This window comes from Dictyobacter halimunensis (assembly GCF_036245075.1).
In genome coordinates, this window is record NZ_BSRI01000001.1 from 864,665 (window position 1) to 922,335 (window position 57,671).

A 57,671-nucleotide genomic window follows, 5' to 3' on the forward strand; every position below is an offset into this window, starting at 1 on the left:
TGATCACACTGCTCACGGGAGCGATCACATCCACAAACAGGACAGTTGGCTTGCCATGAGACTAGAGGGACGTGGCGTAGCCTGGAGAGCGGAGGAGCCGTGATGGCATTTAAACACCAGTAAATGCCGACCGTGCGGGCACCAACCGCGTGCGCGAGATGAAGGGGCCCGGTATCGTTTGAGACGACCACCCGGCTACGAGCAAGCAATGCCGCTAACCCACCAAGAGAAAGGCGTCCACAGAGGTTAGAACTTTCCACATGCATAGCCTCTTGCACCCGGTCAACCGTTTCTTGCTCATCATGCGTCCCGGTAAGAACGATGTGCACATTCTGCTTCGCCAGGACATCTCCCACGCGGGCAAAATTTTCAGATGGCCAGCGACGTCCTGGATCAATTGCGCCTGGATGCAAGATAGCCAGTGGCCGGCTATCCTCCGGCAAAACGCTCCTGGCTTCAACCCTATCTTGCTCAGTAACGACGACATGAGGCTCAATATTGCATGTTTGCGTGCCAGCCAGCGCGACTACTTCCAGGTAACGGATATATTCTGACTGGAGAACATGATAAGGAATCCAGCGATCAAGAGGGATGGCATCTTCGGCTTTTGAACCAATGGTGACCCTGGCTCCAAGCTTTTTCACGAACGGGTTAGAAAAACGACCCCCCCCACGAAACTGGCAGGCCAGATCAAAACCCTCCTGCTGCATGGTCTGAAGAAAACTGTTGATCTGCTCCTGATCTGTCTTTTCCCCAGGCTCGACACTTACCCCATCACAGAGTGGAACCACAATTGCCCGATCAACCGGAGAAGGACGCTGGCTCAGAAATGCCGCAGTCCAGGGAAGCGTGAGAAGCACCAGTTCCGCCTGAGGATAGGCCGCGCGTAGAGCTTCTAATGCTGGCAGGATAAAGATGAAATCACCAAGCCTGTTGGTACGCAATACAGCGATTTTCCGCACATCTGCGATACGCTCACCACTGAATGTTTCGGTTCTCCTGGTCGTCTGAGGTCTGCTATCGAACGTGTGCTCTATCCACGCATCAGATTTTCCATTGAAGGATTTCTCTGTATTCCAGTTTGCCTGAGGTGACATCAGCTCAGCGCCCCTTTGCCAGCCAGATTGGAGCTTTACGTATTTTCCTCATATGGTATTATTGCCTCTCTTCATCTTTCATTGAGCGGAAAGAATCTATCTGCAGAAAAAATTCTATCTTATGAAGATAATACGTTCTTTCCATGTGAAAAGAGGACAGGGGCCTGTCGCCTTTGTCCGTGACAAGCCCCTACCCCACGACGTTCTAGCTGGCAAGGTTTGCAGCACCGTAAAGCCTTGCTATGTTACTCTCCACAAACAAACGGTGCGTAACGTGTCGGCGCCTGCTCAAAGGGAAGACAAAGAAGTTTGACAAATATACTCATGTAGATTAACCTCTATATACGTTAAAGGTACATACTTTATTATTTTTTCATTATCATAAAGGGATCCATGCAGCTCTCTGTGGCGTTAAACCTCGACAGAGGAAGGAAGAAATGCTGGATGCTCAACGAACAGGAGAAGTTGCTATGTTTGGGAGGGATCTTGATGCGGTATCAGTACGCGCTCGGCTTGGGCTAGGTGATGACTTTATCCCCTGGCTTGAGGAACTGGAGTCGGTCGGGGCGCTAACGCCTCCAGCCCGGCTACCCGATACGCATGAGGCAGGCAACGTGCTCGCTCGTCTGGGTGTGTCGCCGGAGGACGCTGACGCGATCATTGACGCATGGCTCACACAGGATCAAACACCAGAGCTGTGGTGGCTCTTGCAACGCTGCCATCAGCAACTTATTTCACAGATGGGCGAACCGTATCCATCCCCTCGCTGCCAGTGGCCGCTCCTTCCATCGCATCTGGGAGCATCGGGCAGGCTCTTCTACGTGTATGTATTTCTGTCGGCACTTCCCTCCATACGGCAATGGCACCGCGAACACGGCATTGCTGACGATGTGTCCTGGGCCACCCTTGCTGACCTTGGTGAGCACATCGCCATCCATCGACGAATCTTCGGAACCGCGGGCCTCGACGTCCCCGAATGGATCATTCACCACTTTCGGGGAGTGCTCTATCGGCTCGGTCGACTCCATTTCCACCGAGGGCGGCTCTCTCCTGACTGGCCAATCTATCATAACGCAATCAGCAACGATGTAGCCGGATCAAGACTGATCCCTGGTGCTCCGGCCCTCTCCATTCACATCCCGGAGTCTGGCGGACCCATGACCCCCGCCATCTGCGACGAGTCGTTCAGACAGGCGCTCGATTTCTTCGCCCGCCACTTCCCTGAAGAGGAATACCGCTTTGGGCAATGTTCGTCCTGGCTCCTCGACCCACAGCTTGCCAACTATTTGCCGTCCACGTCCAACATCGTCCAGTTCCAGCAGCGATTTCACCTTGTGCCGGGCGGTTGGAATGGCAATCAGGACGTCATGCGATTTGTCTTTCGGCGGGTCACCCCATCACTGGATGAGCTGCCTCAACGCACAACGCTTGAGCGAGTCGTTGTCAAGCATCTACGGGCGGGACAGCATTGGCAGATCCGTTCTGGCTGGCTGGTCCTCTGAGAGATCCCGCGCTAAAGCAGCAGGGATGAGAATGGGGAAGAATGTTCGCGAGAGCAAGGGGACGGTATGGTTTCTGAAGCCCAAAAACAAGCACATGTATCTCCACTTTTATTGTAACACCTCTTGTCTACTCGCACACTGCCTTTTTGGACGATTTTTTTTGGCGTTCCTTCCCCTATACTCAAGTGGATGTAACCTGGTCCGCAGGATGTCATCACCACGATCAAAACAGGAATTGACAGGAGAGGGAAAACATATGAGTTCCTATGTGCTTGGTTTTCAGGACATTGACAAAACAAAACTCATGCTTGTCGGGGGGAAAGGCGCGAACCTGGGGGAACTCTCCAGGATTGCAGGCATACACGTACCAGATGGTTTTTGTCTTTCTACCGAAGCCTTTAAACGAATCATCGGGGAAGCGTCGTCGCTGAACGAATTGCTTGATCAGTTATCGCTGCTTAAGGTGGAAGATCGCGATAAAATCGGTGAACTGAGTGCTAAGATCCGCAAGGTCATTGAAGAGATCGCCATCCCCCAGGATATTGCTGACGAGATCGCCCGTTTCCTCTCTCTGTTTGGTGAAAAACATGCCTATGCAGTACGGTCCAGCGCAACTGCGGAGGATTTACCGACGGCCTCCTTTGCCGGCCAGCAAGATACATATTTGAACATTATCGGCCAGGAAGCCATCCTCAAGCATATCAGCAAGTGCTGGGCATCGCTCTTTACCGATAGAGCAGTCACGTACCGCATTCAAAACGGCTTCGACCACCGTAAAGTCCTGCTGTCTGTGGTTGTGCAGAAGATGGTCTTTCCGCAGGCGGCAGGCATTGTGTTTACAGCCGATCCCGTCACTTCTAGCAGGAAAGTAGTATCTATTGATGCCAGCTTCGGACTTGGTGAGGCTCTGGTCTCTGGCCTGGTCAATGCTGATAGCTATAAAGTGCGCAACGGCAAAATTATCGCGAAGAAGATATCCACCAAGAAGCTGGCTATCTATGCCTTACAGGATGGCGGTACGCAAGGGCAGGAGATTGAGCCTGAATGGCAAAGCAGGCAAGCACTGACGGATGAGCAGATTTTGCAGCTTGAGCGCATAGGCAGAAAGATCGAAGCACATTTCGGTTGCCCCCAGGACATCGAATGGTGCCTGGTTGATGATACATTTTCTATTGTTCAAAGCCGGCCCATCACGACGCTATACCCCATCCCCGAAGTGAATGATCACGAAAATCACGTGTATATATCTGTTGGTCATCAACAAATGATGACCGATCCCATGAAACCATTGGGGATATCTTTACACCAGTTAATAGCTGCTCGACCCATGTATAAAGCTGGTGGAAGGTTGTTTGTTGATGTCACACAACAACTGGCCTCCCCTGTGAGCAGAGCAATGATATTAGATGCCATGGGCCAACACGACCCACTCATAAAAGATGCCCTTATGACCATCATCGAGCGAGGAGATTTCATACCATCGCTCCCAGATGAGAACAAAGAACCGGGTCCGGCTCAAAGCAAAACAGGTACGCCGCCTGCAGCTTTTCAAGTACCATTCGAAAACAATCTGACTATCGTTTCCGATTTGATGAAGCGGAGTCAAGCATCGGTAGACGAGTTAAAACACACCATCCAGACAAAATCAGGATCAGATCTCTTTGATTTTATCCTTGAAGATATCCAGCAATTAAAAAAGATCGTATTTGACCCGCAAAGTTCGGCTGTGTTTATGGCCGCTATCAATGCCTCCGCATGGATCAATGAACACATGAACATGTGGTTAGGTGAAAAAAACGTAGCAGACACGCTTTCTCAATCGGTTCCCAACAATATTACGTCGGAAATGGGGCTAGCGCTATTGGATGTCGCGGATGTAATTCGCCCGTATCCGGAAGTAATTGCGTATTTACAACAGGCACAAGACGATACCTTTTTGGATGGACTGGTGAAGTTTCCTGGTGGACAGGAAACCCGGGACGCAATCTCTGCTTTTCTTACCAGATACGGTATGCGCTGTGCCGGAGAAATCGATATTACGAGGCCTCGTTGGAGCGAGAAACCAACGATCCTTGTCCCCATGCTTCTCACGAACATCAAGAACTTTGAGCCCGGTGCCAGCCAGCGAAAATTTGAGCAAGGAAGACAGGAAGCCTTGAAAAAAGAACAGGAGATATTAGAGCGATTGAAGCAATTGCCGGATGGTGAACAAAAAGCCAGCGAGACACAACGCATGATCAACCTGGTCCGGAACTTCATCGGCTACCGTGAATATCCAAAATACGGCATCGTAAGTCGCCATTTCGTGTATAAGCAGGCGTTACTGAAAGAAGCCGAACAACTCGTACAGGCCAACGTTATTCATGAACAAGAAGATATCTACTACCTCACCTTTGAGGAACTTCACGCAGTCGTACGCACACAGAGACTGGACCCCCAGCTCATCAGCAAGCGAAAAGACGAGCACACATTCTATGAAAAGCTCACCCCCCCACGTGTAATCACGTCTGATGGTGAAATCGGTACAGGTGCGTACAAACGGGAACATCTTCCAGCCGGCGCACTGATAGGTCTCCCTGTTTCTTCCGGAGTCATAGAGGGACGAGCACGTGTCATCTTAACCATAGAAGATGCTGATCTAGAAGAAGGAGATATATTAGTCACCTCCTTTACTGATCCGAGCTGGACACCATTGTTTGTATCCATCAAAGGCCTGGTCACCGAAGTTGGTGGACTGATGACCCATGGAGCAGTTATCGCGCGTGAATATGGCTTACCAGCAGTTATCGGAGTAGAAAGTGCGACCAGGCTGATAAAAGATGGGGAGCGAATTCGCGTCAATGGAACAGAAGGCTATGTAGAGATCGTCTAGCTATCTTTTTCCTGATATACTTTTCCTATACTGCCATACAGAATTGGCTGGTCAGCAGCAACAATGCGGCAGAAAAAGCTACAAACACCTTGAGTACATCAGTGGTTGCAGTTGTCAAAAGACAAGAAAGGTACACATTCATGGATAACTCAACATCCACACCAGAAGAGCGCTTCGCACTCATAGTCGGGGAATTGCTCAACGAACCAGGCGTTACTCCACCAACGCCTGGACGCGCCTTTGGTTCGTCAGGACTCAAAGTTCATCAAAAGATTTTTGCTATGCTTGCTCAAGAGAAACTGGTTGTTAAACTTCCAAAAACGCGCATAGATGAACTTGTAGCCTCTGGTGCGGGAGAGCGTTATGATCCTCGCCATAATGGCCGGGTTATGAAGGAATGGATTACCATAGACCCGGGTTCATCTGTTGACTGGCTACCTTTAGCACAGGAAGCACTTGAATTTGTAGGCCGGAAACCATAAGGAATGTCGATAAGATATTCCCAAAAAGAATTGGCCTGTATCTAAAGATGCTTTTTACTATTAAAACAAAAGGCAAATCTCATACTAAGTCATGTTCTATAGCATAGCGTGTTGCGGCACTACGGGAGGAAACATTTAACTTACTATAGATTGTGCGCACATGGGTATTGACCGTGGCCGTACTGATGGCAAGCCGTTTCGCAATGCGAGCGCTGCTCAAACCTTCTGCGAGCAGGCGCAACACATCATTCTCTCGCGCTGTCAGTTCCTCAGAGGACCGTGCGGGGATTAGCTGAGACTCAAGTCGGGATGATAGCTGTTCTCGGGTGAGAGCGCGCCCCTCATGTGTCGCGACGGCGAAGGCCTGGGCTCCAAGCTGTGTGCGCACAACATTCATCGCGTCAGAATAGAGTAGCTTTGTTCCCAGAACAGTGGTGAGCCATCTATATGGTCCCAATTCAGAAAGACTTTCTCTCTTCTTATACAGGTCTCTTGCTTTTCCCCAGAGACATGCCGACCATGCATATTGCTTTTGCAGTGCCGCAATAACCCCTACTCCTAGCAGACAAACGGCGAGGGACAAAACGCTATCCGTCTTGATGATGGTCCTGGTAATGGTTATGCTCTCCTCATACAATGCCTGGACATCAGCATCGTTTCCCTGCGCTTCAGCAAAGAGTGCCATAGCATACAACGCTCTTATCATCGCGTAGGGTTCTTCAGTCTGCCGACTGAGGGCAAGCCCTTTTTTTCCCAACGTATATGCCTGGAGGTAATCGCCTTGAAAATGGAAACTGTAGGCCAGTATCAGGAAAGCCTCTGAAAGCAGTCCGATATATGGTGTATCTTGCAGCACCTGAATGCTCTCGTTGGCCAGCGTGCTGGCCGAAGCATACTGCTCCTGCAACAATGCTTCAATGCCCTCAATGATACTGTTTCTGGCCGCGTCCCATCGGTGATCGGCGGTCTCGAAAAGGTTCTGCGGACTTTCGGCAAGCATCTCTGCTTGCGCCCAGTTATCTCTACAGTATCCAAGCATAACAGCGGTATGCAATGCCTGGACCGTTGTATCGGCTTTCAACCGGGTAGTACTTTGCTGATATTCCAGGACCTGCCTGAGCCAGCGGTGCCCTTCCGCGGCATGATTTTGTGAGCAGAAAATCGTCCATAGCCTCTCGCCCATTTCAAGAGCCCCTTCTGCTCTCTGGGATGAAAGGAACCAGCCAAAGGCCACGCGGAAATTATCAAGCTCCCTCTCTATCCAGTAGTGCACCTCCGTTCCCGGCGTGCTAAGTTCCATATCCAGGGTTCTTGTAAGCGCCAGGTAATATTCGGCATGTGCCTGACTGATCTCTTCTTCCTCACCGCTATGCCGCAAACATTCTGCGGCGTATTCTCGAACCGTCTCTAACATAGTAAAGTAGGACTCTTGCTCGCCCATTTGTGGTTCTCGCTGGAGCAAGCTATGATTGAGCAGGGACGTGAGCGTGTCCAGAATTGGTTCATCCTGCCAGCCTGTAGACTGGCTAATGGCTTCAATCGCCTGCAGGGAGCAGCCACCAGCAAAAACAGAGAGGCGACGAAAGAGACGCCGTTCCTCTTGTGTGAGGAGATGATAGCTCCACTCCATCGCCTTACGCAACGTCTGATGTCTTTCAGGGGCATCGCGATTTCCATTCGTCAACAAAGACAACGGACGCTTGAGCCGCTCCAGAAGACTTTGAGAAGAAAAAAGCTTCATGCGTGCCGCCGCCAGTTCAATCGCCAGTGGAAGACCATCCAGGCGCACGCATATTTCAGCGATCGCGTACGCATTCTCGCTGGTTAGCGCGAAATCCGGGCAGGCCGTGTGTGCCCGCTGTAGAAAGAGGGAGACAGATGCGATCTGCGCGAGGTCCTCACAGGGAGGAAGACAGGTCAGGTTGGGAAGAGCCAGGGGCGCCACATAAAACTCCCGTTCCCCCCATAAACACAAAACGGTACGGCTGGTAATTAATATCTTGAGTTGAGGGCAGATCGCGAGCAGTGACTTTAATAGAGGGGCCGCTTCGGCGATATGTTCAAAGTTATCAAGCAGCAGCAGAAAGTGTTTTTCTCTCATTGCCGCCTGCATCTGCATAAGTGAGTATCGGTCTTGCTCTTCATCGAAGCCCAGGGCATGGGCGATGGTGGGAAGCACAAGATCGATCGTACAAATAGAAGCCATAGGAACAAAAAGGACCCCATCGGCGAATGCAGAGGAACTCTCGGCAAGTACCTGCAAAGCCAGGCGCGTTTTTCCCACCCCGCCTGGTCCTGTTAAAGTCAATAAGCGCACATCTGGTTGCTGCAGGAGAGAACAGATCGCTTCCACCTCCCGCTCACGCCCAACTAATGGGGTAAGAGGGGTCAGAAGATGCTGTACCGAGAACAATTGAGATGGAGGACGTAAAATCTCTCTCTCCTCCGGTGAAGAGTGCTGAACAATCTTCAAGTATGGCGCTGTTGCAAAGGGCTGATGAGGATTATAATAGTGCTCTTTCTTCATACACCGCTTCTCCTTAAACAGGTGAGATTATCTTCGTTTTTGTTCAGTCAACAAATATAGAAGGCCAGGAGAAATATGCTCCTCTGGGTTCCAGGGCTTTGTTTGTTTCTTCCAGACACATATGATGGTCATGGTAAAACAGATCCAGACATCATGAAGATGTTCCAGCGCTATCGCCAGGCTGCGTGCAGATAGAACTGGCGACGATCAGCTATGCAAGCGAGTCATATGAAAAGGCTCCTCACCGAGCTCCATATGAGCTATATATAAGGTGTACCAGTATAAAGCAATGCTCAGGGCTTTATAGCACAGCCTCTAAATTAAAATGATAGAATCAGTCTAATAATATAGACGATAGTCAACGCGAAAATTTTAATATTAAATTACAATAGTAAATATTAGGTGGAAACACTGCAAGCACATTATCAACCTGGCAACATCATGGAACCCCCAGCAGATGCGTTACGTTACGTCCCCCTCTAGCTGCCTGCGCCAATAATAAACCTGGACAGGCTCGAGCATTAAGTAAAGCTATTCTACCTAAAATTGATGATGCGTGAGCAGTGAGTTATTCTGTTTACAAATCATCAGTTCTGATGTTGTGCATTAATCAGCTGATCACTATACTTATCAATAGATTAAAACATTGGAATGTATATCCTATTATGTCACATTGAAAATCATTCGCAGCAACAGAATTCCAATGTTCTTTTCTATAGTGATCTGCATATTGGCACTCGTAATACGGATCTTAGCACTTCTTGAATAAGTGAGCCTGTTAGCTCCCTTCTCCAGGTAGAGAGGAAAATATGGTAATACGTGTAGAAACTAGTATGCGGCAAATGCCACAGCAACATCTTCTTGATAATACAAATAACATACACGAACAAACTACCAGCCTCGAGCATCAACAAGTAGCAGGTGGGTCTCCCGACGTATCGATGAAACGACAACATAGCACTCCTCTCCCCGAATTAAGTATTACCTGCTTTGGACATTTTGAAATCAAACGAGCAGGGCAACCAGTTACGCTCTGCCCCAATCGCAACGCGCAAGCTATACTCCGCTACCTGACAGCCCAGGCAGACTACAAGGCATCCGCGGAAAAATTGGTAACAGTGGTCTGGCCCGAAGAAGAGCTAGAGGCGGTTCAAAATAAACTACATATCGCTATCAGTGCCTTGCGTCGTTCACTGCACGCCGGGCTGTCGCCTCGAACAGAGCCCGGGTATCTTGTCTGCAAACATCGCACGTACTCGCTGAACCCGGTGGCGACCATCCGCACGGATGTAGGGGAGTTTCTCCATTACTACCAGATGGGACAACGGGCAAGCTCAGAGCGGGTGACTTTCTATGAAAAGGCCTGCGGCTTATATAAGGGTCCCTTCTTACCTGAGGATCTCTATGCCGATTGGTCATTCCCTCTCCGTGAGCAACTCAAGCATACCTACCTCACGATGTGCCGGGCGCTGGCAACCCATTACCTCCAGAGCCGCGCTTATGAGGAGGCAGCCACATGGTCAACCAAAATCATCGCGCAGGACCCCTGCGATGAGGTTGCCCACCGCCAGCTTATGCAGATCTATACGGCCCAGGGGTATCGCAGTGAAGCCATCCGGCAGTACTATCTGTGCGAACGCGTGCTGCATCAGGAACTAGGGGTCCAGCCGATGAAGGCAACCACCCAGCTTTTTCACAATCTTCTCAAAGGCGAATTTTCCGCGTAGCTGACGCGACGTCCGTGCCCGGTTCGGGAAACCATAGCTTTATGCGTTTCCCGCCCGTTATGAAAAGACGAAGGAGACAAAAAGAGCATGAGCATTTTCCAGGGTTTTCCTCCAGAAGCATTTACGTTCTTCGCAGGGCTGGAAGAAGATAACTCTAAAACATACTGGGAGGCGCATAAGGCAATATGGGAGGAGAAAGTCTCTGCTCCCATGCAAGATTTCCTTACCGAGCTTGAAGCAGATTTCCCTCCATTCCGTCTATTTCGCCCCAATCGGGATGTCCGTTTTTCCAAAGATAAGTCGCCCTATAAACTATGGATCGGGGCGACCAGCGAGGCAGTAGACCAGGGAGGCACTGGCTACTACATACGCCTGGGGGCATCAAGCCTGTGGCTTGCCTGTGGCATACACACCATGGCCAAAGATCAGCTTGAGCATTTTCGTGCCGCGATCGATAGCGATCTCTATGGGTCCCAGTTTGAGGAGATCGTTCATACGCTCTCGCAGGCGTCTTTATCCGTCACACCGGGACGTGAGGAGCCACTGAAATCAGCACCCCAGGGGTATGCCAAAGATCATCCGCGCATCAATTTCCTACGTTGGAAGGGGGTAATCATGGTGAAGGAATTCAATCGCGCTGAAGATTGGTTGCAAACGCCACAGGCCGTCGAATATGTCAGGGACGCCTGGCACGCGGCGGAGCCCCTCAAAGATTGGCTAGATAAACATGTCGGACAGAGCCAGGAGCCACGCGAAAAAGCTAGCTCCCGATCTCGCAAACCTCTCTCTGCCAGGCGCTAATCAGGAAAGGATGGTTTACTTCCCATGGCATACAGTGAAACACTCGCTGATGAAATCAGGCATGCACTTGCTCATCTTCCAGCTGTACGAGAACAAAAAATGATAGGTGGGCTCTCTTTTATGGTAAATGGAAAGATGTGTGTCAGCGTCTTTGGAGACGATGATGTGCTGCTTCGATGCGATCCGGCCGTGGCCGATGATCTGGTTAAAAAAGGAGCAAGCTACGCTGAGATGAAGGGGAAACCCATGTCAAAGGGATGGCTTCATATACGCAGTAGCGATATGCAGAATCAGGAAGACCTCGACTACTGGATTGGCGCTGCTCTCGATTATAATAAGAAAATAGCGCAATAAAAACAGACAGATGATATGGGTGTGGCCGCGCCAGCGACCATACCCTTTTTTATAGAGTGCATGGGTTGCGTATTCACGCAAATGCACTCTATAAAAATCCTTGAACACTACAGGGGGCGAATACGCCCCTGTCTAGTCTAGCTCAGGTGTTGCCAGGGCTTCTGCGCGTGGCGTTGCTGGTACGCCAGCCGCCTGCTTGCTTTTAGCGGGGGCTGGTTGTTGCCGGATCAGCAGGCCGACCAGCACAGCGGTGACAAGCATGCAGATAGCCGCGATCAGGAATGCTCCATGCAAGGAGTCGACAAACGCCTGATTGATGGCCTGGTGGAGTTCCGCAGGAGACAGCGGGAGCTGCAGTTTCTTTAACGCGGCGGACCGGGCTGCCTGAGCACCGGCACTGGCAATCTTACTGGCAATGCTCGCGCTGGTTGACTTGGGAACGCCCCGCTGCACCAACTGGGAAACGATGTTATCTCCGAAGCGTTGCACGACAAATGCTCCCAGCACAGCCGTACCTAACGTGACCCCCACCTGGCGAGAAGTGTTGAGGATGGAGGAGCCCAGACCCGAGTGGGCAGCCGCGGTATTAGACAAAACAACAACCGTCAGGGGAGCGAAGATGAAGCCGATACCGGTACCCAGGATAGCCAATCGCCACCAGAGCATAGAGTAGTCGGTCGTTGGCTCCAGTCCCATTAAGAGCAGCAGTCCTACCGCGGCCAGCACTGTTCCCAGGATAATGGGCGGCCGTGGTCCGAGGCGATGGGTGAGGCGACCGGCCATCGGAGAGAAGATAAACATACCCACGGTAATCGGCAGCAGGCGAACACCAGTATCCAGGGCCCCCTCTCCCTGCACGGATTGAAGGTACTGCGTCAGGAAAAACATAGCTCCGATAATAACAAAACCAAGAAAGACCGCGGACAGATTCGCGATCGAGAAACGGATATTGGCGAATAACTGCAATGGCAGCATCGGCTCGCGTACACGGCTTTCAACCAGCAAGAATGCTATTAACAACATGGCCGCAACAATCAGCAGCCCCAGAATCAACGGGGACGTCCATCCCTGAGAGGAGCTCTGAATCAAGGCCATAATCAAGCAGGTCAATCCGCCAACGACCAGCACCTGGCCCGGATAATCGATACGCTGGGCGTTCGGGTTGCGAGACTCGATGAGAAGCGGCAATCCCAATGCCAGCGCCAGCACTCCAAGGGGCAGATTCACGAAAAAGATCGCCCGCCAATTGGAAACCTGGATAAGCAGTCCACCCACTAATGGACCAGCAGCCACAGCCAGGCCGGAAATACCGGTCCAGATGCCAATAGCCTGAGCCCGTGCGCGTGGCTCGGAAAACGTTGAGACCAGCAGCGAAAGGCTACCTGGAGAAAGCGCCGCCGCCCCTATCCCCTGCATGACACGACCAACAATCAGCCAGTTGAAGTCTGGTGTAAAGCCACAAAAGGCCGAACCGATCAGGAACAGTACCAGGCCGATCAGGAAAAGGCGCTTGCGCCCAAAACGATCACTGAGCGAGCCACCGGTCAGCATTAACGCGGCAAAAGATAATGTATACGCATCAACGGTCCACTGCAGATCCGACAGTTGCGCATGCAAGTCAGCCTGCATCGTTGGCAGAGCGACAAGCACAACAGAACTGTCCAGCAGGACCATGAAAAATCCCAGGCACGTTACGACCAGCGTAATAACCCGGATAGATTGGGACACACTCTTCATATGCTCCTCTTTTCTAGAGATGTACAAGACTAACGATCAAGTACCAATAGGGCAGGAGCCCACAACATCCATGCAGGAGGCCGCGTGAGATACACAAACGCGGCTCCTGCTCTTCTTATCCTCGCACAGGTGCTTCACCCCTGTGCGATCACCACCAGAGATACCGCGACCCTGACGGCGGTACAAACCGGCGTTTGTACGCGCATTGGCGGCCACGGCAAGCTCGCTACGCTCTCCTGTTAGAGCCTGCCTCCGAAGCGTGGTCCGATACGACATGGCGTTACTTCGATCTTTTCCCATACATGTCCCGTGACATACGGCTCTATCTCCAGCCAGGCGTTTAACTCGTCCCGTGAGGCGAAGTCAGCGACGATCATGGAGCCAATGATTTTTTCCTCATCATTTAAGAGCGCCGCCCCGAAGCGATATTTCCCCTCGGCCAGCATTTTTTCACCCTGAGCCATATGGGCGGGACGGATATCCAAACGCCGCTTTAAAGCCTCTTCGTCGGTTGCGTCGTAAGCCATTACAATGAATTCCATAAGGGACTCCTTTCTGAGTCTGTGATGCTCTCTACTTATAAACTATGGTTTATGGTTAGCATGAATGCTTCCAGAGCAGGGATGTAACCCGTTGCTGGATGCGATATATCGGGGACGCGCAAATAGGGTTCAAACGTCAGGCTCGCTGCCCCCAGACCGAGACGGTGATCGGGGTATAGATCATCGTTTCCGATGGCTGCCGTAACGCCTGCAGGGCCGCTTCAACCTCTTGCTGGCTCATCAACCCCATCTGGATAATCTTCGAGCTTAAATGCTCAAGGGTCAGAGAAAGGGTGATACTTTGCGGGCTCCCACACTGAATGGCGGATAACTGACAATCTGAACCAAGATTCTTCAGGCCCGTTTTCGCCACTGCAGGCAGCAGCTTCAGACCATAGGCGCTATCGACTCCTCCTCGTTCAAAGAGACTGGCGATGGCTGCGCCGCTTTTCGAGAGGAGAGGAGATGGCGGGTAGCATGTTTGAATGCTCCGAATGTCGGACTCCTCCACAAGCAGGGTCCCCCCTGGCCGTAGAGCGGCAACGAGCTGCTGCAAAACCTGTTCCCGTTCTCGTAGATGCAAGAGGAGAATTTTTACATGTACGAGATCATAGAGGCCCTCCTCCAGGGGCTCAGACACGATGTTCTGTCGGCGCACTTCTAGATTGCTGTAATCGAGCATTTCAATGAAACGAGTGTCGATATCAACCGCGACAACCCGTCCACTCGCACCGACATGCTCACAGAGCCAACGAGCGATAGATCCGGCCCCGGCACCCACTTCAGCACAACGCCAGCCCTCTTTCACACCGAGAGCCTCCAGATAGCGGACCGTTGCTGGGTCCGTCAGCGCGGCGATACTTTCTAACCGCTCCTTCTCTCCCTCCCAGGTCTGATCCAGGACATACTGAGACATTTGCACCTCCACTAAAAAATCATGTCATTTCTCCGCTTCGCCTGCATTGAGAATGTAGCTGCATTTCCTTCTGCATCTAGCAAAATATTTTGCATCTATACACGCTTCAAAATCAGCAAAACGACTTTAGACCGCAACTGTTGATTGATCTCTGGTCACAACTATAGCATGTGAGGCTGTGTTTTTTCTGTCGATTAGCTGTGAGAATGTTTTCTCAATCCGTATGGCAATTTCCTGGAAAATTATGGATTCACAGCCAACAGCCGCAACACAAGAAATCGACAGAAAAAACACAGCCGTGCATGCTATAGTTGTGGCTAACGACCGGGAAGAACATGTATTGATGAGAATCAAAATACTGACCAGAAAACTTTTTTCCGTACAGCTTATTGGAATTGTAGATGTATCAGTAGCATTAACATGAGGATGACCCTTGATGAGTGATGTATTCAATCGCGTTGCCGCGCTTCCAGAGGAAAAGCGGGCATTGCTTATGCAGCATTTACAGAAGCGAGGGCCCACAACCGAAGCTTCCCACGATCGGTATGACGTGGCTATTCTGGGCGGAGGAATCGCCGGTCTGACGCTGGCCCTTCAGCTCAAAAAGTCGTCTCCAGCCGCCCGCATCCTGGTGGTGGAGAAACAGAAGCATCCGGTACCGGAGGCGGCCCACAAGGTTGGCGAATCGACGGTGGAGATTGCTGCTCACTACCTGCGCGATATCCTGGGGCTTGAGGAGCACTTACAGACGCAGCAGCTGCGCAAGTTTGGGCTGCGTATGTTCTTTAGCGCCTCCGACAACGAAGATATTACCCGACGCATCGAGCTGGGTTCAACCATCTTTCCCCCGCTCTGCACGTATCAGGTCGATCGGGGTCGGTTGGAGAATGCACTTGGCGGTGAGTTAACGCAGCAGGGAATCTCCTTCCTCGATGACTGTAAGGTTCAGCAGATAACGCTGCAAGCGGCCAGCGACGTCCATCGCCTGCGTATCCAGCGTGATGGTGAGGAGCGTGAGATTCAAGCGTGCTGGATCGTAGACGCCAGCGGTCGGAGCTCGCTACTGAAACGGCAGCTCAAGCTGACAAAGAAGGTGGAACACCACGCGAACGCTGCCTGGTTCCGTGTCGGCTATCCCATCGATATCAAAACGTGGACGACCGATGCAGACTGGCAAGCTCGAGTAACGCTGGGGGATCGCTCGCTCTCAACCAACCACTTGATGGGTCCCGGTTACTGGGTCTGGCTGATCCGCCTGGCCTCAGGATCAACCAGCGTGGGCATCGTTACCGATGCCGGAATGCACAACTTTGAGGAGATAAACCTCCTTGAACGCGCTCTACACTGGTTGCATACATATGAGCCGCAATGCGCCGAAGAGATCGAGCGGCAGCGGGCGGCTATCCAGGACTTCCGCGTCATGAAAGACTACTCGTATAGCTGCGAGCAAGTCTTCTCTGGTGAGCGCTGGTGTTTGATCGGGGAGGCGGGCGTCGCCTTAGATCCCTTGTACTCTCCTGGTAGCGACCTGATCGCGATCGCCAATGGCCTCACCTGTGATTTAATCATTCGGAGCCTGAAAGGGGAGGATATCCAGGGGCGCGCTCAAGTTCATGATAAGCTTTTCCTCAACCTGGCAAATATATGGCTTAGCATCTATGAACATCAATATTCCCTCATGGATAACGCGCAGATTATGGTCACCAAGATTATCTGGGACACGGCATTCTACTGGGGCGTCTTTGGCCTGCTCTATTTCCATGACACATTCCGCACCATCGTGGACAGTCCGGGGGTGGCGGCGAACTTATCGCGTATCGCCGTGCTAAGCAACCGGATACAGGCCTTCTTCCGCGAATGGCACACCATCGATCAGCCCATGGTCAACAATGGGTTCGTGGATCTCTATTCACCGCTCGACTTTATGGTCAAACTTCATACCGGGATGGCTGCTGGTCTCTCCCCGTCCAGGCTAGAGGCCCAGTTTGCGGAGAATGTGCTCTTCTTCGAACGGCTGGCGGGACAGATAGTGAGCACAGTGATCGAGACCTACGCCGATCATTACGCGCAGGAGCATGTGCTGTCGCAGATTCAGCGCTGGCAGACCGAGCCGTATATCACCGAATTGATCGCGCGCTATAGACGTGAGAGTCGCACGCATCCTATCGATAGCGGCTGGATCGCCATGAAGAGTCTACGGGTAGAGAAACAGGAAGTGGCACCTTAGTCGCGTAAGCACTCAAGAGAAAGAAGGAATGAGATGAGTAACGCAGGAGAGCATGCTTTCCAGGAGCTAGAGCACTCGCACAAAGCCTCCCCTGAACAATACGATGTCGCCATCCTGGGTGGAGGCATCGCCGGTCTAACGGTGGCCCTGCAGATCAAACAGATGCGCCCGAATACGCGCATTCTGGTGCTTGAGAAGCAAGAGCATCCGGTACCGGAAGCGGCTCATAAGGTCGGAGAGTCGACGGTGGAGGTCGCGGCCTACTATCTACGGGATGTGTTGGGACTTGATGAGCACCTGCAGAAGCAACAGTTGCGCAAGTTTGGGCTGCGCATGTTCTTTAGCAGCGGGGATAACCAGGAGATCGAACGGCGCGTGGAATACGGGCAGATCGAACAGGCGCCGCTCCCGGCGTACCAGATCGACCGGGGGCGTTTAGAGAACGCGCTGGGGGATGAAATACGCCGCCGGGACATTACCTTCCTGGATGGCTGCAAGGTCCAACGGATCGAGCTACAACCGCAGGACGCCTTTCATCGCGTGCGCATTCTCCACCAGGAGAGCGAACGGGAGATCGAGGCCCGCTGGCTGATAGATGCCAGTGGACGCAGCGCCCTGCTCAAGCGACAGTTGGGGCTGGCCAAAAAGTGGAGCACCACGCCAATGCCGTCTGGTTTCGCATCGATTATCCCATCGACATCGACAGTTGGTCCACCGATCCCGAGTGGCGCGCCCGCATCAACGGCGCGGAGCGTGCGCTCTCCACCAATCACTTGATGGGGTACGGTTACTGGGTCTGGTTGATCCCTCTCTCCTCGGGATCGATCAGCATCGGCATCGTCGCGGACGCCAGCATCCACAACTTTGATGAGATGAATCGCTTTGAGCGCGCACTGGCATGGCTGCACCGCCATGAACCACAATGCGCCGCCGCGGTTGAGCAGCAGCAGGACAAGCTGCAAGACTTCCGCGTCATGAAAGACTACGCCTACACCTGTGAACAGGTATACTCCGGCGATCGCTGGTGCCTGGTTGGTGAGGCGGCGGTCTCTATCGATCCGCTGTACTCCTCCGGCAGTGACCTGATCGCCATTGGCAACGGCCTCAGCTGCGATCTGATCACCAGGAACCTGAATGGTGAAGATATCAATGACCTGGCGGTCGGCCACAGTCAGATCTTCTTGATCTTCGCCGAGGTCTGGCTGGCGGCCTATCAGGGGCAATATCCACTGATGGGCAATGCCAGGGTGATGGTCGCCAAGGTGATCTGGGATACGATCATCTATTGGGCCTTTCCCGGATTGCTCTACTTCCATGACAAAATCAAGAGCCTTGGCGAGAGCCCGATCACCATGGCGAATCTGTATCGCTGCTGGAATCTCCACAACCGGGTACAGGCCTTCTTCCGCGAATGGCACGCCATCGATCAGCCAGAGGCATCGAGCACTTTTGCGGACCCCTATTCGTTGCTCGACTTCCTGGTGGATCTGCATACAGGTATGGCGGCGGGACTGCCGGACGCCGAACTGGAGCTGCAGTTCGCCAAAAACGCACGTCTACTTGAGCACCTCGCCGGTCAACTCGTCAGCACGGTTATCGAAGAGCTGGCCGATCACAGCGCGGACGCGGCCATCCAGAACCAGATTCAGCGCTGGCAGGCAGAACCCTTTCTGGTGGAGCTCATCGAGATCTATCACGAGGAGGACACGGTTAACCCGATTGATCGTAGCTGGATTATGCTGGGATATCAGCGCCAGGAGAAACAGGAGGTGCTCGGATGACCGAATATCAGGTGGCACAAGAAGAAGCAAGCTCTATGGCGTCCCCTGATCAGTATGATGTGGCTATTCTGGGTGGCGGTATCGCTGGCCTGAGCCTGGCGATAGAGCTCAAGAAGTCCAATCCGGCCATCCGCATGCTGGTAGTGGAGAAGCAGAAACATCCGGTACCGGAGGCAGCCCATAAAGTTGGCGAATCAACGGTCGAGGTTGCCGCGCACTATCTGCGCGACGTCCTGGGGCTGAAGGAGCACCTGGACGAGCAACAGTTGCCGAAGTTTGGCCTGCGTCTCTTTTTCAGCGCCGGTGACAATCAAGATATTACGCGCCGGGTAGAGCTCGGGCACGCGGTTCTCCCACCGCGCCGAGTGGCGACCTACCAGCTTGACCGGGGGCGACTGGAGAATGCGCTGGGCCTGCTGCTCACACAAGAAGGGATTCCCTTCCTTGATACCTGCAAGGTGCAGCAGATCATTCTACAACCACAGGAGGAGGTTCATCGCGTGCTTATACAGCAAGGAACACGCACGCGTGAGATCCAGGCACGCTGGATCGTCGATGCCAGTGGCCGCAATACGCTCCTGCAGAGACAGCTCGGGCTGGCCAAAAAGGTAGGCCATGAGGCCAATGCCGTCTGGTTCCGCATTGGCTATCCCATAGACATCAATACCTGGTCCGACGATCCCGCGTGGCAGGGCCGTATCCGCGAGGGTCGACGCGCTCTCTCCACCAATCACCTGATGGGCCCCGGCTACTGGATCTGGCTGATCCCCCTCTCTTCGGGCTCGACCAGCGTTGGCATCGTGACGGACGCCAGGATGCATAATTTTGATGAGATGAACCTCTTTGAACGCGCGCTAAAGTGGCTGCACCGCCATGAGCCACAATGCGCGGCCGTTATTGAGCAGCAGCGCGCGGCCGTCCAGGATTTTCGCGTCATGAAAAACTACTCGTATAGCTGCGAGCAGGTCTTTTCTGACGAGCGCTGGTGTCTCGTGGGAGAGGCCGGCGTCTCGCTTGATCCACTCTATTCACCCGGCGGCGACCTGATCGCGATCGCCAATGGCCTGGCCTGCGACCTGATCAGTCACGCGCTAGAAGGTGAGGATATTGAGGAGCGCGCGGCGATCCATAATCAACTCTTCCTGCTCTTAACCAATTCCTGGCGCAGTACCTATGAACAGCAGTATCCCATTATGGGGAACGCACAGATCATGGCCGCCAAAGTCATCTGGGATACAGCGGTATACTGGGCCGTACCCGGCCTGCTGTACTTTCACGATAAGCTGCGCCGCATCGCGGATAGCCCCGCTGTGCTGATGAACCTGGCGCGCTTCGCTACCTTGAGCGAGCACGTTCAGGCCTTCCTGCGCCAGTGGCACGCCATCGCCCGATCCAACGCCACCGATACCTTTATCAGCTACTATGATTTCGACTTCATGGCGCGGCTGCAGATCGGCATGACCGCCGGGCTCGCGGACGCGGAACTGGAGGCCCAGTTTGCCGCCAATGTGCGCTTCCTGGAACAGCTCGCCGGGCAGCTTGTCTCCTGCGTTATTGATGAGTTAGGAGACGGTGAGGATGAGGAGGTTCGTCGGCAGATCGAGCGCTGGCAGGCGGATCCTTTTCTGACCGAATTGATGGCGGTGTATCGGCAGGAGAATCAGGAACATCCCATCAATAGTGGTTGGATTACGCTGGGACGCCAGCGGCGCGAACGACAGGAGGTGGCAGGATGAACAACGTCAGCAAACGGGTAGCAGCATTACCCCCTGATAAGCTGGCAATGCTGCTACAGCGGTTGAAAACCAGGGATGGTGAAGCGGTCCCCCCACCCGCTCCTGTGCAAGCGAGCGGCAGTGAATGGATTGTACGCTATCGACCCAACGAGCAGGCGCAACTGCGCCTCTTCTGTTTCCCTTACGCCGGTGGTAGCGCCTCGATCTTTCGCTCATGGCTGGATGCGCTTCCAGCCGAGGTAGAGCTCTGTGGCATACAGCTGCCCGGGCGCGAATACCGGCTCACGCGTCCCGCATTCACACGCATAGAGCCGCTTATCCAGGAACTGGCCCAGGCACTCATCCCATACCTGGATCGGCCGTTCGCCTTTTATGGGCATAGCATGGGGGCCCTGATCAGCTTTGAGCTGGCGCGCTACCTACGTGAACAGTATGGCAAACAGGCCACCTGCTTATACCTGGCAGCGTATCGCGCGCCGCAGTTGCCCAATCCCAACATCAAGATCTATCACCTCCCTTCGGAGGTCTTCAAAGTCGTTCTGCGCGCCGATGGCATCCCGGAAATGATTCTTCAGAATGAGGAGCTCATGCAAGCTATGCTGCCAACGCTGCGAGCAGATTTTGAGCTCTGTGATACCTACGTCTACTACGACCTACCTCCGTTGAAATGCCCGCTCATGATCTTTGGAGGACTGGCGGATGTCAGGGTTAACCAGAAAGATCTCGAGGGCTGGACGATCCATACCAGCGCCACCTGTCAACTGGCGATGCTACCGGGGGCGCACTTCTTTCTTCATAGTGAGCAGGATAGCCTGCTCAACCTGATCTCACAGGATCTGCGGCCACGACTCAACGCATTGGCGCCCGTCGAACTTATGAATACATAACAGACACAGGCACTTGCGCGGTATCCGCGCAGAAGATGATCACTAGAGCACGTTTTTTGGACCAGATAGACAAGGAGAAATACTATGCTCGATGAAGGTAGACTCTCTCTTCCACATGAGCAGACACGCGAACCACTGGCCATCATTGGTATCGGGTGCCACTTTCCAGGAGGAGCCACGAGCCCGCAGGCATTCTGGGACCTCCTTTGCGCAGGTGTCGATGCCACCCGAGATGTGCCAGATGATCGCTGGGATGTGCGAAAATTCTATGATCCTGATCAGAAAAAATCAGGAAAAATGAATACCCATCATGGTGGCTACTTAGAGCGAATTGATCAATTTGATGCACACTTCTTCGGTATTTCACCTCGTGAGGCGATGTGGCTCGATCCCCAGCAACGACTCCTGTTACAGGTCTCCTGGGAGGCTTTGGAGGATGCAGGGCAGATAGCCGATCAGTTGGCGGGCAGTAATACGGGTGTCTTTATCGGTGGCTTTACGCTGGATTATCAGCTGATGCAGAATTTCGGCGTTTTTAGCCGCTATGAGCTGCAGGCGCATTCGGCCACCGGCATGATGATGACCATGCTGGCAAACAGGATCTCCTACATCTTTGGCCTGCATGGACCCAGCATGGCGGTAGATACCGCCTGCTCGGGCTCACTGGTCGCGGTCCATCTCGCCTGTCAGAGCATCTGGAATGGCGAATGTACGCTCGCGTTCGCGGGTGGGGTCAACGTCATGATCGCTCCGACAATGACAATCGCCGAATCCAAGGGCGGCTTCCTATCACCCGATGGACGCAGCAAAGCGTTTGACGCGTCTGCCAATGGATACGCGCGGGGAGAAGGGGCCGGCGTCGTCTTGATCAAACCGCTGGCACGCGCGCAGGCCGATGGCGATCCAATCTATGCTGTCATTCGCGGGACCGCGGTCACCCAGGATGGGCATACCAACGGGATCACGGTACCCAACGGATCGGCCCAGGAGCGCGTGATGCGCCAGGCGTATCAGCGAGCGGGAATCTCGCCCGCGCAGATCCAATACGTTGAGGCCCATGGGACCGGCACGCCGGTTGGTGATCCGATTGAGGCCCGCGCCATTGGCACCGTTCTATCCGGAGACCGTCCCTCAGGCGAGCAATGCATTGTTGGCTCGGTAAAAACGAACATCGGACATCTGGAGGCCGGGGCCGGTGTGGCCGGACTGATTAAAACCGCGCTGGCACTGAAGCATCGCCAGATCCCACCACACCTGCATTTTCACAATCCGAATCCGAATATCCCATTTGAAGAGCTCCAGCTACGTGTCCCGACACAGCTGGAGGATTGGCCCGCCGTTGACGGACCAGCCATGGCAGGCGTCAACTCGTTCGGATTCGGCGGCACCAATGCTCATGTCGTCCTGCAGGAGGCGCCCACCACCCCAATTCAGGCCACCACGCCGGAGGGTGAAGAGGAGACGTCCTATCTGCTACCCATCTCCGCGCGCGACGCCGACGCACTACAGGCGAGCGCCAGATCATATCGCGATTTTCTGGCGCAGACCACCGCGAGCCTGCGCGATATCGCGTATACCGCCACCCTGCGGCGCAGCCATCATGATCATCGCCTGGCGCTGGTGGCCCATTCAAAAGAGGAAGCCGTCACCCGCCTGGATGCCTTCCTCACGGAGCAGCCGCGTTCGGGCGTCGTATCTGGCCGCATTCCACTGAATGAGCGCCCCAAAACAGCCTTTGTCTGCTCGGGCATGGGGCCCCAGTGGTGGGCCATGGGACGTGACCTCCTGAAGCGTGAACCCATCTTCCGGGCGAGCATCGAACGCGTTGACGCGGAGTTTCAGAAACACGCCGACTGGTCGATCATGGAAGCATTGACCGCCAGCGAAGCCGATTCGCGTATGGAGGAGACCGAAGTCGCGCAGCCAGCCAACTTCGCCATCCAGGTCGCCCTGGCTGATCTCTGGCGCTCCTGGGGCATCGAGCCCGACGCGTACATCGGCCACAGCGCTGGCGAGGTCGCGGCCCACTACCTGGCCGGGGCGCTCAGTTTTGAGGACGCAGTCTGCATCATTTATCATCGCAGCCGCTTGCAGCAACAGACCAGGGGGCTGGGACGCATGCTCGCCGTTGGTATGACCCCTGAAACGCTCAACCAGGCGGTACACGATGCCGGAGCGGGTGTTTCCATCGCGGCCATCAACAGTCCCAGTGCCGTAACCCTGGTTGGAGAGTCAGCGATCCTTGAAAATATGGCACAGCAGCTGGAAACCTTCCAGGTCTTCCATCGTTTCCTGACCGGAAAAGTCCCTTATCACAGTCATTTTATGGACCCCCTGCGGGATGAACTGCTGGCATCGCTGGCCGATCTGCATCCCCACAGCGCTTCCTTGCCGCTCTATTCGACCGTGACCGGCACCCGTATCGATGGCAGCGGAGTCGATGCCCACTACTGGTGGCAAAATGTGCGCGCGACGGTATTGTTCGCGTCCGCTCTGGGCCAGATGATCCAGGATGGCTACAGCGTTTTCATCGAGCTCAGCCCCCATCCTGTGCTCGCCAGTTCTATCAAGGAACTACTGACCCAGCAGGGGCAGGAGGGCATCGTGCTCACTTCGTTGCGCCGCAAAGAAGAAGATCGCGCCACGCTGTTCAACTCATTGGGTACACTCTACACCCAGAACTATCCCATCGTGTGGGAAACCTTCTTCAACCCGCAAGGCACCGTTGTCCGCCTACCATCCTATCCCTGGCAATTCAAAACCTACTGGACAGAATCAGTCGAGTCGCATGAAGATCGGCTTTACACCCCGCTTCATCCCCTGCTGGGCCAGCGCATGAGCAACGTACATCCCACATGGGAGCGCGAGCTGAATCTGCACTTACTGCAGTATCTCAATGATCATCGCATCCAGAACAATGTCCTGCTACCCGGTGCTGCTTACGCGGAGATCGCCCTGGCGGCGGCGCGCGAGGTTTTTGGCGAGGGGTTCTACCTGGTGGAAGAGCTCGCTTTTCATAAAGCGCTCTTTTTGACCGATGACTCAGATCCCCGGCTACGAACAGTCTTGCATCCGCAGCAGGCCCGCGTCGAGATCTATAGCTATATTCCGACCGCCAGTCCAGAGGCGCGCTGGGTGCTGCATGCCAGCGCACAGCTACGCCAGTTGCAGGCACATAGCATGGCGCCGCAGCTTGACCTGCACACGATCAAGCATGCCTGCAGTGGAGGGATATCCAGAGAGGAATTTTATACCCAATCCCAGCACATGGGATTCCAGTACGGCCCGGCCTTTCAGGCCATCCAACACGTGTCGACTGGTCCCGGTATAGCACTGGCTCACATACAGGTTCCCGATTCCCTGGAGGACGAGATCTCAGCCTATGCCTTCCATCCCTCGCTCTTAGACGCGGCATTTCAGGTATTGTTGACCGCCGCCCGGCCTTCTGATCCTGATGGCGCAGGCACCGCAACCCCATACCTGCCCGTGGGTGTGGATCGTATACGCATCACAGGCCAGGTGGCCCAGCAGATGCAGGTCTATGCACAGCTCCGCCAGGCGGACGACCGGCTGGTGGTCGGTGATATCCAGGTCGCGGATCAGCAGGGTAACCTGCTGGCGGAGATCGAGGGGTTCCGCGCACAATCACTGGAAGCGTCGATGGGCCTTACCGCAGACCACATCGATCGGGGATTGTACGCATTAGAATGGCGCCCGGCGGAACGCATCCAGCAGACGCCAGGTGCGGAAGAAAGCCAGAATGAGCGTGTGGCGCGGGATGAAGGCTGGCTCATTTTCAGTGATCAAAGTGGCATCGGCCAGGAGCTGCTGGCACATCTTGAAGAGCAGGCAATACCCTATGTGGTCATCTCTCCAACCAATGCGCCAGAGATAGTCCAGCAGGATGGCCACTACGCACTTAATCCCACGCGCCCGGAGCACTTTCGCCAGCTCTTTGAGGCTCTCAGCACGACCAATACCATCGCGTTTTCCAGGTTGGTGTACCTCTGGGGATTGGATGCGACCTTTGCCCGGACCGCGACGCTAACCGCGCTGGAGCACGATCAAAGTATCGTCTGCCTGGCCGTAATGTACGTGATCCAGGCATTAACACAGAGCGGCTGGTCGCAGCTGCCCCCGGTCTGGCTTATCACGCGCGGGGCCCAACCAGTGGGCACGCAACCCGGCCCGATCTCGATCGAGCAGGCGCCCCTCTGGGGACTGGGACGTGTCATCGGGCATCAAGAATTCACCAACATGTGGGGTGGTCTCATCGACCTGGATCCCATCGCGGGCGACCAGGCGGCACTGCTGTTTAACGAGATACACCATGCGACACACGAAGACCAGGTCGCTTTCCGTGCTCATCAACGTTACGTCGCCCGCCTGGTACCGGCCACGCAACTGACTCCCGCGTTCCCACCTACGTTCCGTCAGGACGGAAGCTACCTGATTACAGGTGGACTGGGATCACTGGGGCTGCTAGTCGCGCGCTGGATGGTATCGCAAGGCGCCCGACGCTTGATTCTGATGGGCCGTACGCCCTTACCCGCGCGTTCCAGCTGGCATCAACTGGCGGCGGATCATCCACAGCAAAAACTGATTCATGCCATTCGAGAGATGGAAAAGCAGGGAGCCACCATTCATCTGGCAGCGGTTGATGTCGCGAATGAAGAGCAGCTCTCCACCTTCCTGGCAGACTATCAGAATGAGGGATGGCCTGTGATCAGGGGCGTCATTCACACGGCAGGCGTCGTCCAGGATGAACTGTTGTTACGCATGAAGACGGAGGCATTTGAGCGCGTCCTGCGGCCCAAGCTGCGCGGCGGCTGGCTGCTGCATCACCTGCTCAAAGACTACCCGCTGGATTTCTTCCTGCTGTTCTCTTCCACAGGATCGGTGATCGCCTCGCTTGGTCAGGGCAACTACGCGGCGGCCAACGCCTTCCTGGATGCCCTGGCAGCCCATCGAAGCTCCCAGGGGTTGCCCGCTCTGAGCATCGGCTGGGGCCCCTGGTCGATTGGCATGGTTGAACAATTAAAACTGGAGCAGTTTTACGCGCAGCGCGGCATCGATCTGATTACGCCCGAGGCGGGCATGCAGATTCTCGGACGGGTTATGGGACAACGCACGGCCCAATTAACCGCGATCTCCGCCAACTGGTCCCGCGCGCGCGAAGCATCTCCCGTCGGTATCCTGCCACCGATGTTTGAGCTGCTGGGAGAACAGGAAGGAGAGGTCAGCACCGGCGCAGTCGCCAGCGATGATGGATTGTTGCAACAATTAAGCGCGGTTGAACCGGCCGAACGGCAGCCGTTGTTGCTGTCTCACATGCAAGACCTGGTGGCTCGTGTGCTCCAGCTTGACCCCTCGCAGTTCAGTGGGCAGGAGGCGTTAACCAGCCTGGGGATGGATTCAATGATGGCCATCGAGCTCAAGCACCGCATCGCGGCCAGCGTGAAGATAGACATGCCGGTACTTGAATTGCTACAAGGGATCACCGTCGCGCAGCTGGCGACACGCATCCTATCATCCCTTCAATTTGAAGAGGTCGCGCCAGCCGCTGAATCCAGCTCCTCACTGGATGAGATTCAGCGCCTGATCGAACAGGCGGATAGCGAAGAGATTGAGCGCTTACTCGCTGAACTTGAGCAAATACCAGACGTATCGGACGCAGGCGCCAATGTCTAACAAAGGAGGCATAGAGATGACCGTTTTCTTCAAGAATCTGCGCCGGGCACTTATGGGGGTTTCCCATAAGAAAGCGACCTCTTTTAGCAAGGGCAATACCGCCACCTGGAAGCACATGGAGGCAGTCGTTCTTACAGCTCTAGCAGGCTACCATGCGACACTGGATAGCAGCAAGCTTGAGGAGTTGATACCACGGCTCAACCGCGTCCCACAGGATATGCGCAGCTACGCCTATGAAGGGGCCGCCATGGGGCTCACGGGACTGGATTGCCTGCTTCCCCGGAAGCAGCACCTCAATGCCTATATAGCGGGACCAGGCGCTCCCCATATCTATATGGTTCATATCGGCGCGGGGGAGGCCCTGGCCCTACTGCGCCGCAAACCTGAACCCTTCATGGCACGTATGGACGATCCAGTACTCTGCTGGCTGGTGATGGATGGCTATGGCTTCCATAAAGGCTTCTTCTCCCGTCGCCGTTATGTCGATAAACAGGTGGTGCCGGCGTATCTTTCGAGCTACGCCCGCCGCATCTTCGATCAGGGCCTGGGACGCAGTCTCTGGTTCTTAGAGGGCGCCAACATCAAGCGCATCGCCGCGGCCATCGCCGCGTTCCCAGCAGACAGGCAGGCCGATATGTGGGTTGGCATAGGCGTTGCCTGCACATATGTCGGAGGCGTGGGCCGCTCTACCGTCGAGGCTTTACAGCGGGCGGCCGGCCCATACGCGCCACAGGTAGCGATGGGAGCGGCATTCGTGGCTAAAGGGCGTCAGCTCGCCGGCAATCCAGTCTCGCACACCGACCTGGTATGCGAGATCTTCTGGGGGTTGACCGCCGAGCAAGCCGCGGATAAAACCACTGCCGCCTTTCAAGATCTTCCTCTGGACGGACCGGAGCCGGCCTTTGAAATCTTACAGCGACGCCTGTTGGAGCAATTTTCCGGGCGTAGCGAGTATGCATACCAGCAAGAGGAGGCAAAGTAGTGACCGCATTAGGAACCATCCTCAGACCTTTCTTCGGTGTTTCAGAACGAGAGGCATCGTTTAGCGAGGGAGATCGCCAGGCCGCGCAACGGCTGGAGACGGCCGTTCGCATGGTGACACAGGGCTGCCACATCACCCTCAAAAATAGCCGTTTCGACGCACTGGTATCCCGTATGGACGCGGTCGATCCTGAGTTGCGCGGATTCGCCTATGAAGGAGTCGGCGTCGGGCTGGCCGCGCTGGACTGCCTGCTGCCCTGGAAGAATCGGACCAGAGAATTTCTGGATGGGCCGGGGGCCGCGTACATCTACGCGGTCTCCCTGGGAGCCGGCATGGGTCTGGCCCGGCTACATCGCAATCCGGAGAAATTTCTGCCGCGCCTTGATCCAACGTTCGGCTGGCTGATTCTGGATGGCTATGGCTTCCACCAGGGCTTCTTCTCCCAACAACTCTACATAGAGAAGAGAGCGATCCCAGGATTTCTCTCGCCCTATGGCCGACGCGTCTTCGACCACGGACTTGGGCGTAGCCTCTGGTTTGTCTCAGGCACCAACGTTGAACGTGTCGCCGCTAAAATCGCCACCTTTGCGGAAAGCAGATGGTCCGATCTTTGGAGCGGGGTTGGCCTGGCCTGCGGCTACACCGGGGGAGTAGATCGCGCGACGATCGAGGCCCTGCGTGAGATCGCAGGCCCCCATCGGCAGCAATTAGCGATCGGGGCCGCCATCGCGGCCAACGCTCGTCAGCTGGCTCATAGTCCGGGCCCCTACGCCGAGCTGGCCTGCGAGGTTCTATGCGGTCAATCGAGTGCCGAGGTCTCCCGCATAACAGAGATCGCGCTTGAAAGCATTCCCGCTCAGCGGAGCGAACCGGCATATGAGCTCTGGCGGCAACAAATCTCGGCGCAAATTGTCGTACCAACAGGCAGCCAGGCGAAAAGTGAAACGCAGCCACGAGTGTAAAGCGAAAAAGGAGTCGAACAATGTCAAATGCCGAGTTGTCCATCCTCTTTTTCATGCAATTGGCGGTCATTTTAGGAATTTGTCGGCTGGTTGGCTTTCTGGCCAGGAAGGTCGGGCAACCACAGGTTGTCGGCGAAATGATCGCCGGTGTACTGCTGGGTCCTTCACTCTTTGGTTTGCTCCTACCGGGGCTACAACACCAGCTATTTCCGAAAGGGGCGATGAGCATTCTCTATGCCTCCAGCCAGGTTGGCCTGGTCCTCTATATGTTTCTCATTGGCGTTGAATTTGACATCGACCTGATCCGTCAGCGCCTCAGGAGCGCGGTATCAGTCTCTCTGGCGGGCATCATCGCGCCGCTGCTACTCGGTAGCCTGCTCGCAATTGTGCTGATAGGCCGCCCCGAATTCTTTAGCGCGCAGCTTGTCCCCTGGGAAGCGATGGTTTTCCTGGGCGCGGCCGTCTCCATTACTGCGTTTCCCATGCTGGCACGCATCATTTTTGAACGCGGGCTGGCCGGAACATCGCTGGGCACGCTGGCTCTGGCGGCTGGCTCAACGGATGACGCCATCTCCTGGTGCATTCTGGCCGTAGTACTCGCCATCTTCAAACAGAACGCCTCGATCGCCATCCTGGCGGTCGTCGGTGGCGCGCTCTACGCGATCCTCATCTTAACGGTTGGCCGCTCATTGCTCAGCCGTCTGGGGAAAATCGCGGAGCGCGATGAGGGGATCAGGGGACCAATGCTCGCCTTCGTCCTAATGCTGGTGATGATCTGCGCCTGGATTACCGACACGATCGGCATCTACGCCATCTTTGGTGGCTTCATCTTAGGGATCGCCATGCCCCGTGGCGTCTTCGCCAGGAGCTTGAAGAATGTTCTGGAGCCGATCGTCACCAACTTCATGCTCCCACTGTTTTTTGTCTATTCGGGTTTAAATACCAGCGTTGGCCTGGTAAATAGCTGGTTCCTGTGGGGGATCGCGCTACTCATCCTAATCATCGCTGTAGCTGGCAAAGGAATCGCCTGCTGGTTGGCCGCATTGATCAATAAAGAAACGAATCGTGAAGCGATGGCGATCGGCAGCTTAATGAACGCCCGTGGTCTGATGGAACTGATCCTGTTGAATATAGGCCTGCAGCAAGGCATCATCACGCCGACGCTCTTTACCATGCTGGTGCTCATGGCCATTATAACGACATTGATGGCTTCACCTATTTTCGAATTTGTCTATGGTCGCTACCGAACGCCGCAGGCCACGATCAAAGAGGCCGAAATCGTGCAACCCTCGGCCGCGATACCTGTAGAAGGCCAATAAAAAAGCTGGCGACGATGCTCTATGTACAGGGAGGTAAACTAATGGCCATTTCCTTTGGAAAAATGCTCAAGCCTTTCTTCCGCATTTCAGCGGAGACCTTTCAAGACCTGGCCGCAGAACGGTACGGGCCGCAGGAGGACATGGACAAGACGTGGCTTGGCTTTGAACCTGTCGCTCGTACGCTGGTCGACAGTTTCAAGATGACACTGGATGACGACCGTTTTGACGTGCTGGTGCCGCGACTGGACGCGGTAGAGGTGGAACTGCGTGGTATCGCCTATGAAGGAGTGGGAATGGGATTAATGCTGCTGGACAGCCTCGGTCCCTGGAAGAAGAGGTTTCAGGCATTTGTTCATGGGCCAGGGGCCTCATATATCTGCCTCCTCTACATCGGGGCGGGCCTGGTCATGCCCAGGATACCTCAACCACCCGAACGGATTCTCGCGCATATGGACCCGTTTTTCCGCTGGATGGCTATGGATGGCTATGGTTTTTACGAAGGATTCTTCTCGGGGCCACGAACCGTGGAACAGCAGTTCGTGCCTGAGCGCGTATCCGGCTATGCGCGCCACGCCTTCGACCATGGTCTGGGGCGCAGCCTCTGGTTCTCAACGGGGGCAAACGTTGAACGCATAACTACCGCCATTGCGGCTTTTCCCGCCGATCGGCAGGCTGACCTGTGGGGCGGAGTCGGCCTGGCCTGCGCCTATGCAGCCGGCGTCGTGGATCGCAAGGCCATCGAGGACCTGCGGCAGGCGGCAGACACATACCGACCCCAGTTGGCAGTAGGGGCGGCCATCGCGGCGAAATTTCGACAGCAGGCGCACAGCTCGGCTCCACATACAGAACTGGCCTGCCAGGTCCTCTGGGGACGTCGCGGTGAGGAGGTAGCCGCCCTGACTGATATCGCCCGTGAGGATCTGCCAGCCGTGCGCGCCGAGCCCGCCTATGAGATCTGGCGACAATATATCGCGGCACAATTTATTGAATTGGTGGAACCTACCTATCAGTAAAAGGGGATAATGCAGTGACAGTGTTAGGAAAAATTCGTCGGTCCCTCTTCAGCGCATCATCGAGCCAGGCGGTTTTTGAGCAGCCCGGCTTCGCTCCAGAAGCGTGGCCCCGTTTTCATTCCGTCGTGGAGTCACTTCTGGAAGGCTATCACGCAACGTTAGAGGATAGCCGCTTTGAAGTACTCGTGCCGCGACTGGACGCGATTGAGCCAGAATTGCAGGGCTTCGCCTACGAGGGCGCGGGAATGGGGCTGGCGGCACTCGATTGCCTGGCTCCCTGGAAAAATCGGGTGCAGGCCTTTGTTGAAGGGCCAGCCGCTCCGCATATCTATCCTACCTATGTAGGGGTGGGATTGGCGCTGGCACGCCTGCGCAGGAAGCCCGAGCCGTTTTTTCTCAAACGTCTGGATCCCGTGCTGGGCTGGGTCGCCATAGATGGCTATGGCTTCCACGAAGGGTTTTTCGCCCGCCGCCGCACCATGGAGCAGAAAATCGTTCCAAGCCACCTCTCAAGTTATGCTCGCCGCCTCTTTGACCAGGGGGTGGGGCGCGCCATCTGGTTCTCCAACGCAGCGATTGCCGGGCGTGTCGTCACCGTGATCAACAGTTTCCCGCAGGGCAGGCAATCCGATCTCTGGAGCGGGGTCGGACTGGCCTGCGCCTACGCCGGGGGTGCAGACGCGGTCACATTGGAGGAGCTATGTGATCTGGCGAAACCGTACCGATTCCAACTGGCTCGGGGAGCCGCGGTGGCGGCCCAGGGTCGGCTGCAGGCTAACAATCTGGCGCCGCATACCGAACTGGCCTGTCAGATTTTCTGCAGCCTCTCCAGTGCGGAGGCGGCTCGCATCATCAACGTCACACGTGAGGATCTGCCGACCGGTGGCAGCGAACCGGCATATGAGATCTGGCGGCAGCGGGCCCAGGCTCGCTTTTCCGCACAGCAGGAAGAAGGCACATATACCCTTTAACGCAAAAGAGGAAGGATGAGATACCTATGCCAGATGTACTCGCCACCACATTTAACCCGCTCGCCGAAGATCCTTATCCTTTTTATAGCCGGGCCAGGCGGGAAGAGCCGATTATGTTCTGTCCCGAACTCGATGCCTGGCTGGTGACGCGCTATGAAGATATTCAACGCATTCTTTTGCAGCCCGATATATTTTCCTCGTCCAACGCGCTTACATCACCGGTGACGTTTTACCCACGCACGCTTGAGGAGCTCGTCAAGGGTTACCTGCCTGTGCCGATCGTTCTCAACACCGATGGCTCGGACCATGCGCGCTTTCGGCAGCCCTTAACAAAAACCTTCGCGCCCGCTCGCATGCGAGCTATCGAACCGTTTATCTACCAGGTAGCCAATAAGCTGGTAGACGCATTCATCGCTGGGCGCCACGCCGAAATCATCAGCCAGTTCGCCTATCCGCTGGCATTGGAAGTGGTCCTTACACTGCTCGGCATTCCCAAACAGGACATCGAAAACACGCGCAAGTGGAGCCACGACTGGTTGATCCTGATGTCGATGCAATTAGAAGAAGAGCAGCAGGTTGCCTGCGCCCGCAGTACCGTGGCTTTTCAGCGTTACTTGGCACAGCTGATCGCTGCCCGCAAGGCAGTTCCTCAGGATGATCTGATCAGTACACTGCCGCAGTCTATGGCCCCCGGAGCAGAACCGCTCACTGAGAATGAACTGGTCATCCTGCTACAAGGACTGATCCTCGCCGGGCATGAGAGCACAACCAACATGATTGGTACCGGCCTGCTGCTCTTACTGCGGCAGCCCGAGCTCTGGCAGGAGCTCTGCGATCATCCCGACTATATTCCTCAGACGGTCGAGGAGATCCTGCGCTTTGACGCTCCGATCCAGATGTTTGCCCGCGCCACCACCCGCGAGGTGACGGTGGGCGGCGTAACATTGCCGGAAGACGCCTCGCTACTGCTCATCTATGGATCTGGCAATCGTGATGAAGCCGTTTTCGCCAACGCCAACGAGTTTCGGTTGCAGCGCACGCCCAATCATCACCTTGCCTTTGGGCATGGCGCGCATTTCTGTGTGGGAGCCGCGCTCGCACGCCTCGAAGGTCGTATCGCTTTTGAGGTTCTCTGCCAGCGACTCCCTCACCTGCGCCTGGCACCTGAACAAAATCCGACCCATATTCCTACATTACTGTTTCGTGGCTACAAACAGCTCGCCGTCGAATGGTAATCATCCTGGCTGATGTGATCTAGTCTTTCTGAAGAAAGGGCATTTGCTATGTACGATGTAATTGTTGTTGGAGCCCGTTGCGCTGGCTCACCAACAGCGATGTTGCTGGCTCGCAATGGTCACCGTGTACTTCTGCTGGATAAAGCCAGCTTCCCCAGCAGGACGCTCTCAACCCATATGATCTCGGTGGCGGGCAGCGCCCAACTGAGGCGCTGGGGATTGCTGGAGCGCATTGAAGCCACCAACTGTCCCCCGGTCAAAAGAATTGTTCTCGATGTTTCCTTCGAGCTCTTTGGAGCCTTTACCCTGGTTGGCTTCCCTCCCCCGGTTGATGATGGGTTCGCGGCCATCTATGCTCCCAAGCGCTTCTTCCTGGATAAGATCCTGGCGGATGCCGCCGTCGAAGCGGGCGCGGAACTACGCGAGAACTTCATCGTGGAAGAGGTTCTCATGGACGGGGAGCAGGTAACAGGCATTCGCGGACATGGCCCCGATGGAAAAACGGTCATTGAACACGCACGTCTCGTTATCGGCGCCGACGGCATGCGCTCAATTGTCGCGCGATCGGTTGATGCTCCCATGTATAACACAGCGCCCTCGGGCACCTGCGGCTACTATACGTACTGGAGCGGCGTTCCTATTGACAGCCTGGAGTTTTATACACGCCCCTATCGTACCATCGTTGCCTTCCCAACCAATGACCAGCAGGCCGCGATCTTTGTAGAATGGACCCACGGCGAGTTCCAGGATTTCAAGGCTAACCTCGAAGAGAACTTCCTGGCGACCCTTGATGTCATCGCGCCTGACCTCGGCAGGAGGGCACGTAACGGGAAACGCGTCGATCGCTTTATGGGCAGCGCCGATCTGCCAAACTTCTTCCGCAAACCATATGGTCCTGGCTGGGCCCTGGTAGGCGACGCGGGCTTCCACAAAGATCCCATCACGGCCCAGGGGATAACAGATGCCTTCCGCGACGCTGAACTGCTGGCGAACGCGGTTCATGCCGGTCTGTCAGATAAACTGCCGCTGGACGAAGCGCTGAAGGGCTACGAGCAACAACGTAACCAGATAATCACGCCACTCTACGAGTTCATCTGTGATCGCGCCACGCTTGAGCCATTTCCCATCGAGTTCCAGCAGGTGCTGGCGGCGCTGCGTGGAAATCAAGAGGCGATCAACCGCTTCTTCGGTGTGATCCAGAACACGATCCCGTTCCGCGAGTTCTTCTCATCTGAGAACCTCCTACAAATTCTGGGTGCAGGTAGTCTGACAGAGACGACCGCCGCTCATTAGAAGAAGAGAACAAACAAACGTCATTGCGTAGCCGTGCATCAGCCTCTACGCTGATGCACATGAACCCCCTTCTCAAAAGGGGCATCTGAGAGAGGAGAGACCAGGTGACAACAACTGATACGCCTTACATCACCCATATCACGATTGAGCATGTCGTCATACCGTCCCGCTATTCTTATGATGACGTCCTGGGAGCCCTGGAAGCACGAGTGGGCGTGTATGGTAACTGGGAGGTCATTCCACAACAGCTGGCAACCATGAAAGCGACCTGGGAACAGGTGGCGGAGATTACCCAGCCCTTGATCGGAAGCAGCGGTTTTACGACCTTCGTCAAAATGGACCAGGGGACGCTGCTTTCGCTAACCGGCAAGAAGAAGCGGATCACGCAGTATTCGCTTGGCAATCACCTGATCGGGGTCATGATGATCGAAGAAATAGCTGAGATCGGACTCTATGCGCCACCGCGCATTCTTGTCTATGAAGATTATGAAGGGATGGCCTTCGTCGCCTATGATCGGCTTACCTCTCTCGTTCACCAGTATCAAAATGAGCAGGTAACCAATATAGCGCAGCTCGTGGATCAAAAGCTGGATGAGCTGGCCAGGGCTGTAACCGGATGCGAGCAGGAAATAGGCAACCAGAATTGAAAGAAAGGCGCAGGAGGTAGCTTATGGCTATCACATCATCTCTGGCGGGTCCAGTGACAGAAAGCCATGTCACCGGATGGCTCACGCCCGCTGAGTTTGCTATTTTACAGGCGATCTGCGATACCCTGCTCCCCTCGCTTGAGCCGCCAGCGGGGAGCTCCGGCGCTGTGGCGGCTTACTATCGTCGCTGTGCGCAAGATCTGCACGTCGCACAACAGATAGCGGAGAAACTGGGAGAGCAAAGCAAGGAAACCCAGGCGAACATTCGACTCTTCCTGCGCCTGTTTACCGCCGCGCCTGTCAGTTTCCTGCTGGCAGGAAGTGCACGTCCATTTGTAGAGCTTCCGCAAGAAAGGCGCGAACGCTACCTGTTCGCCCTGGCGAACAGTCCGATCGGGCCGTTTCGCCAGGGTTATCAGGGCTTAAAGCGACTTGCTGGCTTGATCTACTTCTCCACGCTCAACGAGCACGGCAACAATCCCAATTGGAGCGTGCTAGATTACACACCTCCAGCACCACCGTCTGTGGAAAAGCCTGCTCCCATTACTCCTTTCATAATCACAGAAGAAACGACGCTGGAAACAGATGTCGTTGTGATTGGATCTGGCGCGGGAGGGGGCGTTGTCGCTGGCGAGCTGGCCATGGCGGGAAAGAAGGTCATTGTTTTGGAGAAAGGAGGGTATAACCACGAAGGGAACTTTACCCAGCAAGAGGCGCAGGCTATGCCAGAGCTCTTTTTGAAACGAGGGGCATTGGCCAGCAATGACCTGGGTCTGATTATGATGGCGGGCAGCACATTAGGTGGAGGTACCGTGGTCAACTGGATGACCTCTTTCCGCACACCGGATGAAGTGCTCTCAGAATGGGATCACAGCTCCGGTCTCAAAGGATGCTTCACCGGTTCTCAATTGCAGCAGAGTTTTGCCGCCGTAGAACAACGCATCAGCGTCAATAGTGACCACAGTCAGCACAATCAGCAGAATCAGCGCCTCTTCGACGGGGCAACAACCCTCGGCTATCACGCGGGAACGGTACGCCGCAACGCCATTGGCTGCCAGCAGCGTTGTGGGGCATGTAACTTTGGCTGCAGCTACGGCTGCAGCCAATCCACCATGAAGACCTATCTGCAAGATGCATATGCACATGATGCCCGTATCATTGTGCACGCAAGCGCAGAAAGGATTCTCATTGAAAATGGGCGGGCCGTAGGCGTCAAGGCCAGCGTCAAAAACACGCAAACAGGAGAAACCTCCACCGTTCTGATACGCGCAGGAGCCGTAGTCGTTGCCGCGGGAGCACTCTATACACCCGCGCTCCTGTTGCGATCGGGCATTGAGAACGCACATATAGGCCAGCATCTCCATCTTCACCCTACCGGTATCAGTGTCGGCGTCTATGCCGAAAATGTCTATGCCTGGAAAGGGGTATTGCAATCAGCATATTCCGACCAGTTCATCCACCTGGACGGTAACTATGGCTATAAGCTAGAGGTTGCGCCCACCCATCCAGGTCTCTTTGGCCTGGCGACACCGTGGTATTCCGCGCGCAACTATCGCGATGAGATGAGAAACGTTGCACACCTTGCCTCGATCATCGTCTTAACACGCGATAAAGGCGAAGGCAGCGTGAAGGTGGACCAAAGTGGAGAGCCGCTGATAGAGTACGTGCCCTCTGCCTATGACCGCAAACATCTCTTACATGGCCTTAGACAGGGGGCGCGTATCCATCTCGCCGCTGGCGCGGAACGAGTCATTTCATTGCAAAACAAGCCTACTGATCTGAAACGTTCGGAGGATGAGGACACCCAACGCAAACTGCTCCAGGCGTTTGATCGACAGGTCAAACGCAACGGGCTGGGGCCCAACCGTGTCGTGCTCTTCTCGGCCCATCAGATGGGCACGTGCCGTATAGGGGCTCACCCGGATACCTCTGTCACTGATGAGAACAATCAGGTGCATGGTATCAAGGGCCTGTTCATCTGTGATAGCAGTGTCTTTCCCACGGCCTGTGGAGTAAATCCAATGCTCTCAATTATGGCCATTGCCCACAAGGCAAGCCAGTATATCAAAACGTTCGTGTAACGACTCCTCAGAGAAACCGGCAGGTGCTCAAAAAGGAGTTTTCCATTTCAATAAGTAACCATGAGACCAAGAAGGAGAACAACATCATGACTGTTTCAGAACTGTTCGAATCAATGACCGGCAGATTTAATACGTCAGCGGCTACAGGAATGAACAAAACGCTACAGTGGAATATCACAGGAGAGGAATCTGGCGTCTGGGGCTTCCAGATCGTGAATGGCGTGGGCCAGCTGGTACCTGGTGGTATTGAAAAACCAGATGTCACCTTTACGACCAGCGATAAAACCTGGATGGCTATCGCGGAAGGTAAATTAGATTCCATGAAAGCGTTTATGACGGGGAAGCTTAAAGTGACAGGCGATATGATGCTCGCCATGAAAGTGCCACAATTTTTTCCGGTACAGGCGTCTTAACAAACTATGAGTCATCCCCAATTTTCCTGAAACCGCAAGGAACGAAGAATACCCAGGAGCACTCACCTCATGAGTACTCCTGGGTATTCTAGCTGCGGCTCAACGTACGCGGTATCCTCAGCACACAATACGCCCGGCAAGGGTAAAAAAAATACGCAATGGAGAGCATGACAGAGACTCCTCAGATTACTACAATGAAAAATGATGGGAAATATATTTTTTCAATTAGTTTGAGTGCTTCACGTGATAAGCGTAGACATGCTTGAAGAGGAGTAGAGCCATCATGACCATTGCCAATAGTCATCAACCGTTTAGCTTTTCTGCCCTCAAACGAGGATATGCCAATCCACATAAACTCTATGATGATCTGCGTGCGACCGATCCGATCTATTTTGATGCGTTGAGCCAGTGCTGGATAGTAACAGGCTATGCAGAAGTTGTCGCTATCTTAGAGGATGAACGCTTCACCTCTGATCTGGGGACCTATTCCCCCAAATCGGCCATGGGTTGGGACGCGGTACAGGGCACGCTGAGCCAATCGGTCTTTTTTAAGGATGGCATCGAACATCAGCGGGCCAATCACTATCTCCTCAGACATATCGCGCAAACAGCCAGGCGCTTAACCAGCGATATCCAAACCATTGTCCAGCAACGCTTCTCGACCCTGGCTCCTCATGGATCGATGGATATCGTCAAAGATTTTGCGTCAGCCATCTCCTTTTCGGTGACGCTGCGCGTCCTTGGCATCGATATCCATGAGCATCAGAAATTCATGCGCTACCTGGGCTATTCAGAGACGATCTCGGATATCGCCAGTGGCTTCCCCGTTGGCAATGCGCAGGATCTTACCGCATTGATCTCTTTCCTGCGGCAGCACGTGGCTCAGAAGAAGAAGACGCCCGGCGAAGATCTGATTAGCGCCTTTCATGCGGCCCCCGAAATTTTTCCTGATGAGGAGGCGGTACTCTCCAGTACGGTGATGATCCTGACCGCCGGACACGTCACCACGAAAAAACTGATCGGGACAGGTACAGCCAAAATACTCGATCGCTGGCCCCAGTTACAGGCGGAATTCGTCCAGAATCCCGCTCTCCCCAAACTGATCTGTGAAGAGGCCTTACGCATGAGCCCTCCAACTCGCTATATCGCGCGCTGGGCCCGGCAGGACGCGGATCTGTCGGAGCAGTTCCCCGGTTCCCATCATATCCGGCGCGGACAAAAGGTGCTCCTCTTTTTGGAGGCGGCCAACTATGATCCGAAGTATTTTGAGAACCCGAAAGAGTTTAATTATGCCCACCGCCCGGTAAAACATGTGACCTTTGGCTTTGGAAAACATCGTTGCCCCGGCGCCTCGATCGCGCGCATTGAAGCCCATGCGTCACTGCAGAGACTGCTTCAACTTTCACACCTAAAAACGGACCCTGCTCATCCAGCAATCATGAATCCCAACCCAATTCTCGGCGGATTCCGTTCCTGTCCGGTGACATTTGATCCACACCCATAAGCATGACCCTGCTTCAACAGGAGTGATGATGAGATGGACAGATTAACGGAGGAACTAACATGTGCCCTAACAGCACGAGCGCTATGCTTGCACATACAGCATACGTACCTGATCAAGCACAATGGAACAGCTATAGCTCTATAGACGCGGAGGGTGATAAACCTTATGAATAGCATGCATAATCCAGGCAGAGAGCCAATCGCGGTAATTGGTATGGGGCTGCGCTTCCCCGGTGCAAGTAGCCCACATGAACTCTGGCAATTACTGCGCCAGGGAAAAGATATGATACGCGAGGTACCTTCCGAGCGTTGGGATATCGAGCAGTTTTACGATGCGGATATCAACACACCAGGAAAGATGAATAGCCGCTGGGGCTCATTTCTCGATCACATTGATCAGTTTGATTGGAAAGCGTTTGGTATTTCACCTCGCGAGGCGAAATATCTCGATCCACAGCATCGCCTGCTGCTTGAAGTGGTCTGGGAGGCGTTTGAAGACGCGGGCATCCCCTTTGAGGAGGTGGTCCAAAGCCAGACCAGTGTGACGATCGGGCAGGTCTGGAATGACTATCTACGCATGCAGAGCAAGGATTGGTCCAGATTAGATGGCTCTACTGGATTGGGGGCGATGTCTTCGCTCGCCAGCAATCGTATTTCCTATGTCTTTGATCTGCAGGGGCCAAGCATTACACTCGATGCGGCCTGCGCTTCCTCGCTGGCGAGCATCTATTATGCGTGCCAGAGCCTCTGGTTGGGAGAATCAAAGCTGGCGATCGCAGGTGGCGTCGAGCTGATGCTCTCTCCCGATAGCTCAATTATGCTGTCAAAGCTGGGCATGCTTTCACCCACTGGGCGCTGCCGCGCCTTCGATGCAAACGCCGATGGCTTTGTGCGCGGTGAGGGCGCAGGTGTCGTCATCCTGAAACCACTCTCGCAGGTGCGTAGATCCGAACGCGTCTATGCTATCCTCACCGGCATCGGCTTGAATCACAATGGCCATAATGAGTGGATCACGGCCGTTAATCCAGACGCGCAAGAAACACTGATGCAGCGCACGCATGCTCAGGCCGGGATCGACCCTAATGAGATTGACTATATCGAGCTGCATAGCGCGGGTCTGCCAAAAGGCGATCCGGTCGAGGCGCAGGTCCTGGGTACACTCTGGCACGGCGAGCGAGCTATTGACAATCCCTGCCGCATCGGCTCGGTCAAAACAAATTTTGGACACCTGGGCGCGGCCTCGGGTATGGCAAGCTTTATGAAGGTGACGCTCTCGCTTTTCCATCGCGAGGTCTTTCCTACCCTCCATCTGCAGGCACTCAATCCCGCTATCGACCTGGCCGCCAATGGACTTCAAGCGCAGACATCGTTAGCGACCTGGCCCGCTAAAGAAGGGGTGCCAACCGCGGCCCTCACCTCGGTTGGACTCTCCGGCAGCAATGCGCATGCCGTTCTTCAGGCCGCTCCACACTCTGAAGAAAAACAGAGAGGGCATTCTTCTGCCACAAGTTATCTCTTACCACTCTCGGCACGCTCAGCAGATGCCCTGGCACAGGTTGTCAAAGACTATGCGCAATTCCTGGCTGCCCGTGATACACAGGGACCGGCCCTGCATGACCTGTGCTCAAGCGCTTCTGTTGGACGGAGCCATCATGCGTATCGCCTGGCCTTCCAGGGCGCAACAATGCAACAACTAGCGGAAAAGATACATACCTTCCTGGCAACTCCCGCTGGTCAGGCCCAGATCAAAAAACATACCCGGCAACGGCCCACAATCGCCTTCGCCTCCGGTCAGGAACCACAAAAGAACTGGCAGGGTTTCTGTAAAGCGTTGCTGCGCGAACCCGCTTTCTACCGCATTGTATCCGAAAGTGATCGCCATCTCCACAACCTGACTGGCTGGTCCCTGCTGGCCTATCTGGATGATGTCGTCCAGGAAGAGGAACTTTCCGCGCAGGCCGCCACACACATTGGAAATTTCGTGCTCCAGGTAGGGCTAGCCCAGCTGTGGAATACGTGGGGAATCACACCCGATACCCTGATCGGGGCTGATCAATTCCTGGCTCAGGCTATTGCGCTGGCGATTGAGGGAAAGTCCCTGGCTCCGGTACTACAAGCGCTCTGCCAGCACGATCAGCACATCCTCCCACCGATGCAGGCAGACGATTCGATACCGCTTGAGCCTCCTTCCCTCCCCATTATCTCCAGCGCCGAGCTAGCGCAGCGACCTGGATCAAGCTGCACACTGGTGCTAGAGCTCAACGCATGCTCTGAATTCCTGAGCTCATGCTCAAACAATGAAGAGCTCAATCATTCGATCATAGTTCTGTCCTCTCTGGGAGATGTCAACCCATCCGCCTATCGCGACGCCCTGTTAGAAGTTGTCAGTATCTGCTACCAGCAAGGATGCAGCATTCAGTGGTCCCATGTCTATCCAGAACCATTTCAGCATGTCGATCTACCACAGTACCCCTGGCAGCGCAAACGCGTCTGGCTGGATTGGCTGGACCAGGAAGAGATTAATACCGCACCAGAACAGAAGAGATCAGAGAACCAATCCTCAACTGAGCACCCGCTGCTGCACTCGTATACGACCCTGGCCTATCCGGCCAATACCCACCTCTGGCAGATCCACCCACTGCGGCATGACACCAGTCTGCCCACTACTAGCCTGACAGACGCACAATTGGAAGAGGTTTATACGAATCTGCTGCTGGCCAGTGCGACATCACTGGCCCCGATCGGACAGGCTCTCCATGTAGGCAAACCAGTCCTGCATAAGACGGAGCAACCAGATCACGCCAGATCGGGACAACTCCTGGCGACCATCAATGAGCAGGAAGCAACATTCCAGTTCTTCTGGCAAAATGCTGACTCCCAGTGGGAGCTCTATGCCAGTAGCCAGGCGGCGCTTGTCACGCTGGTAGAGATAGAGGGGAATCTTCCGGCAACAAAGACCACCTTACGCGATCAGCTTGAGGTGGCCTCAGATACAGAGAGGCCGATGCTGCTCTTGCGGCATATCAGCACACTGGTGGCGCGCCTGCTAGAGCTTGAGGAAGTTCCAGAGCTGCAACCAGGCGATGCGATCTTTGCCCTGGGCCTGGATTCGCTGACCGTCTCACAGTTAATCAATAGCTTACAGAAAAGCCTGGAGTGCGTGATCCCCTTTACCCTCCTCTTCAGTAGCAGCACTCTGGAAAGCTTTATCACTGCCCTGCTCCGGCGGCTGTTCGCACCCGAAGAAGATCAGTCCATGGCTTCCGCGCCAGACCAGGTACAACTGGCGGACGCGAAGGCGGGAGCGCTCTCCTTTGCGCAACAGCGGCTCTGGTTCCTGGAAAAACTGACTCCCGGCACCAGCGTCTATAATGAGCATAGCGCCTTCCGCATCCGTGGCAATTTACAGGTCGCGGCACTCAAAAAGAGCATTGATGAGTTATATCGGCGCCACAGCATGTTGAATATGACCTTCCATGAGCACGATGGTGAACCGGTACAGCTCTATACACCAGGAGCCGGAAGGGGGCTCACCTATATACCGCTCTCACATCTGCCTGAGGAGAACCGTGAGACTACAGCCATGCAGTTGGCAGAGCAGGCCCTCAGAGAGCCCTTCGATCTTGAGAACGGGCCACTCGCCCGCTTCTGCTTATATGAGATAGGAGCAAGCGACTTCATCCTGCTCATCGTCTTTCATCACTTAATCGGCGATGGCTGGTCACTGGGTATCCTGTATAAAGACCTGCAGCAATGCTACACGGGCTATATCACAGCACAAGAACCCGCCTTGCCCGCGGCGTCTGTTACTTATCCCGACTTCATCAACTGGCAGCGGCAGTGGCTACAGGGACAGACCCTGGCAACGCAGGAACAGTACTGGGTCCAGCAACTGGCCGACGCACCTGCGATCCTGGAACTGCCTACCGATTATCCTCGCCCGGCGGTACTGGAAACCCATGGCAGGCATCATGTCTTTAGCCTATCAAAGGAGCTCACACAACGCATCCGCGCCTTAAGCAAGCAAGAAGGGGTCACCGTCTATATGACCTTGCTCACCGCGCTGCATATCTTGCTCGGTCGTTATAGTGGACAGGAGGATGTGCTGGTCGGAACCTCGCTGGCGAATCGCTCGCGACCCGAAATCGAGGATGTGGTGGGGCTCTTTCTCAATAACGTTGTGATGCGTGGACGCCTGCAAGGAAACCCTTCATTCCAGCAGTGCCTGAAGCGAACAAGGCAGACCGTCATTGAGGCCTTCCAGCATCAAGAGATGCCATTTGAACAGCTGCTGCAGGCATTGCAGGTGCAGCGTGACCTGAGCCGCTCACCACTCTTCCAGGTGCTCTTTGTGCTTCAGGATAACGCATGGTTCGATCTTACGCTGCCTGACCTGCAACTGCAGACCTTTGAGCTAGAAAGCAATATCTCCAAGTTTGATCTGTACCTCTCCCTCGCCGATCGCGGTGAGGATCTCTATGGATCGTTGGAATACAATACCCATTTGTTCAAACCAGAAACTGTCGCGCGCATGGTTGAACATTTCGTCGTCGTGCTAGAGGCTATGACGATGCAGCCAGAACAGGCCATCACGACCTTCCCGTTCCTCACGCTCAAGGAGCAGCAGCGAATGCTGCAAGAGTGGAATATGACAGAGGCATCCTATCCCCAGGAGAAAACGCTGCCCGATTTGATCGCACGCCAGGTAAATCTCCATCCGGACGCGATCGCGCTGGTCGATCAAGGTCGGCAGCTGACCTATGCCCAGTTGCAGGCGCAGGCTCAGGACCTGGCATATCACCTCGCGCAGGTCGGCGTTGGCACAAATCAGCTGGTCGGGCTCTATCTGCCTCGCTCGATCGAGATGGTGGTGGGTATCCTGGCAACCTGGATGGCCAATGGCGCCTACCTCCCGCTCGATACCTTCATGCCAATCGAGCGCCTGTCAACCATTCTCGCTGAAGCCCGGCCAGTCGCCGTGCTGACCATGTCCAGCCTGCGCCATGATCTCCCCGCCGACCCGGCCTATATGATCTGTCTGGATAGACCGTTGTCAGAGCAAACCATGGACCTGGTGCCGCCACTGCCTGCCCCATCTGATCCGCAGCAGCTGGCGTACGTGATCTATACATCAGGTTCAACCGGCAAACCCAAGGGGGTCATGATCAACCACCAGGGGATGATCAATCATCTCTACGCCAAGATTCACGCCCTGCAGCTCGGGCCGGCAGATACCATTGCGCAGACCGCCTCCCACTGCTTTGACATCTCGGTCTGGCAATTCTTCGCTGGCCTGCTCAGTGGTGGACAGGTGCATATCCTGCTCGATGAAATTGCGCACGATCCAACCTCCCTGCTACAAGCGATTGAGCAGAGGCAGATCACGATCCTGGAAACAGTGCCCTCGCTGCTGCGTTCCCTGCTGGACACGCATAGCTCCAATGACCTGGCGCAGAAACCGCGCAGTTTACGCTGGCTCCTGGTGACGGGTGAAGCCCTGCCAGCAGAGCTGTGTCAGCGCTGGTGGCAAGCCAATCAGCAGGTACCACTGCTGAATGCCTATGGCCCCACCGAGTGTTCGGACGATGTGACCCACCTGACTATCAAAGGTGAGCCTGTCACTACATCTGCGGTCATGCCACTTGGACAGCCGCTCGCCAATACGCAGCTCTACATTATAGATGCCTACTGGCAACCGGTTCCGGTGGGAGTGGCCGGTGAGCTCGTGGTTGGCGGCGCAGGCGTAGGCACAGGATACCTGAACGATCCGCGACGCACCGCCCAGTCATTTGTGCCCGATCCATTTAGCCAGCAGGCTGGTGCTCGCCTCTATCGAACCGGCGATCTCGCCCGCTTCCAGGCGGATGGAACCATCGAGTTCCTGGGACGCATCGATCACCAGGTAAAGCTGCGTGGCTATCGCATCGAGCTGGAAGAGATTGAGGCGGTACTGCAACAGCATCCAGCTATTCGCGAGAACGTTGTCGTGGTACGCGAGGATGTGCCGGGCAATCAACAACTGGTGGCCTACATTGTCTCCGCGACCGCGCTCATACCAGCACAGGCGGAGCTCCAGACCTTCCTGCGTACGAAACTGCCCGCCTATATGGTTCCGAGCATGTTTGTCGCACTTGAAGCGCTGCCTTTAAGCTCCAATGGCAAGATAGATCACAAAGCGCTGCCAACTCCAGCGTATGGGCATGAGCCAGAGGATGTCGATGCTATGCCCCGTACAGAGCTCGAACAGGTGCTGGCCGAGATCTGGAAGGCATTGCTGGGGCATGCTCGGGTGGGTAGATACGATAACTTCTTTGAGTGCGGCGGCCATTCCCTGCTGGCAACGCAGTTGCTCTCGCGGGTGAGAGATCAGTTGCATATTGAGCTACCATTGCGCAGCCTGTTCCAGGCTCCAACGCTGACGGCGTTCGCCACCTTGATCGAAAGCCAGCAGCAGATAACGTCCCAACAGGTACCACCAGCGATTGAGCCTGTCAAACGAGATCCGCAGCTGCCGCTCTCGTTCTCCCAGCAACGGCTCTGGTTCATGGATCAACTGGCGCATGAGAGCGCGACCTACAATCTCTGTGTCGCGATCCGCCTGAGCGGCCAGGTCGATATCGCGGGACTAGAATATAGCTTGCAGACCATCGTTCAACGCCATGAGGCGCTGCGTACCGTGTTTCGCGCCACCCAGGGCAATCCGCTTCAGGTCATCCTGCCATCGATCTCCCTCGGTCTGGAGGTCGTCGATCTCACGCAGCTTGAAGAGGAACAGCGGACAGCCACGCTGGAACAGCTGATGCAGCTCCAGGTGCGCAAGCCATTTGACCTGGCGAAAGGCCCCCTGCTGCGCACCCACCTGTTCCAGGCGGCCGCACAGGAATACGTCTTCCTGCTCACCATCCACCATATCGTCTCTGATGGCTGGTCACTGGGGGTATTCATTCGCGAGTTCAGTACGCTCTATAACGCCTATCTCGCACAACAAGCAGAGGTCCTGGCCGAGCTGCCCATCCAATATGTCGATTTCGCGGTCTGGCAGCGCACATGGATGGATAGCCAGGCCCTGCAATCCCAGCTGAGCTACTGGAAAGAGCAGCTGGCAAACGTCCCGACCCAGCTTGAATTACCAACGGATCATCCACGACCGCTGGAGCAGACGTTTAGCGGCTCGCAGATCAATTTTACGCTCTCCGAGCAGTTGACGAAGGCGCTTCAGGAGCTGAGCCAGCGCGAAGGGGTTACGCTCTTCATGACCTTGCTAGCCGCCTGGCAGGTCTTGCTCTATCGCTACAGTGGTCAGGAGAAGATCGCTGTCGGCACAGGCATCGCCAATCGCGATCGCGCCGAGATGGAGAACCTCATCGGGTTCTTCGTCAATACGCTCGTGATGTATGCCGATCTGGGTGGGAATCCACGCTTCCAGGACTTCTTGCAGCAGATCCGTCGGGTCTGCCTGGATGCCTACGCCAATCAGCACGTTCCATTTGAGCAGGTGGTTGAGGCAGTCCAGCCAGAGCGCCACGCCGGGATCTCACCCCTCTTCCAGGTGATGTTTGTGCTACAGAACGCCCCGCTGTCCGATCTGCATCTGCAAGGCGTAGAGGAGCTGGAGTTTCTGCCGGTCAACACCGGGAGCGCCAAGTTTGAGATCACGCTATCACTGATGGAGACCAGACTGGGTATAACCGGCAACCTGGAGTACAATTCAGACCTGTTTGAGGAAGAGACGATGCTTCGTCTGAGCGAACACTATCGCATCTTGCTGGAAAGCATTGTGGCAGATGTTCAGCAATTCGTTGCCAACATCCCAATCTTGACCCAGCAGGAAGAGCGGTTGCTGCTTGGAGCATGGAGCACAACGCCGAGCGATTATCCACGGCAGCACACCATTACAGCCTTGTTTGAAGAGCAGGTGGCGGCAACACCGGACGCGGTCGCCCTGAGCTGTCAGGGCCAGGAAATGACCTATCGCGAGCTCAATGCGCGCGCCAACCAGCTGGCCCACTATCTGCAGGCTCAGGGAGTCAGCAACGAGACGCTGGTGGGACTGAGCATGGCTCGCTCCGTGCCGATGGTCGTCAGTATCCTGGCGATTCTGAAAGCGGGCGGGACCTATGTGCCACTCGACCCCAGCTATCCACAAGAGCGCCTGGCGTACATGCTTGAGGACACCCATCTTTCACTGATCCTGAGCAACTATGAGTTTGCCTCGCAGCTTCCAGTCGATGAAAGACAGCAGATTATCTGCGCTGAGGAATACGATCTGCTCCTGGATGGACTCTCACAGGAGAACCTGCAACACCCTATCGATCCGGAGCAGACGGTGTATGTCATGTATACCTCTGGCTCAACGGGACGGCCAAAGGGGGTAAGCGCCATCCATCGAGGGGTGTTGCGCCTGGTGCGCAACACCAATTATGCCACCTTTAGCGCGCATGATGTCTTCCTGCACCTGGCTCCCAGCTCTTTTGATGCCTCGACATTAGAGTTATGGGGCAGCTTGCTCAACGGAGGTCGCCTGGTGCTCTTCCCGGCTCATACCCCCTCGCTGGAAGAGCTGGCGCAGATCCTGCACGAGGAGCAGGTCAGCGTCCTCTGGCTCACCGCGGGTCTGTTCCATCAAATGGTTGAGCATCAATTGCCCGCTCTGGCCGGCCTGCGGCTTCTGCTCGCTGGTGGTGATGTTCTGGGCGTGACGCAGGTACAGAAAGTATTGCAGCAGAATAGCCATTGCACACTCATCAATGGCTATGGCCCGACCGAGAATACGACCTTCACCTGCTGCTATCCCATGCAGAACGTCGAGCAGGTTGGAACGTCCGTGCCGATTGGGGTGCCCATCAGCAACACCACCGTCTACCTGTTGGACGAGTGTATGCGGCCCGTTCCCATCGGGGTGGCCGGTGAACTGTATACCGGGGGTGATGGCCTGGTTCGTGGCTATCTCAACCGGCCGGAGTTAACGGCGGAACGCTTTGTGCCCGATCCCTTCAGCACAACTGGAGCTCGCCTCTATAAAACGGGCGACCTGGCCCGCTATCGCGGCGATGGCACCATCGAATTTATTGGCAGACGGGACAACCAGATCAAGATCAGAGGCTTCCGTATCGAGATTGGTGAGATTGAAAGCATCCTGCTGCAGCATCCAGAGATCGTCGATGGGACAGTCATTGTTCATACCGACGATATGGGAACCAAACGCCTGGTCGCCTACCTGGTTCAGCAAAGCCCGCTATCGGCACAGGAGATGCGCAGCTATCTCAAAGAGATCCTTCCAGACTATATGATACCAGCCTGCTTTATCACCCTGGAGACGTTGCCGTTGACGAATAATGGCAAGATAGATCGCCGCGCACTCCCTGAGCCAGCATTTGGTCAATCGCAGGAGGAGGAGTCCGCCGCTGGCCAGAACGATGTGGAAACCCTGCTGGAGGAACTCTGGTGCCAGGCGCTGGGTATACCGAGTATCGGCCTGCACGACAACTTCTTTGGCTCCGGCGGAGACTCGATCCTGAGCATTCAGATCGTAGCGCAGGCCGCGCAGCACGGGATACGCATCCATCCCAAGCACTTTTTCCAGTATCAAACCATTGCAGAGATGGCTCAGATGATCAAGGAGCAGCAGGCCAGCGCCGCATCGCAGGATGACGGTGCCCTGACCGATACAGACCAGGTTGAGGGAGAGGTAGCGCTCACCGCGATTCAGCGCTGGTTCTTTGACCTGAACGTACCGGTGCATCACTGGAATCAAGCAGCCATCCTGCGGCTCTTTTATCCCATTGAACCAGAGATTATCGAACAGGCACTCGCCTATCTGATATCCCATCACGATGTGTTGCGCACACGTTTTATCCAGGATGGGGACGGCTGGCGCCAGGAGATCAGTGCTGGCGAGACCTTAACTTCATCCGTTCTGTGCCAGGTGATCGATATCTCAGATCTCTCGCCCCAGGAGCAGGCACAGGCGCTGCTCACTTACACGAAGGAGGCGCAGCAAAGCCTGAATATCGAGCATGGTCCCTTGATGCGTGTCCTGTACTTTAAACCAGGGGCCAACGAGCAGGTGCGCCTGTTCATGACGATTCACCACCTTGTCATCGATAGTGTATCCTGGCGTATCCTCCTGGAGGATCTGCAGAATATCTGCGAGCAGATTGAGATGCAGCAAGAGATCCAGCTCCCAGCGAAGACGGCCTCATTCCAGCAATGGTCGCGGCAGATGCAAGAGTATGCCCAGAGCGAGGACTGCCTGCAAGAGCTGGCGTACTGGCAACAGCAGGGGCAAAAAATCATCGCCGAGATCCCAATCGATAGGGGCAATGGTGAAAATACGGTTGCCTCGGCGCATACCCTGGAGGTCGCGCTCACGCAGGAGGAGACCCACGCCCTCCTCTATGATGTGCCGCCACGCTACCATACCCATATGAACGATATCCTGCTGACAGCGCTAGCGCGTACTCTCACCCGCTGGAGTGGGAAAGAAGAGGTCAGCATTAACCTGGAAGGTCATGGGCGCGAAGACCTATTCGGGCTCGACGTCTCGCGTACGGTCGGCTGGTTCACCAGCATCTACCCTGTCCACTTTGACCTCAGTGGATGCCATACCCTGGATGCCACCATTAAATCCGTGAAAGAGCAGCTACATACCGTGCCCCGGCATGGTATCGGCTACGGCCTGCTCCGCTACCTGGCGCCAGAAGCTGTTCAGGACACGCTGGCAAACTTCGATACACCGATGATCAGCTTTAACTACCTGGGACAATTTCATCACGTGCTTTCTGACGATCAGATGTTCGCGCTCTCCAAAGAACAGTTCGGTTCTGACTATAGTCCGCCGGGCCGGCGTCGCCAGTTGCTGGATGTGGCCTCGCGCATCATCAATGGCAAGATCCAGTTCGAGTGGACGTACAGTCAGAACATCTATGATGCGGAAACGATCAGCGCCCTCGCCGAGGAACTGATGTCTACGCTGCGCGCGATCATCGAGCATTGCCAGCAACCGGAGGCTGGTGGCTATACGCCCTCAGACTTCCCCCTGGCTCTACTCACGCAGCCGCAGATCGATCTGCATCTCAGCCATAGTCAGCAGATTGAGGATATCTATCCACTGACCCCTTTACAGCAAGGGTTGCTCTTCCATTCGTTGTACGAGCCTGAGCATGGTGACTACATCATTCAGGTGGGTATGATCTTTGATCAGGCCTTTGATGAGCAGGCTTTCTATGATGCCTGGACACAGGTGATCCAGGACAATGCTATCTTGCGCACCAGTTTCTGGTGGAAGGGACTGATGGAGGCTCACCAGGTCGTCCATCAAGATGTTCAACTGCCGGTGGAGCGTCAGGACTGGCGCCACCTTAGTGTTGAACAACAGCAAGAGCGCATCAAAGCCTATTATGAGGCGGATCGGTTGCGAGGCTTTCAGCTAGCCCAGGCACCATTGATGCGCCTGTTCATCGCCCACCTCAATGATGAGGAGTATAAGGTGATCTGGACCTACCATCACCTGCTGCTCGACGGCTGGAGCCTGCCGATCGTCCTTGAATCATTCTTTAAGGCTTACGCGGCTCTGAGCAAACAGCAGGAGGTGCGACCAGTCAACCGACCACCGTACCGCGAGTATGTCCGCTGGCTGCGTCAGCAGGATATGCAAAAGGCCCAGGAGTTCTGGACGGAGTCGCTGCGCGGCTTCTCGTCGCCGACCACTCTGGGTATCGATCATACACAGGTAGAAAAGCAGCCAGCTGGCTATGGAGAGCATGCTGATCTCCTCTCGGTGGCGACAACCCGCTCCCTGACCCTTCTGGCACGCCGCGAACATGTCACGACAAATACACTGCTTCAAGCCGCCTGGGCGCTGTTGCTCAGCCATTATAGTGGCGAAAGCGATGTCGTCTTTGGCGCGGTCACCTCAGGGCGTACGGCGACGATCACAGACATTGAGAAGATGGTGGGGCTGTTCATCAATACCCTCCCGGTGCGTGCCCAGCTCGACCCACAACTCTCTGTCAATGCGTGGCTGCATACGCTCCATGAACAGCAGACCGACGTCTTACAATACGCCTATACACCCCTGACACAGATCCAATCGTGGAGCGCGCTCCCGCATGGCACCCAGCTGTTTCAAAGTCTGCTCGTCTTTGAGAACTATCCGCTCGACGCTAATGCGATCAGTGGCCAGGACGAACACATCGCCAGGGCGCTGCAGAGCACAAAAGTCATTGAGCAGACGAGTTATCCGCTAACCCTGATCGTCGTACCGGGTCAGCAGCTCAACCTCAAAGTGCTCTATGACCGCGAGCGTTTCGCACCCGAGGCAATCACCCGCTTGCTGCAGCACCTGGAGCAGATACTGTTGGAGTTTACCAGGAAGGCCAATCGCCCGCTGACAGAGATCCAGCTCTGGACCAATACAGAATATGAGCAGGTCAAAGCGACGCTCGCGGAGACCACGCGCTCATTCCCTGCCGGCCAGAGCTTAGCGGAGATCTTTGAAATCCAGGCGGAACGAGATCCCTTTGCTCCCGCCGTCATCTGTGAACATGAAACCCTGAATTACCAGGCATTGAACCAACGCGCCAATCAAACGGCCATGTACCTGCGCCAGCTTGGTGTTGGTCCCGATGTCAACGTTGGCCTGTGTGTGGAGCGTTCGCTGGAGCTGATCGTTGGCATTCTGGCGATTCTTAAAGCCGGAGGGACGTATGTGCCGCTGGACCCGACGTATCCACCGGAGCGCCTGGCGTACATCCTTGAAGATGCCAACATCTCGATCATCCTGACCCAGGAGCACCTCAGGCAGAATCTGCCGATCATCAGTGAATACGTCATCGGACTGGATACCATTTATCCACTGCTCTCGCTGGAGAAGGCGTTTAATCCAACGCACACGACCGATCCAGAGAACGCGGCCTATATCATCTATACCTCTGGTTCAACCGGCAATCCAAAGGGCGTGGTCGTATCGCATGCCAACGTCGTCCGACTCTTTACCGCCACCGCGGCATGCTATAACTTCGATAGCCATGACGTATGGACGTTGTTCCACTCTTATGCCTTCGATTTCTCGGTCTGGGAGATCTGGGGTGCCCTGCTCCATGGTGGTAGCCTGGTCGTCGTCCCATTCTGGATCAGTCGTTCACCGGAGCTGTTCTATCAGCTCTTGCATACCCATAAAGTCACGGTGCTCAATCAAACGCCCTCGGCCTTCAATCAATTGATCCAGATTGAACATGTGGCAGAGCAGCGTAAGCAATTAGCGCTACGACTGGTGATCTTTGGTGGTGAGGCCCTCGAACTCCAGAGCCTGCGACCCTGGTTCGCCATCCACGGCGACCAGCAACCTCAACTGGTCAATATGTATGGCATCACCGAAACCACCGTGCATGTCACCTATCGGCCAATCCAGGAGAAAGATCTGGATAGCAATTGTGGCAGCGTCATCGGCCAGCCGATCTCTGATCTTCAAGTCATCATCATGGATCAGTATAGGCAGCCAACTCCGATCGGTGTAGCCGGCGAGATGTATGTGGGCGGGGCGGGTATCGCGCGCGGATACCTCAACAGGCCAGAATTAACGGCCCAGCGCTTTGTGCCGCACCCATTCAGTAGCGAGCCCGGCGCCCGACTCTATCGCTCCGGCGACCTGGCACGCCGCTTACCCAGTGGCGATATCGAGTATCTGGGGCGCATCGACCAGCAGGTCAAGATTCGTGGCTTCCGTATCGAGCTCGGTGAGATCGAAGCAATGATCGGCATGCATCCGGCGGTCCAGGAGAATATCGTCCTGGCGCGCCAGAATCGGATGGGTACCAAACAACTGGTCGCCTATGTCGTCCGCCAACAGGGCAAGGAGCTCAATGAGGAGGAACTCCAAAGCTACCTGCAAACCAAGCTGCCGCACTATATGGTGCCTTCGACCATCGTGTTCCTGGCCGCATTACCGCTCAATCACAACGGGAAAGTCGATCGTCAGGCGCTCCCCGATATCGATAGCATCGTACAGGAGGGCGAAAGAGACTATGTTGCGCCACGCAACGATGTCGAGCAAAAGCTCGCCGATGTCTGGGCTGAAATCATGCACCTGGAGCGCGTAGGTATTCAGGATAACTTCTTCTCGCTGGGCGGAGATTCCATCCTGAGTATCCAGATTATCGGGCGCGCCAATCAGCTTGGCCTCCACCTGACTCCCAAGCAGCTCTTCCAGTATCAAACGATCGAGCAGCTGAGTCAGGTCGTCGAGCAGAGCTCGATGGTAGAAGCTCAGCAGGACCCGGCCGTCGGCCCGGTGGCGTTAACGCCAATCCAGCGCTGGTTCTTCGCGCAGCAGCAACCTCATCCAGAATACTGGAACCAGTCTATCCTGGTATCGCTCACAGAGACCATCGATCAAGACCATCTCAAACAGGCTCTGGCGGCATTGCTCACCCACCATGATGCGCTACGCTTACGCTTTACCCAGGAAGGCGCGGACTGGCAACAGTACAATGCTGAGCCTGACGAGGAGCCAGCATGCGACTACATCGATCTGTCTACCCTCCCAGAAGAGGGACAGCAGCGCCAGATGCGAGCGATCGAAGCTCAAGCCCAGGCGTCATTGGATATTGAGCAAGGTCCCCTGTTGAAAGCTGTCTACTTCCATCTCGGCCAGGCTCAGGCACCCGATCAACTGCTCCTGATTATCCACCACCTGGCGGTGGATGGAGTCTCATGGCGCATCTTGCTCGATGATTTGCAGACCGCGTATCAACAGAGCAGCCAGCACAAACCCATTCAGCTGCCAAAGAAAACCACCTCGTTCCAACAGTGGGCCGAACACCTTGTCACGTATGCCAGCTCAGAACAGGCCCGGCTCGAAGCTGACTACTGGCTGCGTGAAACAAGCGGTTGCGACAGATCGATTCCGGTTGATCATGTTGCCGATGAGCAGGGACAGGACATTGAACAGGTTGAAGTGACGCTTTCAGCCACCGAAACGCGCCTGCTGCTGGAGACGCTGCCAGAGATCTATCATACCCAGATCAACGATGTTCTGCTCACAGCCTTAGCACAGGTGCTGGCACCATGGAACAAGCAGGACGATGTATGGATCGACCTGGAAGGTCATGGTCGTGAGGAGCTCTTCACAGATGTTGACCTCTCGCGTACCGTTGGCTGGTTTACCTCTATCTTCCCGGTCAAACTGACGAGCTCGCTCGCTTCCAGTACACTCGAAACGCTGAAGCAGACCAAAGAGCACTTGCGCCAGATACCGCAGCATGGCATTGGCTATGGGATCCTGCGCTACCTTAATCAGGCGGCTCAGTTGGGTCAGGAGCTGCAGCGGCGCCCACAGCCACAGATCGTCTTTAACTACCTCGGACAGCTGGACACACCGTCCGCGACAACGGGAAGTCTCTTCAGCCATCTGAGGCCATCCCAGGGTCCCACTCAACACCAGACCAGTAAACGGAACCACCTGTTGGCCATCAACAGTCTGATTCAAGCGGGTGAGCTCCATGTCGCCTGGGAGTTCAGCCCCCAGATCCATAACCGTGAAACCATCGTAGAGCTGGCAAATGCCTATCTCCAGGCCCTCCAGGCCATCATCGCGATGGCCCAGACCACGCAATCCGAGACCATCTATACGCCGTCCGACTTCCCCGATCTCGAAGTCAGCCAGGAAGAACTGGAGTTCCTGCTCTCCGAAATCGATCTCGACTTGTAGACAGTGGCCGCCCGTGTGGGTGGCCACTTCCTATATCTCAGCCTATATGAGAGTGGTGCCCCGGTCGCGTTACGCGACCGGGGCACCACTCTCATATAGAGGCACAGATCATCCCGGATTTTTCAAAAATCCCCAAAGAGGTTCAGCGAGATTCACCGGGGCTAGCCGCCCCGGTGAATCTCGCTGAACCTCTTTTCATGTGGTGCCGCCGTCGGCGGCACCATATGGGGAAAGCAAGCCTGGTGGACTAAGCCCTCCACTCCTTGAAGTCGTTACGCAAAAAGGCGGCCCGACAGGAGCGCCGCTGCACCTTCCCACTGGAAGTCTTATGGATACCATTGATGCGCAACAGCGCGACCTTATACACTGACAAATCATGATAGTCCGCGATCGAGCGGCGAATATTTTTCAGGATCTCCTGGCGCGCGGCATGCTCTGAGAGGCCATCTTTGGCGAAGTTATAGCGATGATCCACTTCCACCATCACTACCAGGCGTTCCTCCTGTTCATGCTCAATAGAGAACGCGGCGCTACACCCTGGTCGCAGGGCAGGATGGCTGAGCTCAACCGTCTTCTCAATGTCCTGAGGATAATAATTACGTCCACCCAGAATGATCAGGTCCTTCAGGCGACCAGTGACAAAAAGCTGCCCATTCTGATACGCTCCCAGATCGCCAGTACGCAAAAAGGGTCCCTCACCCGTTGCCAGATGAGCCTGCATCGTCTGAGCCGTCTCCTCAGGCCGCTGCCAGTAGCCCCGCGTGACACTGGGACCTGATACCCAGATCTCGCCCACTTCATCCACATTACATGCCTGGAACGTTTCTGGATTGACGATGACGATATCCACTCCCTTTTCTCGTACCGCACCTCCACAGCCAACCAGCTGCTGTACATCATCAATCGCGGCCCCGGCCGCAATGACCAGGTTCTCTTCTAGAGCCGACTGGCTGATATTCTTGATATAGGGCGCATTGTCAAGCTGCTCACAGCAGACCATCAGAGTGTTTTCGGCCAGACCAAAGCCTGGCATAAAGGTGGTGGAACGAAAACCACGGCCGGCAAACATTTGCGTAAACCGATGCAATGTTTCGGCCCGGATAGGCTCGGCCCCATTGAGGGCGACCGTCCATGAACTCAGATCAAGGCTGGCGAGATCACTTTCTCCGATGCGCCGCATGCAGAGCTCATAGGCAAAGTTTGGCGCGCAGCTAAAGGTGCCTTTATAATCAGTAATCGCCTGGAGCCAGCGCAGAGGGCGCTGCAGAAAATCCGCCGGCGTCATAAAGACCGAGGGCACATTGCCATAGAGCGGCAGCAACATACCGGCGATCAGCCCCATGTCATGGAAGATAGGGAGCCAGGAGACGCCAACAGAATCGCTTGTAATACCTAGCTGGTCATGCAGCATAGAAAGATTGTGCAGCAGATTAGTATGGCTGACCATCACACCCTTGGGGCTAGAAGTAGAGCCGGACGTATACTGGAGAAAAGCGAGCGAATCGCCATCAATATCTGGCGCTATCCATGCATCGGCTATAGAGACATCTACCGCATCGGTCGTCAGCCATGTCAGGCGCTCTAGTCCCGCCACATTTTCGGTCCACTGCTGCACTTTATCCGCAATGGTCGATGTTGTTAATACGATTGAAGCACTGGCGTCATCAACAATAGCTTGAATACGGGGGAGTGCGCGCTGTGAATGAGGAGGATAAGCAGGGATGGCGATCGCGCCAGCGTACAGACAGCCAAAGTAGGCCGCCATATAATCGATACCTGAAGGGTAGAGCAAAAGGACCTGCCTGCCCTCCCCTCCCTTCTGACGCAGGACACTGGCAATCGCACGAGCACGAGTATCTAACTCAAAATAGCTCACACTCTCGTTGGCTGCCTCACCGTACCGCAAAAAAGTATACGCAGTGCTACATGGATTCTCGCGTGCCCGCAACTGTAGAAGATCAACAATTGTATTCACTTCTACAGTGGTAGAAGTCATTGTTTGACTCATGCTCTACTCCTTACCTATGCAAATCTGGAAGTTCAAACAGCAGGACTGGACATGTGCGAAGCTAGCTAGCAAACAAGCCACGCACCTGTACATTGTCGTACTGTACGAGTATAGATGCTGAATAGGAAAGGATGTATTATGTGGGCAGGGCATTTTTTATACACAGGAATATACTTTTTATGCAGCGTCGTAGATAAAATAGCGGTGAGATCACTAGCGACGCGCAAAGCTTAAAACTTTGTGTTGCTGCACCTGTAACGCATGGAGGTGCTCTTGATCAAAGGGGACAACAAAGGGCACCCTGGCTGGCACCAGGGATTTGTGCTCCAGCTCTTGAAACCCCAGCTTTCGTACCAGCTTCTCGCCCGCACTTGAGGAGGTCACCGTGTAAATCTTATCGAACAGATAGCCGTTGCTTCTTAAATGTAAAAGCAGATCAGCAAAGCGAGAAATAAGGATGCCGGCAAATAATGTACGCAGGTGGCTACTGAGAGCTGGATCAATGACCATCACGTCGATATAAATAGTAAAGGGCTCAAGGCGCGGAAAAGGCTGCACATCGCTCACTTTAATCTCACGCTCAATTTTTTTACCGGTCAGGAGCTGATCCAACACTTCGTCAGAGAAAAAAAACATCGAGATATAGCCAACCACCG

The 57,671-nt window shown here is 55.0% G+C and carries 32 protein-coding genes (2 of these 32 running past the window's edge); 25 read left to right on the forward strand and 7 right to left on the reverse strand.

Annotated elements, in window-relative coordinates; all coding sequences use genetic code 11:
- Window positions 1–1,097: the 5' portion of a glycosyltransferase family 9 protein gene (locus AABA21_RS03645; RefSeq protein ID WP_338247625.1), read on the reverse strand. Its footprint begins 73 nt before the window's first position; only the first 1,097 of its 1,170 coding nucleotides appear in the window; the start codon lies at window positions 1,095–1,097; its stop codon lies off the left edge, out of view.
- 470 nt (window positions 1,098–1,567) lie between these two features.
- Here AABA21_RS03645 and AABA21_RS03650 point away from each other — a divergent pair, with 470 nt between their 5' ends.
- The 3 genes from AABA21_RS03650 (at window position 1,568) to AABA21_RS03660 (ending at window position 5,953) form a co-directional block, all read left to right on the forward strand.
- The gene (locus AABA21_RS03650) at window positions 1,568–2,599 is read left to right on the forward strand and encodes an acyltransferase domain-containing protein (RefSeq protein ID WP_338247626.1); all 1,032 of its coding nucleotides are present in this window, start codon (window positions 1,568–1,570) and stop codon (window positions 2,597–2,599) included.
- Window positions 2,600–2,855: 256 nt separating this feature from the next.
- Window positions 2,856–5,471: a phosphoenolpyruvate synthase gene (gene ppsA / locus AABA21_RS03655; protein WP_338247627.1), complete on the forward strand. Its 2,616-nt coding sequence runs from the start codon at window positions 2,856–2,858 to the stop codon at window positions 5,469–5,471.
- Window positions 5,472–5,611: 140 nt separating this feature from the next.
- Window positions 5,612–5,953, forward strand: a complete 342-nt coding sequence (locus AABA21_RS03660; RefSeq protein ID WP_338247628.1) for a hypothetical protein — start codon at window positions 5,612–5,614, stop codon at window positions 5,951–5,953.
- 79 nt (window positions 5,954–6,032) lie between these two features.
- Here AABA21_RS03660 and AABA21_RS03665 read toward each other — a convergent pair whose 3' ends face one another.
- The gene (locus AABA21_RS03665; RefSeq protein WP_338247629.1) at window positions 6,033–8,480 is read right to left on the reverse strand and encodes a LuxR C-terminal-related transcriptional regulator; all 2,448 of its coding nucleotides are present in this window, start codon (window positions 8,478–8,480) and stop codon (window positions 6,033–6,035) included.
- A gap of 941 nt (window positions 8,481–9,421) precedes the next feature.
- On the opposite strand from AABA21_RS03665, the gene AABA21_RS03670 reads away from it, so the two are divergent.
- The 3 genes from AABA21_RS03670 to AABA21_RS03680 all read left to right on the forward strand — a co-directional run bounded on the left by AABA21_RS03670 (window position 9,422) and on the right by AABA21_RS03680 (window position 11,362).
- A complete protein-coding gene (locus AABA21_RS03670) occupies window positions 9,422–10,207 on the forward strand; it encodes an AfsR/SARP family transcriptional regulator (protein ID WP_338247630.1) in 786 nt (261 codons plus the stop codon).
- A gap of 87 nt (window positions 10,208–10,294) precedes the next feature.
- Window positions 10,295–11,008 (forward strand): DUF2461 domain-containing protein, encoded by a 714-nt coding sequence (locus tag AABA21_RS03675; protein WP_338247631.1) that lies wholly within the window; start codon window positions 10,295–10,297, stop codon window positions 11,006–11,008.
- 24 nt (window positions 11,009–11,032) lie between these two features.
- Complete coding sequence (locus tag AABA21_RS03680) at window positions 11,033–11,362, forward strand: TfoX/Sxy family protein (RefSeq protein ID WP_338247632.1); 330 nt, start codon at window positions 11,033–11,035, stop codon at window positions 11,360–11,362.
- A gap of 132 nt (window positions 11,363–11,494) precedes the next feature.
- Here the strand turns inward: AABA21_RS03680 and AABA21_RS03685 are convergent, their stop codons facing one another.
- Window positions 11,495–13,099 (reverse strand): MFS transporter, encoded by a 1,605-nt coding sequence (locus AABA21_RS03685; RefSeq protein WP_420917092.1) that lies wholly within the window; start codon window positions 13,097–13,099, stop codon window positions 11,495–11,497.
- Between the two features lie 84 nt (window positions 13,100–13,183).
- Between AABA21_RS03685 and AABA21_RS03690 the strand changes: the two genes are divergently transcribed.
- Window positions 13,184–13,342 carry a hypothetical protein gene (locus AABA21_RS03690; protein ID WP_338247634.1) on the forward strand — a complete coding sequence of 53 codons (159 nt, stop codon included), beginning with the start codon at window positions 13,184–13,186 and terminating at the stop codon, window positions 13,340–13,342.
- On the opposite strand, the gene AABA21_RS03695 is transcribed toward AABA21_RS03690, so the two are convergent.
- Both AABA21_RS03695 and AABA21_RS03700 read right to left on the reverse strand, forming a co-directional pair.
- A complete protein-coding gene (locus AABA21_RS03695; protein ID WP_338247635.1) occupies window positions 13,339–13,641 on the reverse strand; it encodes a YciI family protein in 303 nt (100 codons plus the stop codon). The genes AABA21_RS03690 and AABA21_RS03695 overlap by 4 nt on opposite strands.
- A gap of 136 nt (window positions 13,642–13,777) precedes the next feature.
- Window positions 13,778–14,557: a class I SAM-dependent methyltransferase gene (locus AABA21_RS03700; protein WP_338247636.1), complete on the reverse strand. Its 780-nt coding sequence runs from the start codon at window positions 14,555–14,557 to the stop codon at window positions 13,778–13,780.
- Between the two features lie 244 nt (window positions 14,558–14,801).
- On the opposite strand from AABA21_RS03700, the gene AABA21_RS03705 reads away from it, so the two are divergent.
- The 18 genes from AABA21_RS03705 (at window position 14,802) to AABA21_RS03790 (ending at window position 55,007) form a co-directional block, all read left to right on the forward strand.
- Window positions 14,802–14,981, forward strand: coding sequence for a hypothetical protein (locus AABA21_RS03705; RefSeq protein ID WP_338247637.1), 180 nt, complete (start codon window positions 14,802–14,804; stop codon window positions 14,979–14,981).
- 12 nt (window positions 14,982–14,993) lie between these two features.
- Complete coding sequence (locus AABA21_RS03710) at window positions 14,994–16,784, forward strand: NAD(P)/FAD-dependent oxidoreductase (RefSeq protein ID WP_338247638.1); 1,791 nt, start codon at window positions 14,994–14,996, stop codon at window positions 16,782–16,784.
- 33 nt (window positions 16,785–16,817) lie between these two features.
- Window positions 16,818–17,561 (forward strand): NAD(P)/FAD-dependent oxidoreductase, encoded by a 744-nt coding sequence (locus tag AABA21_RS03715; RefSeq protein WP_338247639.1) that lies wholly within the window; start codon window positions 16,818–16,820, stop codon window positions 17,559–17,561.
- Between the two features lie 1,000 nt (window positions 17,562–18,561).
- Window positions 18,562–20,301: an NAD(P)/FAD-dependent oxidoreductase gene (locus tag AABA21_RS03720; protein ID WP_338247640.1), complete on the forward strand. Its 1,740-nt coding sequence runs from the start codon at window positions 18,562–18,564 to the stop codon at window positions 20,299–20,301.
- Window positions 20,298–21,188, forward strand: coding sequence for a thioesterase II family protein (locus tag AABA21_RS03725; protein ID WP_338247641.1), 891 nt, complete (start codon window positions 20,298–20,300; stop codon window positions 21,186–21,188). Before AABA21_RS03720 ends, AABA21_RS03725 begins: the two co-directional genes overlap by 4 nt.
- 84 nt (window positions 21,189–21,272) lie before the next feature.
- On the forward strand, window positions 21,273–26,879 hold the full coding sequence (locus AABA21_RS03730; protein WP_338247642.1) for a type I polyketide synthase: 5,607 nt from the start codon (window positions 21,273–21,275) through the stop codon (window positions 26,877–26,879).
- 16 nt (window positions 26,880–26,895) lie between these two features.
- The gene (locus AABA21_RS03735) at window positions 26,896–27,861 is read left to right on the forward strand and encodes a DUF1702 family protein (RefSeq protein WP_338247643.1); all 966 of its coding nucleotides are present in this window, start codon (window positions 26,896–26,898) and stop codon (window positions 27,859–27,861) included.
- Window positions 27,861–28,823, forward strand: a complete 963-nt coding sequence (locus AABA21_RS03740; protein WP_338247644.1) for a DUF1702 family protein — start codon at window positions 27,861–27,863, stop codon at window positions 28,821–28,823. The genes AABA21_RS03735 and AABA21_RS03740 overlap by 1 nt, the downstream gene beginning before the upstream one ends.
- A gap of 20 nt (window positions 28,824–28,843) precedes the next feature.
- Window positions 28,844–30,142, forward strand: a complete 1,299-nt coding sequence (locus AABA21_RS03745) for a cation:proton antiporter domain-containing protein (RefSeq protein ID WP_338247645.1) — start codon at window positions 28,844–28,846, stop codon at window positions 30,140–30,142.
- Window positions 30,143–30,183: 41 nt separating this feature from the next.
- On the forward strand, window positions 30,184–31,155 hold the full coding sequence (locus AABA21_RS03750) for a DUF1702 family protein (RefSeq protein WP_338247646.1): 972 nt from the start codon (window positions 30,184–30,186) through the stop codon (window positions 31,153–31,155).
- A 14-nt stretch (window positions 31,156–31,169) separates the two neighbouring features.
- Window positions 31,170–32,126: a DUF1702 family protein gene (locus AABA21_RS03755; RefSeq protein WP_338247647.1), complete on the forward strand. Its 957-nt coding sequence runs from the start codon at window positions 31,170–31,172 to the stop codon at window positions 32,124–32,126.
- Between the two features lie 26 nt (window positions 32,127–32,152).
- A complete protein-coding gene (locus AABA21_RS03760) occupies window positions 32,153–33,361 on the forward strand; it encodes a cytochrome P450 (protein WP_338247648.1) in 1,209 nt (402 codons plus the stop codon).
- Between the two features lie 48 nt (window positions 33,362–33,409).
- Window positions 33,410–34,654, forward strand: coding sequence for an NAD(P)/FAD-dependent oxidoreductase (locus tag AABA21_RS03765; RefSeq protein WP_338247649.1), 1,245 nt, complete (start codon window positions 33,410–33,412; stop codon window positions 34,652–34,654).
- Window positions 34,655–34,758: 104 nt separating this feature from the next.
- Window positions 34,759–35,301 carry a DUF302 domain-containing protein gene (locus AABA21_RS03770; protein WP_338247650.1) on the forward strand — a complete coding sequence of 181 codons (543 nt, stop codon included), beginning with the start codon at window positions 34,759–34,761 and terminating at the stop codon, window positions 35,299–35,301.
- 23 nt (window positions 35,302–35,324) lie between these two features.
- A complete protein-coding gene (locus AABA21_RS03775) occupies window positions 35,325–37,382 on the forward strand; it encodes a GMC family oxidoreductase N-terminal domain-containing protein (RefSeq protein WP_338247651.1) in 2,058 nt (685 codons plus the stop codon).
- A gap of 86 nt (window positions 37,383–37,468) precedes the next feature.
- Entirely contained in the window at window positions 37,469–37,795 is a 327-nt protein-coding gene (locus tag AABA21_RS03780) for an SCP2 sterol-binding domain-containing protein (RefSeq protein ID WP_338247652.1), read from the forward strand.
- Window positions 37,796–38,078: 283 nt separating this feature from the next.
- Window positions 38,079–39,299, forward strand: coding sequence for a cytochrome P450 (locus tag AABA21_RS03785; RefSeq protein WP_338247653.1), 1,221 nt, complete (start codon window positions 38,079–38,081; stop codon window positions 39,297–39,299).
- Window positions 39,300–39,464: 165 nt separating this feature from the next.
- Complete coding sequence (locus tag AABA21_RS03790) at window positions 39,465–55,007, forward strand: amino acid adenylation domain-containing protein (protein WP_338247654.1); 15,543 nt, start codon at window positions 39,465–39,467, stop codon at window positions 55,005–55,007.
- A 247-nt stretch (window positions 55,008–55,254) separates the two neighbouring features.
- On the opposite strand, the gene AABA21_RS03795 is transcribed toward AABA21_RS03790, so the two are convergent.
- The gene (locus AABA21_RS03795) at window positions 55,255–57,015 is read right to left on the reverse strand and encodes a fatty acyl-AMP ligase (protein WP_338247655.1); all 1,761 of its coding nucleotides are present in this window, start codon (window positions 57,013–57,015) and stop codon (window positions 55,255–55,257) included.
- A 213-nt stretch (window positions 57,016–57,228) separates the two neighbouring features.
- Window positions 57,229–57,671, reverse strand: partial view of a helix-turn-helix transcriptional regulator gene (locus tag AABA21_RS03800; RefSeq protein ID WP_338247656.1) — the 3' portion only. 349 nt of this gene lie beyond the right edge of the window; the window shows 443 of its 792 coding nt (coding positions 350–792); its start codon lies off the right edge, out of view — the gene reads right to left on this strand; its stop codon occupies window positions 57,229–57,231.

Excerpts from the sequence above, each read along its gene's own strand:
- AABA21_RS03650 (WP_338247626.1), top strand. The coding sequence starts at position 1,568 with ATGTTTGGGAGGGATCTTGATGCGGTATCAGTACGCGCTCGGCTTGGG.
- ppsA (WP_338247627.1), top strand. The coding sequence starts at position 2,856 with ATGAGTTCCTATGTGCTTGGTTTTCAGGACATTGACAAAACAAAACTC.
- AABA21_RS03660 (WP_338247628.1), top strand. The coding sequence starts at position 5,612 with ATGGATAACTCAACATCCACACCAGAAGAGCGCTTCGCACTCATAGTC.
- AABA21_RS03665 (WP_338247629.1), bottom strand. The coding sequence starts at position 8,480 with ATGAAGAAAGAGCACTATTATAATCCTCATCAGCCCTTTGCAACAGCG.
- AABA21_RS03670 (WP_338247630.1), top strand. The coding sequence starts at position 9,422 with ATGAAACGACAACATAGCACTCCTCTCCCCGAATTAAGTATTACCTGC.
- AABA21_RS03675 (WP_338247631.1), top strand. The coding sequence starts at position 10,295 with ATGAGCATTTTCCAGGGTTTTCCTCCAGAAGCATTTACGTTCTTCGCA.
- AABA21_RS03680 (WP_338247632.1), top strand. The coding sequence starts at position 11,033 with ATGGCATACAGTGAAACACTCGCTGATGAAATCAGGCATGCACTTGCT.
- AABA21_RS03685 (WP_420917092.1), bottom strand. The coding sequence starts at position 13,099 with ATGAAGAGTGTGTCCCAATCTATCCGGGTTATTACGCTGGTCGTAACG.
- AABA21_RS03695 (WP_338247635.1), bottom strand. The coding sequence starts at position 13,641 with ATGGAATTCATTGTAATGGCTTACGACGCAACCGACGAAGAGGCTTTA.
- AABA21_RS03700 (WP_338247636.1), bottom strand. The coding sequence starts at position 14,557 with ATGTCTCAGTATGTCCTGGATCAGACCTGGGAGGGAGAGAAGGAGCGG.
- AABA21_RS03705 (WP_338247637.1), top strand. The coding sequence starts at position 14,802 with ATGGATTCACAGCCAACAGCCGCAACACAAGAAATCGACAGAAAAAAC.
- AABA21_RS03710 (WP_338247638.1), top strand. The coding sequence starts at position 14,994 with ATGAGTGATGTATTCAATCGCGTTGCCGCGCTTCCAGAGGAAAAGCGG.
- AABA21_RS03715 (WP_338247639.1), top strand. The coding sequence starts at position 16,818 with ATGAGTAACGCAGGAGAGCATGCTTTCCAGGAGCTAGAGCACTCGCAC.
- AABA21_RS03720 (WP_338247640.1), top strand. The coding sequence starts at position 18,562 with ATGACCGAATATCAGGTGGCACAAGAAGAAGCAAGCTCTATGGCGTCC.
- AABA21_RS03725 (WP_338247641.1), top strand. The coding sequence starts at position 20,298 with ATGAACAACGTCAGCAAACGGGTAGCAGCATTACCCCCTGATAAGCTG.
- AABA21_RS03730 (WP_338247642.1), top strand. The coding sequence starts at position 21,273 with ATGCTCGATGAAGGTAGACTCTCTCTTCCACATGAGCAGACACGCGAA.
- AABA21_RS03735 (WP_338247643.1), top strand. The coding sequence starts at position 26,896 with ATGACCGTTTTCTTCAAGAATCTGCGCCGGGCACTTATGGGGGTTTCC.
- AABA21_RS03745 (WP_338247645.1), top strand. The coding sequence starts at position 28,844 with ATGTCAAATGCCGAGTTGTCCATCCTCTTTTTCATGCAATTGGCGGTC.
- AABA21_RS03750 (WP_338247646.1), top strand. The coding sequence starts at position 30,184 with ATGGCCATTTCCTTTGGAAAAATGCTCAAGCCTTTCTTCCGCATTTCA.
- AABA21_RS03760 (WP_338247648.1), top strand. The coding sequence starts at position 32,153 with ATGCCAGATGTACTCGCCACCACATTTAACCCGCTCGCCGAAGATCCT.
- AABA21_RS03765 (WP_338247649.1), top strand. The coding sequence starts at position 33,410 with ATGTACGATGTAATTGTTGTTGGAGCCCGTTGCGCTGGCTCACCAACA.
- AABA21_RS03775 (WP_338247651.1), top strand. The coding sequence starts at position 35,325 with ATGGCTATCACATCATCTCTGGCGGGTCCAGTGACAGAAAGCCATGTC.
- AABA21_RS03780 (WP_338247652.1), top strand. The coding sequence starts at position 37,469 with ATGACTGTTTCAGAACTGTTCGAATCAATGACCGGCAGATTTAATACG.
- AABA21_RS03785 (WP_338247653.1), top strand. The coding sequence starts at position 38,079 with ATGACCATTGCCAATAGTCATCAACCGTTTAGCTTTTCTGCCCTCAAA.
- AABA21_RS03790 (WP_338247654.1), top strand. The coding sequence starts at position 39,465 with ATGAATAGCATGCATAATCCAGGCAGAGAGCCAATCGCGGTAATTGGT.
- AABA21_RS03795 (WP_338247655.1), bottom strand. The coding sequence starts at position 57,015 with ATGAGTCAAACAATGACTTCTACCACTGTAGAAGTGAATACAATTGTT.